Annotated in this window: 52 protein-coding genes (1 of these 52 running past the window's edge); 27 read left to right on the forward strand and 25 right to left on the reverse strand. The window is 49.0% G+C overall.

The features are described 5' to 3' along the window. Window positions 1–452, forward strand: a 452-nt coding sequence (locus tag BLX24_RS19370; RefSeq protein ID WP_218160705.1) for an SMI1/KNR4 family protein, incomplete at its 5' end; no start/stop codon positions are given. A gap of 283 nt (window positions 453–735) precedes the next feature. Continuing rightward, window positions 736–1146 carry a hypothetical protein gene (locus BLX24_RS19375; RefSeq protein WP_071504852.1) on the forward strand — a complete coding sequence of 137 codons (411 nt, stop codon included), beginning with the start codon at window positions 736–738 and terminating at the stop codon, window positions 1144–1146. 405 nt (window positions 1147–1551) lie between these two features. Here the strand turns inward: BLX24_RS19375 and BLX24_RS19380 are convergent, their stop codons facing one another. Then, window positions 1552–2310, reverse strand: coding sequence for an IS5 family transposase (locus BLX24_RS19380; protein WP_071504853.1), 759 nt, complete (start codon window positions 2308–2310; stop codon window positions 1552–1554). 837 nt (window positions 2311–3147) lie between these two features. On the opposite strand from BLX24_RS19380, the gene BLX24_RS19390 reads away from it, so the two are divergent. The 6 genes from BLX24_RS19390 (at window position 3148) to BLX24_RS19415 (ending at window position 5983) form a co-directional block, all read left to right on the forward strand. Further along, the gene (locus BLX24_RS19390) at window positions 3148–3336 is read left to right on the forward strand and encodes a DUF4177 domain-containing protein (protein WP_071504855.1); all 189 of its coding nucleotides are present in this window, start codon (window positions 3148–3150) and stop codon (window positions 3334–3336) included. A 246-nt stretch (window positions 3337–3582) separates the two neighbouring features. Then, window positions 3583–3789 (forward strand): YodC family protein, encoded by a 207-nt coding sequence (locus tag BLX24_RS19395; protein WP_071504856.1) that lies wholly within the window; start codon window positions 3583–3585, stop codon window positions 3787–3789. Between the two features lie 118 nt (window positions 3790–3907). Beyond that, the gene (locus BLX24_RS19400; RefSeq protein WP_143092722.1) at window positions 3908–4162 is read left to right on the forward strand and encodes a hypothetical protein; all 255 of its coding nucleotides are present in this window, start codon (window positions 3908–3910) and stop codon (window positions 4160–4162) included. Window positions 4163–4552: 390 nt separating this feature from the next. Next, entirely contained in the window at window positions 4553–4927 is a 375-nt protein-coding gene (locus tag BLX24_RS19405) for a hypothetical protein (RefSeq protein WP_071504858.1), read from the forward strand. 114 nt (window positions 4928–5041) lie between these two features. After that, on the forward strand, window positions 5042–5482 hold the full coding sequence (locus BLX24_RS19410; protein WP_071504859.1) for a hypothetical protein: 441 nt from the start codon (window positions 5042–5044) through the stop codon (window positions 5480–5482). 240 nt (window positions 5483–5722) lie between these two features. Continuing rightward, window positions 5723–5983 carry a hypothetical protein gene (locus BLX24_RS19415; RefSeq protein ID WP_071504860.1) on the forward strand — a complete coding sequence of 87 codons (261 nt, stop codon included), beginning with the start codon at window positions 5723–5725 and terminating at the stop codon, window positions 5981–5983. A gap of 129 nt (window positions 5984–6112) precedes the next feature. Here BLX24_RS19415 and BLX24_RS19420 read toward each other — a convergent pair whose 3' ends face one another. Beyond that, window positions 6113–7195 carry a fatty acid desaturase family protein gene (locus tag BLX24_RS19420; protein WP_071504861.1) on the reverse strand — a complete coding sequence of 361 codons (1083 nt, stop codon included), beginning with the start codon at window positions 7193–7195 and terminating at the stop codon, window positions 6113–6115. Window positions 7196–7477: 282 nt separating this feature from the next. Next, the gene (locus BLX24_RS19425; RefSeq protein ID WP_071504862.1) at window positions 7478–7999 is read right to left on the reverse strand and encodes a hypothetical protein; all 522 of its coding nucleotides are present in this window, start codon (window positions 7997–7999) and stop codon (window positions 7478–7480) included. Between the two features lie 127 nt (window positions 8000–8126). Here BLX24_RS19425 and BLX24_RS19430 point away from each other — a divergent pair, with 127 nt between their 5' ends. From BLX24_RS19430 to BLX24_RS19445, 4 genes are all read left to right on the forward strand, one after another. Next, a complete protein-coding gene (locus tag BLX24_RS19430) occupies window positions 8127–9020 on the forward strand; it encodes a bestrophin family protein (RefSeq protein ID WP_071504863.1) in 894 nt (297 codons plus the stop codon). Between the two features lie 214 nt (window positions 9021–9234). Next, complete coding sequence (locus BLX24_RS19435) at window positions 9235–9675, forward strand: response regulator (protein WP_071504864.1); 441 nt, start codon at window positions 9235–9237, stop codon at window positions 9673–9675. An 18-nt stretch (window positions 9676–9693) separates the two neighbouring features. Then, window positions 9694–13404, forward strand: a complete 3711-nt coding sequence (locus BLX24_RS19440; protein ID WP_071504865.1) for a chemotaxis protein CheB — start codon at window positions 9694–9696, stop codon at window positions 13402–13404. Window positions 13405–13757: 353 nt separating this feature from the next. Next, on the forward strand, window positions 13758–15203 hold the full coding sequence (locus BLX24_RS19445) for a BNR-4 repeat-containing protein (RefSeq protein WP_229201852.1): 1446 nt from the start codon (window positions 13758–13760) through the stop codon (window positions 15201–15203). 2 nt (window positions 15204–15205) lie between these two features. Here the strand turns inward: BLX24_RS19445 and BLX24_RS19450 are convergent, their stop codons facing one another. Both BLX24_RS19450 and BLX24_RS19455 read right to left on the reverse strand, forming a co-directional pair. Beyond that, window positions 15206–16060, reverse strand: a complete 855-nt coding sequence (locus BLX24_RS19450; RefSeq protein WP_071504867.1) for a hypothetical protein — start codon at window positions 16058–16060, stop codon at window positions 15206–15208. Window positions 16061–16327: 267 nt separating this feature from the next. Continuing rightward, a complete protein-coding gene (locus BLX24_RS19455) occupies window positions 16328–18448 on the reverse strand; it encodes a M3 family metallopeptidase (RefSeq protein WP_071504868.1) in 2121 nt (706 codons plus the stop codon). Window positions 18449–18627: 179 nt separating this feature from the next. Between BLX24_RS19455 and BLX24_RS19460 the strand changes: the two genes are divergently transcribed. The 5 genes from BLX24_RS19460 to BLX24_RS19485 all read left to right on the forward strand — a co-directional run bounded on the left by BLX24_RS19460 (window position 18628) and on the right by BLX24_RS19485 (window position 27985). Next, window positions 18628–19194 carry a Crp/Fnr family transcriptional regulator gene (locus BLX24_RS19460; RefSeq protein WP_071504869.1) on the forward strand — a complete coding sequence of 189 codons (567 nt, stop codon included), beginning with the start codon at window positions 18628–18630 and terminating at the stop codon, window positions 19192–19194. Window positions 19195–19327: 133 nt separating this feature from the next. After that, entirely contained in the window at window positions 19328–20452 is a 1125-nt protein-coding gene (locus tag BLX24_RS19465; RefSeq protein ID WP_071504870.1) for an SDR family oxidoreductase, read from the forward strand. 406 nt (window positions 20453–20858) lie between these two features. After that, the gene (locus BLX24_RS19470) at window positions 20859–23792 is read left to right on the forward strand and encodes a SusC/RagA family TonB-linked outer membrane protein (protein WP_071504970.1); all 2934 of its coding nucleotides are present in this window, start codon (window positions 20859–20861) and stop codon (window positions 23790–23792) included. Window positions 23793–23800: 8 nt separating this feature from the next. Next, window positions 23801–25471, forward strand: coding sequence for a RagB/SusD family nutrient uptake outer membrane protein (locus BLX24_RS19475; protein WP_071504871.1), 1671 nt, complete (start codon window positions 23801–23803; stop codon window positions 25469–25471). Window positions 25472–26665: 1194 nt separating this feature from the next. Next, entirely contained in the window at window positions 26666–27985 is a 1320-nt protein-coding gene (locus BLX24_RS19485; protein WP_071504971.1) for an MFS transporter, read from the forward strand. Here the strand turns inward: BLX24_RS19485 and BLX24_RS19490 are convergent. From BLX24_RS19490 to BLX24_RS19500, 3 genes are all read right to left on the reverse strand, one after another. After that, window positions 27962–28345: a DUF3037 domain-containing protein gene (locus BLX24_RS19490; RefSeq protein ID WP_071504873.1), complete on the reverse strand. Its 384-nt coding sequence runs from the start codon at window positions 28343–28345 to the stop codon at window positions 27962–27964. The genes BLX24_RS19485 and BLX24_RS19490 overlap by 24 nt on opposite strands. Next, window positions 28323–29120 (reverse strand): HipA family kinase, encoded by a 798-nt coding sequence (locus tag BLX24_RS19495; protein ID WP_071504874.1) that lies wholly within the window; start codon window positions 29118–29120, stop codon window positions 28323–28325. The genes BLX24_RS19490 and BLX24_RS19495 overlap by 23 nt, the downstream gene beginning before the upstream one ends. 110 nt (window positions 29121–29230) lie before the next feature. Next, complete coding sequence (locus tag BLX24_RS19500; RefSeq protein ID WP_071504875.1) at window positions 29231–29752, reverse strand: hypothetical protein; 522 nt, start codon at window positions 29750–29752, stop codon at window positions 29231–29233. A 181-nt stretch (window positions 29753–29933) separates the two neighbouring features. On the opposite strand from BLX24_RS19500, the gene BLX24_RS19505 reads away from it, so the two are divergent. Both BLX24_RS19505 and BLX24_RS19510 read left to right on the forward strand, forming a co-directional pair. Continuing rightward, window positions 29934–30434 carry a DinB family protein gene (locus BLX24_RS19505; protein WP_071504972.1) on the forward strand — a complete coding sequence of 167 codons (501 nt, stop codon included), beginning with the start codon at window positions 29934–29936 and terminating at the stop codon, window positions 30432–30434. Between the two features lie 108 nt (window positions 30435–30542). Continuing rightward, window positions 30543–31244, forward strand: coding sequence for an SIR2 family NAD-dependent protein deacylase (locus tag BLX24_RS19510; RefSeq protein WP_071504973.1), 702 nt, complete (start codon window positions 30543–30545; stop codon window positions 31242–31244). 27 nt (window positions 31245–31271) lie between these two features. Here BLX24_RS19510 and BLX24_RS19515 read toward each other — a convergent pair whose 3' ends face one another. From BLX24_RS19515 to BLX24_RS19535, 5 genes are all read right to left on the reverse strand, one after another. After that, the gene (locus BLX24_RS19515) at window positions 31272–31997 is read right to left on the reverse strand and encodes a helix-hairpin-helix domain-containing protein (protein WP_071504876.1); all 726 of its coding nucleotides are present in this window, start codon (window positions 31995–31997) and stop codon (window positions 31272–31274) included. A 24-nt stretch (window positions 31998–32021) separates the two neighbouring features. Then, window positions 32022–32516 carry a helix-hairpin-helix domain-containing protein gene (locus tag BLX24_RS19520; RefSeq protein WP_071504877.1) on the reverse strand — a complete coding sequence of 165 codons (495 nt, stop codon included), beginning with the start codon at window positions 32514–32516 and terminating at the stop codon, window positions 32022–32024. Between the two features lie 23 nt (window positions 32517–32539). Then, on the reverse strand, window positions 32540–33550 hold the full coding sequence (locus BLX24_RS19525; RefSeq protein ID WP_071504878.1) for an OmpA family protein: 1011 nt from the start codon (window positions 33548–33550) through the stop codon (window positions 32540–32542). A 226-nt stretch (window positions 33551–33776) separates the two neighbouring features. Beyond that, the gene (gene rho / locus BLX24_RS19530; protein WP_071504879.1) at window positions 33777–35870 is read right to left on the reverse strand and encodes a transcription termination factor Rho; all 2094 of its coding nucleotides are present in this window, start codon (window positions 35868–35870) and stop codon (window positions 33777–33779) included. A 432-nt stretch (window positions 35871–36302) separates the two neighbouring features. Then, complete coding sequence (locus BLX24_RS19535; RefSeq protein ID WP_177225877.1) at window positions 36303–37322, reverse strand: mechanosensitive ion channel family protein; 1020 nt, start codon at window positions 37320–37322, stop codon at window positions 36303–36305. A 383-nt stretch (window positions 37323–37705) separates the two neighbouring features. On the opposite strand from BLX24_RS19535, the gene BLX24_RS19540 reads away from it, so the two are divergent. The 3 genes from BLX24_RS19540 to lptC all read left to right on the forward strand — a co-directional run bounded on the left by BLX24_RS19540 (window position 37706) and on the right by lptC (window position 40370). After that, window positions 37706–38461: a type III pantothenate kinase gene (locus BLX24_RS19540; RefSeq protein WP_071504881.1), complete on the forward strand. Its 756-nt coding sequence runs from the start codon at window positions 37706–37708 to the stop codon at window positions 38459–38461. 34 nt (window positions 38462–38495) lie between these two features. Next, the gene (bamG, locus tag BLX24_RS19545) at window positions 38496–39758 is read left to right on the forward strand and encodes a BamG family beta-barrel-assembly machinery protein (protein ID WP_071504882.1); all 1263 of its coding nucleotides are present in this window, start codon (window positions 38496–38498) and stop codon (window positions 39756–39758) included. Between the two features lie 69 nt (window positions 39759–39827). Continuing rightward, window positions 39828–40370 (forward strand): LPS export ABC transporter periplasmic protein LptC, encoded by a 543-nt coding sequence (gene lptC / locus BLX24_RS19550; RefSeq protein ID WP_229201853.1) that lies wholly within the window; start codon window positions 39828–39830, stop codon window positions 40368–40370. A gap of 51 nt (window positions 40371–40421) precedes the next feature. Here the strand turns inward: lptC and BLX24_RS19555 are convergent, their stop codons facing one another. The 10 genes from BLX24_RS19555 to BLX24_RS19600 all read right to left on the reverse strand — a co-directional run bounded on the left by BLX24_RS19555 (window position 40422) and on the right by BLX24_RS19600 (window position 49906). After that, the gene (locus BLX24_RS19555; RefSeq protein WP_071504884.1) at window positions 40422–40847 is read right to left on the reverse strand and encodes a c-type cytochrome; all 426 of its coding nucleotides are present in this window, start codon (window positions 40845–40847) and stop codon (window positions 40422–40424) included. Continuing rightward, window positions 40847–41497 (reverse strand): SCO family protein, encoded by a 651-nt coding sequence (locus BLX24_RS19560; protein ID WP_083422073.1) that lies wholly within the window; start codon window positions 41495–41497, stop codon window positions 40847–40849. Before BLX24_RS19560 ends, BLX24_RS19555 begins: the two co-directional genes overlap by 1 nt. Then, window positions 41469–41927, reverse strand: coding sequence for a hypothetical protein (locus BLX24_RS19565; protein ID WP_071504886.1), 459 nt, complete (start codon window positions 41925–41927; stop codon window positions 41469–41471). Before BLX24_RS19565 ends, BLX24_RS19560 begins: the two co-directional genes overlap by 29 nt. 55 nt (window positions 41928–41982) lie before the next feature. Next, a complete protein-coding gene (gene recN, locus BLX24_RS19570) occupies window positions 41983–43656 on the reverse strand; it encodes a DNA repair protein RecN (RefSeq protein WP_071504887.1) in 1674 nt (557 codons plus the stop codon). 94 nt (window positions 43657–43750) lie between these two features. Beyond that, window positions 43751–44656: a type IX secretion system protein PorD gene (porD, locus tag BLX24_RS19575; RefSeq protein WP_071504888.1), complete on the reverse strand. Its 906-nt coding sequence runs from the start codon at window positions 44654–44656 to the stop codon at window positions 43751–43753. A 22-nt stretch (window positions 44657–44678) separates the two neighbouring features. Continuing rightward, a complete protein-coding gene (coaBC, locus tag BLX24_RS19580) occupies window positions 44679–45872 on the reverse strand; it encodes a bifunctional phosphopantothenoylcysteine decarboxylase/phosphopantothenate--cysteine ligase CoaBC (protein ID WP_071504889.1) in 1194 nt (397 codons plus the stop codon). Window positions 45873–45935: 63 nt separating this feature from the next. After that, window positions 45936–46247, reverse strand: a complete 312-nt coding sequence (locus BLX24_RS19585) for a DNA-directed RNA polymerase subunit omega (RefSeq protein WP_071504890.1) — start codon at window positions 46245–46247, stop codon at window positions 45936–45938. A gap of 61 nt (window positions 46248–46308) precedes the next feature. Further along, the gene (locus BLX24_RS19590; protein WP_071504891.1) at window positions 46309–47208 is read right to left on the reverse strand and encodes an outer membrane protein assembly factor BamD; all 900 of its coding nucleotides are present in this window, start codon (window positions 47206–47208) and stop codon (window positions 46309–46311) included. A gap of 166 nt (window positions 47209–47374) precedes the next feature. Continuing rightward, a complete protein-coding gene (locus BLX24_RS19595; protein ID WP_143092724.1) occupies window positions 47375–47971 on the reverse strand; it encodes a T9SS type A sorting domain-containing protein in 597 nt (198 codons plus the stop codon). Window positions 47972–48124: 153 nt separating this feature from the next. After that, entirely contained in the window at window positions 48125–49906 is a 1782-nt protein-coding gene (locus tag BLX24_RS19600) for an OstA-like protein (RefSeq protein WP_310590793.1), read from the reverse strand. 107 nt (window positions 49907–50013) lie between these two features. Here BLX24_RS19600 and tilS point away from each other — a divergent pair, with 107 nt between their 5' ends. From tilS to BLX24_RS19615, 3 genes are all read left to right on the forward strand, one after another. After that, window positions 50014–51438: a tRNA lysidine(34) synthetase TilS gene (gene tilS / locus BLX24_RS19605; RefSeq protein WP_083422075.1), complete on the forward strand. Its 1425-nt coding sequence runs from the start codon at window positions 50014–50016 to the stop codon at window positions 51436–51438. Between the two features lie 141 nt (window positions 51439–51579). Continuing rightward, window positions 51580–53859 carry an OmpA family protein gene (locus BLX24_RS19610; protein WP_071504894.1) on the forward strand — a complete coding sequence of 760 codons (2280 nt, stop codon included), beginning with the start codon at window positions 51580–51582 and terminating at the stop codon, window positions 53857–53859. 327 nt (window positions 53860–54186) lie between these two features. Then, window positions 54187–54444 carry a hypothetical protein gene (locus BLX24_RS19615; RefSeq protein ID WP_071504895.1) on the forward strand — a complete coding sequence of 86 codons (258 nt, stop codon included), beginning with the start codon at window positions 54187–54189 and terminating at the stop codon, window positions 54442–54444. A gap of 211 nt (window positions 54445–54655) precedes the next feature. Here BLX24_RS19615 and BLX24_RS19620 read toward each other — a convergent pair whose 3' ends face one another. After that, window positions 54656–55348, reverse strand: coding sequence for a class I SAM-dependent methyltransferase (locus BLX24_RS19620; RefSeq protein ID WP_071504896.1), 693 nt, complete (start codon window positions 55346–55348; stop codon window positions 54656–54658). Window positions 55349–55681: 333 nt separating this feature from the next. Here BLX24_RS19620 and BLX24_RS19625 point away from each other — a divergent pair, with 333 nt between their 5' ends. Then, window positions 55682–56059, forward strand: coding sequence for a hypothetical protein (locus BLX24_RS19625; RefSeq protein ID WP_071504897.1), 378 nt, complete (start codon window positions 55682–55684; stop codon window positions 56057–56059). A 156-nt stretch (window positions 56060–56215) separates the two neighbouring features. Here BLX24_RS19625 and BLX24_RS19630 read toward each other — a convergent pair whose 3' ends face one another. Continuing rightward, entirely contained in the window at window positions 56216–57004 is a 789-nt protein-coding gene (locus BLX24_RS19630) for a glucose 1-dehydrogenase (protein ID WP_071504898.1), read from the reverse strand. A gap of 334 nt (window positions 57005–57338) precedes the next feature. Here BLX24_RS19630 and BLX24_RS19635 point away from each other — a divergent pair, with 334 nt between their 5' ends. Further along, on the forward strand, window positions 57339–57671 hold the 5' end (the start) of the coding sequence (locus tag BLX24_RS19635) for a sodium:solute symporter family protein (RefSeq protein WP_071504899.1). The gene runs 1350 nt beyond the window's last position; only the first 333 of its 1683 coding nucleotides appear in the window; it begins with the start codon at window positions 57339–57341; the stop codon falls past the right edge of the window.

Genomic DNA, 57671 nt, shown 5'->3' on the forward strand with positions numbered 1-57671 from the left:
AAGTGTCCGGCCAAACAGGACCACCCCAACCTGCCGGTCAACCTGTTCTTGAGGAGGTTGACCGGCTACCTGACGACCTGGTACGATTTTACGAGTTGTGTGGAGGTGTAACCTTGTTCATGGGTCAGTCCGGTCAAATTAGAATTGTTCGACCCGCTGAGTTTGTCAGAGCTAACCCGGTGATAGTTGGCGAGTTGTGCCAAAGCGATAGAAGTTATGAGTGGTTTATAGTTGCAAGTGATGACAACGGGCAATACGTTACGTTTGACCTGTCAACTTCCCGTTCGGGTTGGTGTTACGATAGTTTTTGGGATCGTCATGGTGTTCCCGGACAAAACGATATTCTTGCTCACTCGTTCATCGGGTTTTTGAATTTGGTGGTGTTGAGTGAGGGGGTTGATTTTTATTGGTTCTTGTCGGATTTTGTATCATTGGGTGATGCCTATTCATAATTTTGCCTTGCAGGGGCGGCTGTCCGGTGACAGGCAACCCGTCCCGAAGGTAAGTGGGGCAGCCCAACCAGACGAGGATGTAAAGGTTGAAGAGGTTGGTATCCAGTAGATTTTGCCGCTCACCATCAACCCTCATGGTCGTTGGGTAGTGCCCCAAAAGGCGGATTCCGGGCGACAAGGTGCACGTCTCGACAGGCCAGCTTTAGGCTCGTTAGGTAGCTTCCGGTCGACAAAGTAAACGCCTGATGTAGGTAAGCACAAAAAACATGACGAATACGATTTGATGAAGCTCTACGAAGATTTGAACGGACTTTACTTTCTTTTTGACTTCAATGCGAGTCATGGTGAGCTGTTGTTCAGAAAGCACAAAAGCGATAGTACTTACAATACAGATATACGATTCAAAGGCGTTCACAGTTTGAATGTAACAAACAGATTCAGAGGACTGACAATATTTGCTGTAAATAAAAGTGAAAGCATACTTTGCGATATTGTCGAAGCTTCCAAATTTGTCTTCAAACTGGTTGACAATAAAAGTCAACTTGAATGCTTTATAAATGCTTCAGCCTTTGGTGTTTATCAAAATGCTCTTGATTCTGAAGTGAGCAGCTTAGGTGAATTTGCGTGGTCAAATGAAAATAAGTGCTTATACTGGTCAGGTGAAGATGAACAGTTGAGTAGAACTTTCAATTAAATAAGGTGGGTCTCGTGCGACATGATGCACGTACCGAAGGAAAGTTCGCAGCCCAACATGATGAGTGTGTAAAGGTGAAAGTACGCTTTTTTAGTCAAGTGACTCGCCCACCATCAACCCTCATGGTCGTTGGGTGATGAGCCAAAAAGTAGTACTCGTTTGTGGGCTTTCGGGCGACAGGCCGCACGTCCAGCCGGGGGAGGCTGTTTGGCTCGTTAGGTGGGTTCCAGTCGACACCAGAAACGCCCTGGTTGGGTTAGTTTGAGCTTCCATTTCCGGGTTTCGGCTGACAGCATAAGCGTAGTAGTCAGGAAAATAAAACAAGACAACGACAGAAGTTAATAAAATTTCATGGGATTTTTTGACTTTCTAAGAGCATGTTGGGGAATTTTGTTTGGTAAAAAGTCAAATCCGCTGCAACATGATCTGAATGTTAGCCAGATACAGCCAGTTGGCCGAAGAAGATACGGTGTATTCATAATCCTTGACAATACGGCGAAAAAAACCAGTCCAGGCAATGCTGCGTTCCACTACCCAGCGCTGAGCGACGGGCACCAAACCAAGAGCCGATTCTGGTCTGGATGCCCCCTCGAAACCGATGCCCCAACGGTCTGGCTCCTTGGCAAATATTCCGGCATAAGCCCGGTCGCCAACCACTTTCTCCACTCGATCCCCATACCATAACAGATCACTAACTAAAGGCAAAGCTGCCTGTCCATCGGCTTGATTAGCCGCATGCACATGTGCCGCCCATAAGCGTCCTCCCGTATCGACCAACAACTGCCTTTTACGTCCGTTCACTTTCTTATGGGCATCAAGCCCCCGATACGCCCAAATCATAGGGGCAAGCTTAACGCTTTGGCTATCAATGCAGCATACAGAAGGCAACGCTTGCCGACCTTCGGCCTGACGGTCAGGTTGGTTGAGCGCCCGATTAATTCGTTCAATCGTCCCATCTGTCTTCCACCTGTGAAAATAGTAGTAAACGGCCTGCCAATTCGGGAACTGGCAAGGCAAATTCCGCCATTGACTACCCGTTCGTAGAAGCCACAGGATGGCATTCATGACCTGGCGTAAATCCAGCTTTCGTTTGCGATTAACAGGTAAAAATGGCGATATTGCTGCCCATTGATAGTCGGTCAGTGGTTCCCACTGTTTGGTCATCTCTATGTAGTTTGGCGACCACAAAGGTGACACGACTATCAATCCTTTTCAATTCCCAAACACGCTCTTAGCTAAAATAGCACTCAGGAGACAGCTAATGCCTGTTTGTTTGAATGCATATAGAGAAGACTATAAAGAAACCAGAATCACTCAGTTAAAGAAGCTATCAAGCATCTTAGAGAGTGTAAAATGAAAACTTCGCGGGGCAGGTCTCCGCTGACAGGACGCTCGCCGGTTGGGATAGTTTACAGCCCAAATCAGGCAGTGGTGTAAAGGTTTAAGTGGCTTTTTTCAGTGAGTTAGTGTGTACGCCATCACCCCCCGTGGTCGCTGGTGAAAATAGTTAGTTTGTTATTGATATGTGCAGGCTTTTTGGTCCACCGCTTTTGACGATTCAGACGAAAGAAATTTACCTTTAATCTTTAAGTAAAAGTGATATATGTTTGATAATAAGGATTACACCAGACTAACACTGGAAGAATTAATTTCAGAAGAAAGAAAAATTAGAAAAGTTCAGGTATTTTTTATAGTCATATTGATATTATTAATATGCGCCATTGTTTATGGAATTATTAGTAATGGCATTAGATCCACCAACATTTTCATACTGATAATGTTTTTACTGTTGGTTTATAAAAACGCGCAAAGTCTCAAAACGATTCGGGCAGAAATTCAAAATAGGACACCAATGTGAATTGAGTTGTGTACTTGCCCGGCGCGAAATGGTCAAAAGACTTTAGTGTTATTGATTGGGGGATTCCTGCCTAAGCTGATTTCCGGAGACAGAGCAAACGCCCATGGTAAACGAGTTAACAGAACCAATAAGTTTGTAAGAAAATGAAAGAGTATAAAGTCGAAATCGTGCGCTACATCCAGACGGGATTTGATTCCAATAAGGCTATCGTAGAAGCCAAAGCCGAAGCGCAGACAAAACTCGATGAATATGCGTCAAAAGGGTACAGATTAGTCTCTACAGCGTCCCCGGATCCATCTACAATTTACCTGTTCTTTGAAAAAGACATTTAGCCGGTTATTGCTCCGTCCCGGCGGCTTGTCGGGCGGTAAGTTGCTCGTCCCCGAAAGAAAGTATTTAGCCCGACCACAAAGGGTATAGTGATAGAAAATATTCGTATTCATAAGGTTAACTCGCTTACATTTACTATTTTGTCACATTGGATGAGACCCGTATAATGCGTGTTTGCGGTCGTTCCGGAGACAGGCCAACCACTCCAACTATCAGTTTTGGGTTTCGCACCCGGTAAAAAAAAGACAATGGAACAAATCTCAATTGGTAGTGTAGTCAAACTTAAATCGGGCAGCCCTCCCATGACAGTTACGGGCTACGGAAAAAAATACGGTTCCGGTAAAATACTGGTTACGCTTGTTGAGGATAAAGAACAGCTTAAATGCCAATGGTTTGATGCAACAGGAACTTTGCAGCAAGACACATTCCCTGTTGCTTCCCTGCAGTTAGCTTAGTTCGGGTAAGCAGGTTCACGGCTCAGGAAAGCCTACCCCGGGAGGTAGTGTACAGCCAGGAAAACGCCATTACAGTTTGACTGCTTAAATTTTGGCATCATCAATCGCTGAACAGGTAATGAAAACAGAAAAGCGTATCAATCGCAAAAAGAACAGACCAAATGATAACTGGCTGCCTGGACGGGCTTTTCAGTCCGCACACAAAGCCGTTTACCATCAGATACGAAATCAGGTGATGGCCGGGCACGAAGCTCAGCTTCAAACCGCCACTGGCTGGCGGAAGCGTTGGCTGTTATGGAAAATTAACCTGCTGACCGAAATACGCTATAACGAGGTGCTCTTTTCGGGCGGTTGGGGTCGGGTACTTCCTTGACCAGGGATGCCGCCTTGCGCTAAAGCAGTTGGGTATTGTCACATTGTTCTGAATAGGGGGAGGATGGTTGGATACAGATTGCCGCCCCGGTAAGAAGCTTTTCATTCCAACCCAATAAGGGTATAAAAGTTGGCAGTATGTCGCACACGGCAGCGTTTGGTTTGGGTTTCCATTCCTGAGTTGTGGCTGATAGTGGATAGAGGCCCGGTCAGGCAGTCAAATAATAGCGTATTATCTAAGTTCGTATGTTCGGGTTGGTCATTATGGGGTTTGTTGGGTATAGTCAGTTACAACTCCGAAAGCAAGAGTGCAGCTTTTGGCGGGAAAACAGACATTTTAGTGGGCAGAGGCGAAACAATGGCTTCAGATTAAAAATTAACTTAACTAAAAATGGACGAAAAATTAACACAATTGCTGGAAGACAGCCTGCTAAAGGTTTGGAGTGAACGCGACGATGAACAGCGGCTCAGGGTGATGGAACAGATTTATGCCACGGACATTGTTTTTTACGAAACAAATGAAGGAGAAGCCATTAAAGGGCATCAGGCAATGGATGAACTGATCAGAAAACTCCAGACGCAATGGCCTCCTGAATTTGTCTTTACAATTACCTCGCCAGTGGTCATCAATCATGGCATTAGTCATGTAAGCTGGACGCTGGGACCAGCCCATGGAACACCTGTTGCCAGTGGTATGGATATTGCCGTTATTGAAGGTGGCGTCATCAAAGGCCTTTACCTTTATCTGGACGATCCCGGCCATTGATATAGCAAATTAATACATACAGTTGCGTCGGGCAGGTGTAGAGTATACCGCAGTACTTCCAACCTGAAGGGCAGTGTTTGGGTCTACGTGCTGGAGCATTATGTGCGAATCGTTATGAAAAACCAACTTACCTGTCTGCTTATTTTTCTGCTTATTGGAGCCGGTTGTCAGAAAGAGCCAATCGACCAGATCATAGACGAATGTGTGGGAGCCACGTTTTATTATCTGGATAATCAGAGCAGTCGTGCTTTATCGATCAGGTTTGCAGGACCTCATTTAAACAGCCAAATTGATTCTGCTACAGTCGTTAATCCAAAACAACGGGTTTTAATAGGGCAGGATGCTGCTTTTGGGGCTAGTCCGCACCCGGCCGATACATTTTCCAGTATCACACTACTGTCCAGCGTCGTAAATGGAAAAAAGACGATAGTTTACACACAGGCCCCGGTGCAGACCACGCTCTGGACGAAGCAAAAGCGGAACCCTGCCGATCCTGATTTTGGCTGTCAGGAAGTATACTATTCATGGACGATTACGGACGATTTGCTGAAGTAATCGGGCGTTTTCATAAGGGAAATACGAACAGGTTGAGCTCGAAGTCTGCCACGATAAGCCTGTAGTACGTCAGGGGAGTTTGGGCTAACCAGTGACTATGCAAAGGCTTGAGCAGCATCCGTCAATAGCGATTGGTATTGTTTTCGCCGGTAGGGAAAACAGATTATAATTTTATGTATTTTAGTCCGGCATTGACCAACTCTCAGCATTTTATTGATCTACCCACAACCCAAACAAACTATGGCGACAACTACCGATTACTCGAAACTAACCGCAGACGAATTGCTGGCCGCAGAAGCTAAAGTTAAGAAGCAGCGAATCATATGGGCTTTTGTCATCGGAGGTTTCATCGGAATTCTTCTCTGGGCTGTTCTGTTCCACGCTTCACTGGTTAAAATAGTGCTTCTGGTGGTTCTCTTCGGCTTTCTGGGGAGTGGCGGGAAGAAAAACGAGGACAATTTCAACGCCATTAAGTCCGAACTTCGTCGCCGAAACATCTGATGTGTCAACTCAACGACTACCTTTTGCCTGTACAGCGATAAGGACACAAAAGCCTCTAAAGCTCCCTTTGGGTCTGATTGACATGTAAAAATAGCCCTGACAAGGGCTATTGCATAAAAACAGTACCCGTCAACTCTTTTGGCCGAGGCGCCGGAGCATGCAGTAATGGGAGTACAACGCGGTTCCGAAGCTGGCGTTTTCCAGATAAGGCAGGCCAAACTCGCCGGCCGTCTCTCTGACAATCTTCGTCAGGGCCGGATAATGAATGTGACACACCTTCGGAAACAGGTGATGCTCGATCTGCCGGTTCAGGCCACCGCAAAAAAAAGCAGCTAGCCGGCTTCGGGGGGCAAAGTTTGCGGTTGTCTGCAACTGATGGATGGCCCATGATTCGGTCATTAAACCCGACGCATCGGGCAGGGGGAAGGCCGTACCTTCAACTACGTGGGCCAGCTGAAAGACCAGCCCTAACACCAGCCCCTCGGCCAGGTGCATGGCCACAAAACCCGCCAGAACCTGCCAGATGGTCAGATCAAGCAGCAGATAGGGCAATAAGAGAAAGGCAGTGTAATACAGCGCTTTGCCGGCAAACAGATTGAGGTACTCTGCCCGGGGATGGTTGTTGTTTTTATGCTGCCCGATCTGTTCTTTAAAAAACTTGATGTAGTCCTTGCGGAAGACCCACGATAAAGAGGCAAGCATGTAGAGCGGAAACGAGTAAATATGCTGGTACATGTGCCACAGGTGATGCGGCTGCTGCGGATCAAGCCGCACAAGCCCCGGCGCTATATCAATATCTTCATCATGCCCGGGAATGTTCGTATACGTATGATGAACGATATTGTGGGTTATTTTCCAGACATACGGACTTGCTCCCAGTAAGTAGAAACTGTTGCCCAGGATCCGGTTAATCCGGGGGCTCGACGAAAAGGCACCATGCAGCGCATCATGTGATATATTGAACCCAATACAGGCCGCAAAAATGCCGAGAAGCAGGCAAAAGCCAAGCATACCCAACGCACTGAACTGATTGGACAGAATCAAAAGATAAAGTGTAAAATAGCCTGTCAGGAAAAAACACGTTTTGACCCACATCGCACGGTTCGCATGGGGAGAGATCGCCTGTTCGGTAAAATAGGCATCAACCCGGGTACGTAACGTACTGAAAAAAGACAGATTACCGGCAGCGGCGAATTTAAGCTTTGTTGCCATCGACAAATACAGGTTAAAATTGACGGATCGACAGAAACAGTTTACGCCTGCATCAGGTAAATGACAGTTGAAGCAAGGTATCCGATGAGTTGAAGAAGCACCAATTGGCGTGAGATAAGAAGTTAGTCTGAGACTGCGTTAACAGAAAGCAGAAGAAAAGCGGCAGAACATTTTGTGCTGCCTGATATATATCTAACGAAACCGGTGCCTGTAAAGTTTGAATAATACGATGATAATACGGTTCATCTTCCCGGTTGCTCCTAAAACAATACCCGAAAACGGCTAAGCCCGATTCAACAGAATGACACTTTGCAGGTAACTTTTGGCTTCCTCAAAAGCTCTGACCAAATGCCTTGAAAAGAAAATACGGCTGCTGCCTACGAAAAAGGCCAGGTCATCTTCATGAATGCAGCTGAAAAAGAGACCGTTCGGGAAATAACCGACACCAGCCCCGTAAAAGTGATTGATGTGCGGCGAAATTATTTTTCCGTCAGACAGTGTCCCACCACCTCCGTCTTTTTTGTTAAATTCGTAAATATGCCGGCTCATGATCGTAATCAGGCTCGTGATATCTTCAATACGCCCGTTGGTACCCACTTCGTCCATAAAATCAATCCGCTTACCGGCCCGTTCAGCCTGTCTGAGCAAAGCGTCTTCGAGAAAAATGAGGTTAATAAAGTTTGACTGCGTAGCATCGTCAAACGTGGCATCTCTCCTGAAGCAGGGATCGTTCAGCAGTAGCTCAATCCGGGCTATCTCCTTATCTAGCTGACCTCGGGTCCATAATTCGGTTGTGTTATTCATGTTGCGAACACACCTGACAGGGGTTAATATGAAAATAAGCCAGATATCTCTTTAGTAAACAATTCAGAGAGCCAAACGATTTATTTATTTACATAGCCAGGACTGACTGTCCTGAAAATCCGGATTTATGCTGCTCAACAATAAAATTTCACTGGGGTTCTTTGTCAAGAATATCCTCCATCAGGCGCTCTACATTTTTCTGTTTGCGAACCTGATTGTTTTACTGAAACTATTCAGTGCGTGGCCGCTGGTAATACCGATTGCTATTGCAGCCATACTGGGTACCTGCATCGCCTTACTGCTCGCTTTCCGTACCAACCAGGCCTATGACCGGTGGTGGGAAGCCCGGATCGCGTGGGGCGCCATCGTTAATGATAGCCGTAGTCTTATCCGTCAGCTTCAGATGTTTCTGCCTGATGAGTCGAAAAAAGAACTGCTCCATGCTTTTGTAGAGCGACAGTGCGGGTTTTGTTTTATGCTGGGAGACACGCTGCGCGGTCAGGATACGGCAGGGCGGTCAAAGGCGTTTCTTTCTGATGCAGACAACGTAGCGGTAGATAAGGCCGCCAATAAACCCAATGCGGTTTTGCAGCAGCACAGTATGGCAATTCGCCGGCTGTATGATGCCAGGGAGCTGACTGATTTCCAGATGGTTCAGCTTAGTATAAATCTCAATAGTTTAACCGACTCAATGGGGCGATGCGAGCGGATAAAAAATACGGTTTTCCCCAGAACCTACACGTTCAATATGCAGGTGTTCATTTACCTGTTTGCCGCTATTCTGCCTTTTAGCTTAGATCCGGTCCATTACTTTCTGGATGTTCCGCTGGTAACCCTCCTGGCTTCGGCGTTCATTCTGATCGAAAAAAGCGCCATTCAGCTACAGGATCCGTTTGAAAATAAACCAACCGATACGCCCGTGACCTCAATCGCCCGGACGATTGAAATTGACCTGAAAACAATGACGGACTATCCGGAAATTCCCGACAGACATGTCTCGCAGACGTACTATGCACTGTAGGTCTGCGTATATACTATAAGCTTACCTACAGATGGCCCCTGGCTGAGCCTATCCCGCTATTCCGGCAACGTATATCGCCCTTGGTCAGTAGTTCAGTAACTATTGATATACCTAAACGGATGTTAAGTAGCAAAGTAGGACAATTGTTAGCATGGAAATGCAGTATTTTAGCAGATCGTTAGTATGACGAGTATTTTGATGTTACCTTTCTGCTATGGAAAGTACGCAGATTCTCCTCGCCGATGATGATGATGACGATTGCCTGTTTTTTCGGGAGGCCCTGAATGAACTGCCCTTATCCACAACCCTTATCATGGTGCATGATGGTGAACAGCTTATGCTGCTGCTGATGAAGAACCGTGACCATCTGCCCCATGTACTTTTTCTTGATCTTAACATGCCCCGTAAGAGCGGGCATGAATGCTTGTGCGAAATAAAAAAGGATGAAAACTTAAAGCACCTGCCTGTCGTTATCTTATCTACGGCCTTTGAACAGGACATGGCCGACCTGCTGTATCAAAACGGAGCGCAATACTGCGCACGTAAGCCGGCTAATTTTTCACAACTCAAGCAAGTCATTCATCAGGTACTTACGCTACTAAGGGAACCGGCTACAGCGCCGGTATCCCGGGTAAACTTTGTTATTGGCGGGTGAATTGGCACCAGATTCACCATGAAAGCAAAGAAAAAAATTAAGTCGGCAAATTTGTTTCCGGTAGTAGGCATCGGTGCTTCGGCAGGCGGGCTGGCCGCATTCAAAAAGCTACTGAAAGCCATTCCTCCACAATCAGGAATGGCCTATGTGCTGGTACAGCACCTGGCCCCCAACCACGAAAGTCAGCTGCCCGGACTACTGCAAAAGGTCACGGTAGTTCCGGTGCTGGAAATAACCGATGATATCAAGGTTGAGCCGGACCATATTTACATTTTACCCAGCAATAAAATGCTGGTGGCCAACGATGGCGTCTTGCAGCTGAGTCCTCGTGCTACACAAAAAAATCAACTGAATCTACCCATTGATCTTTTTTTTGAATCGCTTGCCGAAATTCATCAGAATCATGCGATCGGGGTTGTCTTATCAGGTACCGGCAGCGACGGTACTAACGGGTTGCGGGCTATTAAAGCGCACGGCGGCCTTACCTTTGCCCAGGATATGGCCTCGGCAACGAACGATGGCATGCCCAAAAGTGCCGTTAAAGCCGGTGTCGTCGATTTTATCCTTGCCCCGGAAGATATACCTCAAAAGCTGCTGGATATAACCCGTATGCTCAGGAGTGAGCCTGGCAATCTGCCTGCACCGCCAAGGGCCGAAAAAGCAATAGTCGACAAGATCCTTGCGCAGCTCCGGATGCATAAAGGAACTGATTTTACCTATTACAAACATACAACTATCCGCAGGCGGATTCTGCGCCGGATGGCGATTAACGATCTGAAAGAACCGGCCGGTTATCTGGCTTATTTGCAGGATAATCCATCCGAGCAGGATGCGTTGTTTCAGGATTTACTGATTCCCGTTACCGCATTTTTCCGCGACCCGCCCGTTTTCGATACCCTTTGTGAAACGGTATTCCCGCTCATGCTGGAAAACAAAGCCCCCGATGAACCCATACGGATATGGGTAGCCGGATGCAGTACCGGTCAGGAAGCCTATTCGATGGCGATGTGCTTCTGCGAATTATTGGGCGAAGGCTTCGGGCGAATCCAGTTATTTGCCAGCGATTTAAGCGAACCTGCTATTGTAAAAGCCCGTGCCGGTATTTACGCAAAAAGCGAAATAGAAGGGATTTCCGGGGAACGTCTGCGCGCTTTTTTTTCGGTAAAAAACGGGAATTACCAGATCAATAAAGCCGTTCGGGATATGTGTGTGTTTGCTACACATAATTTTCTGAAAGATCCGCCTTTCGGCAAAATGGATTTTATCAGCTGCCGCAACGTGCTGATTTACATGGAGCCCTATCTGCAAAAGAAAGTTTTTACCACGTTTCATTATGCCTTAAATCCTAAAGGCTATTTATTACTCGGCAAATCAGAAGATATTGGTCAGGTGCCTGATCTGTTTACCCCGGCTATGCGGAAAGGCAAACTATTTATCCGGAAAGACGGCCCGGGCCGCTTTAGTCATTTGGTGGGGCAGCAAAGTGATCTGCACCCCAATCCGGTACACCCCAAACAGGACAGCCGGTCCGTAGATTTTCAGAAAACAGCGGATGATTTAATCCTCAGTCAATACACACCGGCCGGGGTGGTAGTCAATGAAGCCATGGACATTGTGTATTTCCGCGGCACTACGGCGCCCTACCTGGAACAGGCAACGGGTAAACCTACGCATAATCTATTGAGATTAGCCCGCCCGGGCTTAGCCTTTGAGTTGCGCAGTGTTTTGCACAAGGTCAGAAAAGAGCAGGCACCGGTAAAGAAAGAAAACATTCCGCTGCTGATAAATGGCCACACACAAACCATCACCATCGAAGCCGTTGAGTTACCGGATACGGCCGAACCCTACTATCTTATCCTGTTTTATGAGACAAAAACAAGTCCGGTAGCGGATCAGACAAAAACGAAATCGCGGAATAAACGGGACGATAAAGACCTGCGGATCGCTCAGCTGGAGCGGGAGCTTATCCAGGCCCGTGAAGATATGCATGCCATTACGCGGGATCAGGAGGCTGTTAATGAAGCATTGCAGAGTGCCAATGAAGAGCTGCTGAGCAGCAGCGAAGAACTGCAAAGCCTGAACGAAGAGCTGGAAACAGGGAAGGAAGAACTGCAAAGTACCAATGAAGAACTTACCGTCATTAACCAGGAAATACGAGGCTTGAATGAACAGGTAACAGCGGCACGCGATTATGCCGAAAATATTGTGGATACCATCCAGGAATCACTCCTTGTACTGGATGAACACCTGCACGTAAAAACGGCCAATCGTGCTTATTACACATTGTTTCAAACTACGGAAGCCGATACAGAGGGTAAACCGCTCTATGAGCTCGGACGCAGGGACTGGAATATTCCGGTGTTAAACGAGTTACTGGAAAAGGTACTTTCTGAAAAAGAAACGATTGACAATCTGGAACTGACGCAGACGTTTTACAACATTGGCGAACAGATCATACGGCTTAATGCCCGCCAGATCAGGCAGGAAAATTCAGAGAAACTACTGCTGCTGGCCATTGAAAATATTACCGAACAGAAACGGGCTGAAGAAGCCAGATTACAAATACAAAAACGCTATCAGTTCATTACCAACACGATCCCTCAAAAAGTCTGGGCAACAGACGAAGAAGGTAACCTGGATTTCTTTAATGATGTCTGGATGAACTATACAGGCCTAACGGTCGATGAACTGAAAGAATGGGGATGGAAAAAAATAATCCACCCGAACGATTGGGCCGAATACCGTAACCAGTGGCAGCATTCACTGGATACCGGTACCCAGTTTGAGCTGGAGCACCGGCTCTTGAATAAAGAAGGCGAATACCGGTGGCATTTAAGCCGCGGATTAGCCTATAAAGGCACTAACGGAAAACGGTCTATGCTTTGGGTTGGGACCCATACGGAAATACAAGTGCAGAAAGAGCAAAAAGAGGCGCTGGAACAGGCAGTTGCCGGAAGAACGCTTGATCTCAAAGAAGCCAATCAGGCACTGGCCGAAAAAAATCAGGCGCTTCTGGCCGCAAATAAAGAGCTGGAGGCCTTCTCTTATGTGGCAAGTCATGATTTGCAGGAGCCATTGCGCAAGATTCAGGCCCTGGCAAACCGTATTCTTGAAAAAGAGCATGGTCAATTAACCGATAATGGTAAGGACTATTTTGAACGCATACAAAAATCCGCTGCCAGGATGCAGCAACTGATTAAGGATTTGCTGGCGTTCTCGCGTCTCAGTACTTCGGGACGTACGTTTGAACACACGAATCTCAATGAACTGATTGATGATATCCGTACTGATTTTCAGGACACAATTGAGGAACAACACGCCATAATTGATGCATCAGAACTGGGTTTTGCCAGGGTGAACCGGTTTCAGTTTCGCCAGCTCCTGTCTAACCTTATCGGTAATTCCCTTAAATTTTCCAACCCTGCCGTATCACCGCATATTCAAATCAGGAGCCGTATAGTAGACGGCCACACATTGGCTAACGAAAAATTACCGGCTGAGCAGAACTACTGCCACATTACCATCATCGATAACGGCATCGGGTTCGACGAAGAATACAGCGAAAAGATTTTTGATCTGTTTCAGCGTCTGCATCCCGGAAAAGATTATGCCGGTACAGGCATTGGCTTACCCATTGTGAAAAAGATTATTGACAATCATAATGGCATTATTTCGGCAACCAGCGGGCCAAATAAAGGGGCACAGTTCGATATGTTTATTCCGGCTTAGGGGGTTAACAGAAAGTAAGCAAAATCTCTGGATTATGCATTTTATCGGCTAAATAAGTGGGAGAGTCAGGCTTTCTTCGGACAAAGCAGCCTGCCTGCCCGTTTCGCTTTCATTTAACGAATATGAAAAAAGTCTGCTGCCATGAACATCATCAGCGGGGCAACGACTCATTAAGTTTTTTGCGATTGGGGTAACGCCCTGGACCCTGAATCCGATGCAGTATGTCGAGGCCGGTCTGCGGGTACTTAAACAGGAGTAACCATTTTGGGTGAAAATGTACATCGATTCGGGCCCGGACACAGTATCTGGCCTCGAATCGCTTCTTTTATGGCTGTAAATCAACGATACCGCCTGTGTTTCGACATCTCCTTTTTCTGCTTTTCTGGGTAATGGCCGCTGCTGCTTCCGGCCAGTCTGTGGGTAAACCGGCCAACGGCTATCGGGGCATCTGGTATTTTATCGGTCCTGTCAAAAACGAATATGCTTACAAATACAGCGGTGGCCTGGGTACCTATCCGGCCAACCATTATCCGTTTTCGGTTTATGCCCCGGCCGTAAACAAGACATTTTTCTGCTACGGCGGCGTAACCGACTCAACATCAAGGGCACTGTGCCACATGGTCGGGGTGTTTGATCATAAAACGGGTATGGTCTCCCGCCCAACGCTGTTGCTGGATAAACAAACCGACGACGCGCACGATAATCCGGTTATTCAACTGGACGATCAGGGATACATCTGGATTTTTTCGACCTCACACGGCACCGAGCGGCCTTCGTTCATCCATAAAAGCCGCGCGCCGTACCAGATTGATGCCTTCGACCGGATTGATGCCACCCGGCTGGATAAGGACGGCAAAACGGTTCCGTTCGACAATTTTTCCTATTTGCAGGTCTACCGGCAACGCGGTAAAGGATTTCTGGGGCTGATGACGCATTACGATCGGAATGTGTTGCTATACGGGGCGAACAAGCCGCGCCGGACAACGGCTTTCATCACAAGTCCTGACGGGGTAAAGTGGTCGGCGTGGCATGATATTGGCACCATTGAAGAAGGACATTACCAGAGCAGCGGACAGAAGGGAAATAAAATCGGCAGTGCGTTTAACTATCACCCGAATACCAAAGTGGGAGCGGGACTCGATTACCGCACCAATGTATATTATGTCGAAACCGACGATATGGGTAACTCCTGGCACACGGCCGACGGCAGACCCGTTTCGTTACCTCTGTCCGACATTGCGAATCCGGCGTTAGTGCAGGAGTATAAGTCGCAGGGACTGAATGCGTATATCAGCGACGTGAATTATGATGCCGCTAACCGGCCCCTGATTCTGTATGTCACCAGCAAGGGGCCTGAACCAGGGCCGCAGAACGGTCCGCATACCTGGCATCTGGCCCACTGGACCGGTAAGGCATGGGAAATCCGGCCGGTTACCACCGCTGATCACAACTACGACATGGGCTCAATCTATGTGGAGGGCAATACCTGGCGGATCATCGGTACGTTTGGGGCGGGACCGCAGCCGTATGGCACCGGCGGGGATCTGCTGATGCTCGAAAGCCGGGATAGTGGCAAAACCTGGAAAACGGCCAAGGCAATTACCCGCAACACCGAACGGAATCAGGGGTATCCGCGAAGGCCGGTAGCCGTGCATCCGGATTTTTATGCGTTCTGGGCCGATGGCAATGCCCGTAAACCGTCGGCGTCGTATCTCTATTTCTGTAACAAAGCCGGTGAGGTCTTCCGGTTGCCGGCCGAAATGAAGGCCGGTTCCGGCTTTCCGGAACGTGTGAAATAAAGCTAAAAAATACGTTTCAGCACTTCGTAGCTACTCAGTTTACCGTTCAGGTATACCTCCGACCGGACATTGGGCAGGAGTGCGGCCGACCGGTATACAGCCATATCCAGCGTAGAATTACCGACCGCCAGCCCGCCATGATTCCGGATATCCATGGTGGCTGTCAGCCGGTGGGCGGGGAACGATCCGGCAGGCGTGTCCACCGTGCGGGCTTCATGCACCTGCTGTTTGGACAGCGTAATCCGCAGGCCAATCTGATTTTTTGCCAGCTCCCCGGCAATGGTGCCTGCTGCGTCGATGACATACGTTTCCCAGCTGCGGTGTGACCGGTTCAGGGCGCTTCGTCTGGCTTTCGACGGAGGGAATGCCCGCTGCAGGTCGAGCACAACGTCGGGAAGCGACTGACCGGTTTTCAGGCTGGCGGGGAGTATGTAGGCCTGGCTTGAGGCGCGCGGCAGCAGTAAGGCATCCATATAGGTGTACATGAAATAACCGGAAACCGGCAGACCAATCAGATCGACCTGTGTGCCTTCGGGCAGGCAGACGACCTGTATCCGGCAACCCTGATGCGGCTTGTTCTTTGCATCAACCGATTGAATATCAATCATGATCCATGTCGAATCGTTAACGGTTTCCAGCCCGACGATGGTAAACAGCGACCGGCTAAAAAGCTTGTTGTCGTCAGAATAGAGTTCTGTTTCCCAGCCGCTTCCGGTTTTCAGGGTAAGGCCGTGGCAGGTAGCGGTGGCTTCCTCCAAAGGAACAACTGGTTTAACCTGAGCGGTTGCGGTTTTTGGGCCGAACAGAAAGGATAAAAACGACATAAGCAGCAGTGTTGGCAAAGGTTTGGTATTCATTGGGCTATCATCGTAAAATAAGCAGTATACTAAGGAGTATCGCCAGCAGAACCAGGATAATCAGCGCCGGTTTCTGCCAGCGTGCGTCAGGTGGTGGAAATGGCATAGGCTGTATTTTTGCCAAAAATGGGGCGCGAACTGACAGGGCGAGCAGACGACTGAATAACTGGTGGCTTCGGGTGAGTGTGTGGCTGATTCCGGGGGGGATAAAAAAAGGGTCCGGACGGGGGAGCTCCCCGTCCGGACCCTGACAAGGTGAGCGGACGACTACAACGTCTTCAGCAAGCCACGGCGGCGAAGTAGCGGCTTGATATCCGGCTCCGCACCACGAAATTTCCGGTAGAGCGTCATCGGGTCTTCGGTGCCGCCGCGCTCCAGCACGTTTTTACGGAACGACTGCGCCGATTGCGGATCGAATAATCCTTTCTGCTTAAAGACCTCAAACGCATCGGCATCCAGCACCGCCGACCAGATATAGCTGTAATAGCCGGCCGAATAGCCGCCCGAGAAAATGTGCTGGAAATACGTACTCCGGTAGCGCGGCGGAATCTGCGGAATCAGACCGATTTTGTCCATCGACTGTTTCTCAAACGCAAGAACGTCGTTTGGCGTCTGACCGGGAGCCAGCGTATGATAATCCATATCGAGCAGCGAGGCGGCCAGGTATTCCGAAGTCGCAAATCCCTGATTAAACAGGTTGCTCTTCTGGATTTTTTCAATCAGCTCGTTCGGAATCAGTTCGCCCGTCTGGTAGTGTTTGGCATACAGTTTCAGCATGTCCGGCTCGGTCGCCCAGTTCTCCATGATCTGCGACGGCAACTCCACAAAATCGCGCGGTACGGCCGTGCCCGACAGGCTGCCATACGTAACATTTGAGAGCAGACCGTGCAGCGCGTGGCCAAACTCGTGGAAAAACGTGTGGACTTCGTCGAGGTTCAGCAGGGCAGGGGTGTTGCCGGTTGGTTTGGAAAAATTGCAGACAATCGACACCACCGGGGTAACCTTTTTCCCTTTTTCGACTTCCTGTTCGCGGAAACTGGTCATCCAGGCACCACCGCGCTTGCTGGCGCGGGGGAAGAAATCCATGTACATGATGCCGATGTGGCGCCCGTCGGCCTCCTTCACTTCATAGGCAACAACCTCGTCATGATAGACCGGCAGGTTGGTTAATTTCTCAAACTTCAGGCCATATAACCGGCTGCAGAGGGTGAAAATACCTTCGCGGACATTGCCGAGGGAGAAGTACGGGCGCAGTTCCTGCTCGTCGAGGTCGTATTTCGCCTTGCGCAGTTTTTCGGCGTAGTAGCGCCAGTCCCAGCCTTCGAGTTTCTGACCTTTTCCTTCTTTGTCCATCATAGCCTGCAGGTCGGCCGCTTCCAGTTTCGCCACCGGTACGGTAGCGGTCCAGAGCTGGTTCAGCAGTTCGCTTACTTTGGCGGGGGTAGTAGCCATGCTTTCTTCAAGCACATAGGCGGCGTGGTTCTGATAACCGAGCAGGCTGGCTTTTTCGGCACGCAACGTCACGATGTCAGCCATGATTTTCTTGTTGTCGCGGGCGTCGTTGTGGTTGCCGCGTTCGAGGTATGCCCGGAACATCTGCTCGCGCAGTGCCCGGTTGTCGGCGTATTGCAGGAACGGCATCACACTCGGGTTTTGCAGGGTAAAGACCCATTTGCCGTCGAGTTTCCGCTTTTTCGCTTCGTCGGCCGCCGCGGCTACAACAGAAGCCGGCAGCCCGCTCAGGTCGTCTTTTTTGTCGATCACCAGCGTATAGGCATTGTTTTCGCCCAAGAGATTCTGCCCGAATGTAAGCGTCAGCATCGACAGCTCCTGGTTGATTTTCCGCATCCGTTCCTGCTTTTCCGGCGACAGTGCGGCTCCGCTGCGGACGAAGTTTTTGTACGTTTTTTCGAGCAGCATGTTCTGCTCGCCGGTCAGTTTCATCTTGTTACGCTGGTCATAAACGACCTTTACGCGCTGAAACAGTTCTGGATTCAGCTGAATATCATCACGGTGTTTCGACAGCTTGGGCGAAAGCACCTGCGCAATTTTCTGGAGTTCATCCGATGTGTTGGCACTGTTGAGGTTGAAAAACACCGTGCCGACACGGTCGAGGAGATCGCCGCTGTTTTCGAGTGCCAGGATGGTATTTTCAAACGTTGGCATAGACCGCTGGCGGGTGATGGCCGCGATTTCGGTCATTTGCTGTTTCATGCCTTCCTCAAAGGCGGGCTCAAAATGTTCCGGTTTGATTTTGTCGAACGGCGGCACGCCATGTGTCGTTGTGTAGGCGCTGAAAAACGGATTGTCGGTCACTGGTGGTTGACTCACCATCATAAATGAGGTTAAAAAAGCAGCTGATGCCAGAAGGCTTAGCGTGAGTTTCATACTATGGGTTTTATGTTGACGAGAGACGGTCTGTTCAGCAGACCGGTCCGATCAAAGATACGGGATATTCCGGGTTCTGGATACCGGATACTGGTGTAGTTTATCCAGTATCCGGTAACATCCCGTACCCATTTTATCCGGTATACCTGTAACTTGCTCCATAATCAACCTGAAACGTCTTGATCGAACTATTTGCACGACTGAAACAGGCGCCGCCGATCAGCCTTGAGGGGCAGATGGCGCTGGCGTCAATGATTACACGGAAGGAGTTACCCAAAGGCTACCTGCTGCTTGAACAGGGAAACGTCTGCCAGCATTTTTACTTGCTGGAGAAAGGATTTGCCCGTGGGTATTATAACCATGAGGGTAAAGATGTGAGCCTGTGGTTTGCCTTTGAGGGCGACATTCTGACTTCGCTCTATTCGTATGCCACCGGTAAGCCGAGCTATACCAGCATTGAAATACTGGAAGACAGCGTTGTTAACGGTTTCACCTTCGGCCAGTTGAACGATTTACTGGAAAAGTACCCGGAATTCAACCTTGTCGGGCGCTTGCTGGCCGAACAGTATTTTATTGAGCTGGAAGAGCGTACGCTTTCCTTTCAGTTTAAGACCGCCACAGAACGCTATTATGAACTGATCCGTAAACACCCGCAGATTTTGCGGAGAGCGTCGTTAGGGCATATTGCTTCGTTTCTGGGGGTGTCGCAGGAAACGCTGAGCCGGATTCGTGCAAAAAGAGAATAGCAGGTTTCTGATTTTGATAAATGTCAAAAGAAATCTATGGGCAAAGCATAAACTTTGTCACATCGGTAACACGCAGACAAACGCTTGGGATCTCAGCGTGATACCGTGTGCGAAACTTTGTAGTCAATAGCTCATGAAACGTTCAGGCAAACCTTTTTTTATTCTTACCGGATCAACGGGTGTTTTAGGGTCACATATTTTGTACGAACTACTCTGGAAAATTCACGCCTGTGGCTATCAGGGTAAGCTGATTCTGCTACTCAGACCGAAACAAGGTAAGTCGATTGAGGCACGCTTCCGGGATTTGCTCAATCCGGCGCTGATGCCGGTGTTTATGCAGGAAATTGATCTGGAACGGATTCAGAAAGACCATGTGCAGTTACAGGACTACGACATGACAACGGCCGAAGCGCTGGATGCCTGTTTTCAATCGGAGGAGGGGACCTGGCACCTGATCCACTGTGCGGCATCGGTTAATCTGGGAACGAGCGCGGCCGCCTGTGAAGAAATTAAACAAACGAACTACTACGGAACGCTGCGGCTGATTAAAATGCTGCGGCCATATATCCATAAGGTTAGCTACATCAGCACTGCTTTTGCCTTCCGGCCGGAGGAGTGGAAGGAGCAGAACATGGTGCAATACCGCAACTATTACGAAATTTTCAAGGCGCAGATCGAAGAAGAGATTCCGGAACTGTGCAGAGAATACGGCCTGGCCTGGCAGATTCTGCGGCCAAGCATCATTGCCGGCCGCCTGATGGATGCACCGTATCATGTGGTCTATCGGTTCCTGGTGTTCTACCTCTTCGGCGCGTTCTTCTACCGGTCAAAACAAGCCTACGGAAACATGAATGTCCGGATTGCCCTCAATCCGAACGGCGGACTTAATATGGTGCCGGTCGATTATGCGGCGAAGGTCATCGTCCGGGCGCTTGACACCCCGATTCAGGACCTGAATGTTGTCCATAGCAAATATGTGCCGAATACCTTTGCCGTGCCCAGAATGTTGCAGGCGGCGGGCTGGACCAACTATGAATTTGTCAGTCAGATCCCGACCGATCTGAATCCGGTGGAGAAGCTTTATTACCGGACGGCGGGTGCGCAGTTAAGCCAGTACCTGCTGGCCGATGACTATCCGTTCGACATGGCGGAGCTGAAAGATCTGATCCCCGACGTTGAAGAGCCAAACCTTGAAGCCAACTTCGCCGCCCTGTGTGATTACGCCGCCGAACACCAGTTCCGGCATGTTATGGAGTAAAAAAACGATTATCTGCATATGTGAAAGCCGTCTGGCAGCAATTTTGCTACAGGCGGCTTTTTGTTTAATAATTAGTTAATATAAATCCGGATAATGGATAGTAATGGGCTGAAAATTAGGTAACTATACTGATTGTTTGTTATGGTATCGTTAAATTGTCGGGCCAATATGGAATCTCAGCGCAGCAGGAATAAACTTGCAGCCCTGTCGGAAATCATTTTAAAATATTTAACAAATAGTATAGGACATTCTAAATGTTCTTTTGTATTCTGCGACACTAAACAATTCTTATTTTTTCATGAAACATGTTTACACTTCACCACCGCTAAAACTTGCTTTTAGCCTGGTTTTTACGTTGCTGTCGGGGAACTGTGTTCCTGCGTGGGCAGACAAACCGGTCCGGTTTATGAGTCCCGAACCGGTTGCAACGGCTGCTGTTGCCGACATCACTATTAAGGGGCGTGTTATCGATGCATCGACCAGCGAGCCATTGGCCGGCTGTAATGTAGTTATCAAAGGAACATCGAAAGGAACCAGTACTGATGCAAACGGGAACTTCACATTGGCCGTGCCGGATGGCAAGGCCGTGCTGGTTTTTGGGTTCATTGGTTTTGAGTCGCAGGAGGTAGCCGTTGGCTCGCGTACAACGCTGAATATTTCGCTTAAATCATCAACCTCAGAACTGGCGCAGGTGGTCGTGATCGGATATGGTACGACCACGAAAAAAGACGCAACCGGTGCGCTGAAGACGGTAAAAAGTACCGACTTTAACCGTGGAATCGTCAACTCACCGGAGCAGTTGCTGCAGGGCCGCGTTGCCGGGGTAAACGTGACATCTGCCAGCGGTGAACCGGGGGGACGCCAGAATATCACCGTGCGTGGTCCGGGAGGGGTCCGGACGGGTAGTACGCCGCTGTTCGTGTTAGATGGTATTCCGCTCGATAACTCAAGTACGGGTGGGGCCGGTAACCCGCTCAACTTCCTGAACCCGCAGGACATTGAATCGATTGATGTCCTGAAAGATGCTTCTGCAACGGCGATTTACGGGGCACGGGGCGCCAACGGTGTGATTCTGATTACGACCAAAAAAGGAAAATCCGGTTCATCAAACCTGACCATTTCGTCGAATATTGGTATATCGAATATGGCCCGTCCGATTGCGCTGTTCTCCGCCGACGAGTTCCGGAAGCAGGTGGTAGCGGTTGGCGGTACACTCGATGACCAGAAAGCGTCGACCGACTGGCAGAAAGTTATTTCGCGTACCGGCATTACCCAGGATCACAATGTCTCGTTCAGCGGTGGTGCCAATAAACTGACGTTCTACGGCTCGGTAGGGGTGCAGAATCAGGAAGGTATTCTGAAAGGCAGCGACCTGAAGCGCTATACGGGCCGTTTCAACGCGTCACAGAAGTTCATGGACGACCGCCTGACGCTGGATGTGAACATGACCGCCTCGCAGACGATCAACAACCGTCCGTCGATTGAAGGGATTGTCGGAGCTGCCTTGTCGGCCAACCCGACCTATCCGGCCTATGATGCCAACGGGGTGCCGGTCCGCTATCAGGCCTTCACAAACCCGCTGATTACCCTGGAACTGCAAAAAGACCAGACAACGATCAACCGCGTAGTCGCCAGTGTATCACCTTCGTACAAAATCACGAACGATCTGGTTTACAAGCTGAACATTGGTGTCGATAATGCCTCATCTGTCCGCGATCTTCAGGCGCTGGCCAGCGCCATACCGCAGCAGGATGGTCGTCTGGAAAGCAATTACGGGACCAACCGCAACATTCTGGTAGAGAACTACTTTACCTACACAAAAGCCTTTGGCAAACACAATCTGACGGCGTTGTTGGGTCACTCTTACCAGAAGTTTGTGATTCAGGGCCGTACGTGGAGCATCAACAAGTTCCCGATCTCGCCGATTGAGCCGATTAACAACCCGGGACTGGGTCAGGACCTGACGCTGGCTAACAACCGGCCAAGTGGTTTTGCTATCATCAACGAGCTGCAATCGTTCTTCGGCCGTCTGAACTACCAGTTCAACGACCGCTACCTGCTGACGGCTACGGTTCGTGCCGACGGGTCGAGCAAGTTCGGGGCTAACAACAAATACGGGGTGTTCCCGTCGTTCTCGGCCGGCTGGCGTCTGTCGGAAGAGGAGTTCCTGAAGTCGGGCCCGTTCTCTGATCTGAAACTGCGCTTAGGCTGGGGACAAACCGGTAACCAGGAGATTCCGTCGAAAATTACCCAGGCCTTGTTTACATCGAGTACCGGAGCCGCCAACAGCTATCCGCTCGACAATACATCGGTATTCCCGGCCGGTACTACTTATACCCGTCTGGCAAACCCTGATATTCAGTGGGAAGTATCGACACAGACCGACGTCGGCCTCGATTTCGGCCTCTTCAAAGGTGCGCTTACGGGTTCACTCGACTATTTCCGGAAAGTATCCGGTAAAATCCTGCTCGAAGTTATCCCCGCCGACCCGATTCAGCCGGCTGCTACGTACTGGACAAACGTACCCGATATGACCATTACCAACCAGGGTGTCGAACTGGACCTGAATTACCGCTATGTGAGCAACAGCGGGTTCCGGCTGGATGTAGGGGGTAACGTCACGTTTATCAAAAACCTGGTGCAGAACTCGCCGTATACCGTTATTACCTCTGGTTCGGCTTCGGGCCCTGGTCTGACATCGGCCACGGTAAACGGCTATGTGAACGGACAGCCAATCGGTACGTTCTACCTGCGCGAGTTCCTGGGCGTTGACGATAAGGGCGTTAACAAATTCCGTGATATCGACGGCGACGGGATCGGTGGTACTGACAAAGACCGGATTGCAGCCGGCAGCGCCCTGCCAACGAAGCAGTTCAACTTCAATACGACCGCCTCGTTCAAAGGCTTTGACCTGACTGCCAACTTCAACGGGGTGGCCGGCAATAAGCTCTATGATAACACCGCCAACGCGTTCTTCTACAAAGCCCGTCTGGTGAAAAACCTGAACGGTCCGGCATCGGCAGTAGGTGAGCCGAACGAGTCGATCAATAACTCAGCGCCGGTCTCGACCCGCTTCCTGAAAGACGGATCGTTCTTCCGCCTGAACAACCTGACGCTGGCCTATAACCTGAGCCCGCGCATGATCGGCCTGGGCAAATGGGTATCAAATATCCGCCTGTCGGCAACGGGGCAGAACCTGTTTGTATGGACGAAGTACAATGGCTATGATCCGGAAGTAAACATCGACCGGACCGTAAACGGTATTTCTTCCTACGGGATCGACTACCTGAGCTATCCGAAAGCCCGTTCATTTGTATTTGGCGTTAACCTGACATTCTAGCATTTATCATGAAAAAAATACTTATCAGCTCGCTCGCTCTGGCAAGCCTGCTTTTCTTAAACAGTTGTACAGACCTGAAGGAACAGGTACTCGATGAGTCATCGGTGACAGGCCTGACCGATAAACAGGCTGCCGACGGTAACCTGGCGCCGGTGTATGCGCAGTTGCCGACGCTTTTTACGCATACCAACTACTTTGCCGCCCAGGAGATTTCGACCGATGAGGCAATTTTGCCCTATCGTGGCGGAACGGACTGGGGCGATAACGGGATCTATATTGCGCTTCACCAGCACACGCATACCAGTACGGACCCGAACCTCCGGAGTACCTGGTTGTTACTGACGCAGGGAATTTCGCGTGCTATCACGGCAATCAGTGCCCTGCCTACCAACAACGACCCGAACGCGAAGGTGTACATCGCCGAAGCACGGGGGATGCGGGCATACTATAACATGCTGCTGCTGGACCTGTTCGGCGTTGTCTTCAAAAAAGAGAGTCCGCAGGCTATCTCAGAAATCCTGCGCGGCGAACAAGCCTATGAATATGTCAAGACCGAGTTTCTGGCCGTAGAACCGGATTTGCTGACAACCGTAGGACCTGGCCGTCTGACAAAAGGCGGGGTGTGGGGCTTACTCGCCCGGCTCTATCTGAATGCTGCCGTATACAGAGACCGTTACGCCACGTCGTTTACGTTCAAGCCGGAAGATATGGATAAGGTAGTGGAGTACAGTGACAAAATTATTAACGCCGGTCAGTATCAGTTGTCGAGGGATTATTTTTCGGTATTTAACGCAGAAAATCACGACAACAAGGAGCTGGTATTTGCCGTTGATCAGCGTGCTGAACTAAACGGTCATAACCGTCTGGCTTATTTCTCGCTGTCGGGTGATCAGTTCCCGCTGCCTGCATTTACGGGCGCTAACGGGACAGATGGCCCCGGGATTACGCCTGATTTTTACCGCACATGGGTGAACGCCTATGCACCGAAAGATCCGGCCGGAACCGATCCGCGTTTTTATAAGCAAAACATGAATATTCCGGCTGACTCCTGCGTGGCGGCGGCTGATTTCGTGTATAACCGTGGTATCCTGCGCGGGCAGCAATACGGCCTGATCCGCGTAAACGGCGCGTTTGTACGGTGTGGCAATAATTACAAGGTCGGGAAGCTGTTCAACGTGACCCGTAACCGCCCGACAACACCGGTGGTATTTACTGAAGCCATCAACTACACCGTAGCCGGCAGCGACTACAGCACCGGCTACCGGGTGTTGAAGTACGAATTCAGTCCGAAATCGCAGTCGGGCCGTAACCTGGGTGATGTCGATATTCCGATTGTCCGCCTGGCCGACGTATACCTGATGCGGGCAGAGGCCAAACTGCGCAAGAGCAACGATGCGGCCTCGGCTCTGGCGGATGTAAACCTGATTCGTGCTGCCCGGACCAACCCTGCCCCGGCCCTGACGAGCATGAGCCTCGACCTGTTGTTCCGCGAGCGCGGGTTTGAGCTGTACTGGGAAATGGTGCGCCGTACGGACATGGTCCGTTTCGGTAAATATGAAGGCACCTGGACGGAGAAAACCGACACGAACCCGCAAAAACGTATTTTCCCGATTCCGCAAACGGCCATCGACGGTGCGTCGAACCTGCCGGGTTATCTGGTGCAGAATCCGAGTTACTAAGCGGTCTGGATGGTTCCGGATGCTGGATGATTTGAACAATACTTGACACTATTACTAGCCTTCAATATCCATCATCCACCATCGGGTATCAGTGTCCGGTATCCAGCCACTAACATCCCGTAAAGAGCCCCTGTTCTTCGGACAGGGGCTCTTTTGGTTTTGGGAAGTAGTATTATGTTGTATTTTTCGTGGAAATTTTTATGTTCGGCAGATACACACAAACCGATTAAAGCTATCTGAACCACCTGAATATCATTCTGGTATCTGGCGGAGCGCCGGTTGATGCTACTGACGTATTCCTGGCACTTTTCCTGTTGTTAATTGTCTGTGTAATTCCTGGTACCTTTATTGCACATCATCGGAATAATTGACATTGTAGACGCTTATGGGGCGGCCGCTAGGAATAAAAATCAAGAATAAAGGCTGCATGGTTGGCATCACAACGTTTCTTGTGTTATTAGTATACTTTTGTCTGTCATTGGTGTATTTTTTGCCAAAGCCAGTTGAAAAGGTAGCCCGAAGCTGAGCTGGAAGACTAGCCGGGTGAAGAGAGTGCGGTCATAACCCTTTATAAAAAATAGTGGGGTTACAAAACGGTTTCCGAGCACTTACAGCCTGACTTACCAATACGGGACCGGAGTTTAGCACGGTCACCAATCCGGTAGTGCCTGAACTGATTTTCGTCAACATATGCAATGCGATAACCGGATGCATCCCGTATATGCAAAAGATATTTAGCGGCATGAAAATAGGGCTGTATTACTTGCCGGGTAGGCCCGTGGCCAGCAGGTAGTCGTTTTTCAAGTGAGAGGGTGTCATTTGGCCAGATATCCTGACATTGCTTATCAATTATGCTTACCTCTGTATAGTTATCTTTGCCCCCTGTACAATCGACAGCATTATATGCGAAAAAGTAAACAATACTGCTGGTGAAAAAGATTGTCAGACTAAAGATAACTTGCTCAAGACTGCTTTTTTTTACCATGGTTGAAATCTTCCTGTTCTGGTTAAAGGATAATGAGGCAATATGATGTTGCCATTACTTTAGACGTATTAAAATAATATATTGATACATGTTATTTATTCAATGGAAATACATCGGTTGTTTTCCGGAAAATTACAGTGAATGAATGTGTATTGGATAATCCGCTCTGATCATTGTACATTAGGACAGATTCGTTACCCATGTACTATATGACACAACCTGAGACACCATCAGCAAACCGCTTTCAGCTAAAATCCATTTTGGGAGGGTCAATCGGCAACCTGGTCGAATGGTATGACTGGTATGCTTATTCCGTTTTCTCGCTCTATTTCGCCGGTACGTTCTTTCCGCAAAGCAACGAAACGGCCCAGCTGCTCAACACGGCCGGTATTTTTGCTATTGGTTTTCTGATGCGCCCCGTCGGTGGCTGGATCATGGGAGCCTATGCCGACCGGCGCGGACGTAAATCGGCCCTGACGCTGTCGGTGCTCCTGATGAGCGGCGGGTCGCTGATGATTATGCTGGTGCCGGGTTATGACCGGATCGGGCTGATGGCACCGGTCATTCTCGTATTGGCACGAATGATTCAGGGCATCAGCATCGGCGGGGAGTATGGTACGGCGGCAACCTACCTGAGCGAAATGGCCCCTAAACACCTGCGCGGGTTTTACTCCAGCTTTCAATACGTAACGACAACCATGGGCCAGCTTGTTGCGCTGGCGGTGCTGATGATCCTGCAACGCTGGCTGCTGACACCCGACGAACTGACCGCATGGGGGTGGCGCATTCCGTTCGGGATCGGGGCCTTGCTGGCCCTTTCGGCCATTTACCTGCGCCGTGGCATCGAAGAAACCGAATCATTTAAACAGGAAAAGGTTGATGACAGCCGGAAAGGTACGTTGCAGGAGCTGGTGAAGTACAGCAGCGAAACACGGCTGGTTGTGGGTATTACGCTGGGCCTGACAGTTGCCTATTACACCTTTTCAACCTACATGCAGAAGTTTCTGGTCAATACAGCCGGTTTCAGCAAGAGCGATGCCACCACCATTGCCGTTATTTCCCTGATTGTCTTTATGATTGCCCAGCCGTTTATGGGGGCACTCGGCGACCGGATCGGCCGTAAGCGCATGATGATCATTTACGGCGTCCTGAGCGTGACCACAAGCATTCCGATTCTGATGGTGCTGGGTGAAACGCACAATTTCTGGGTTGCAACGCTGCTGATCACGCTGGCGTTGCTGATTCTGAGCATGTGTACGTCTATTTCGGCCATTATCAAAGCGGAGTTGTTTCCGGCCAATGTACGCTCGCTGGGGGTTAGTTTACCCTATGCCCTGGCCGTTGCCCTGTTTGGCGGAACGGCCGAGTATGTGGCCTTACTCTTCAAGCAAATGGGGCATGCCACGTGGTTCTACTGGTACCTGACGGCCTGTGCCGCCATCTCGCTATGGGTCAGCCTCCGCATGCGCGACACCGAAAAAGAGTCGCAGATGGACGCAGAAACGTCAACCGACCAATTGGTCAAATAACCGGTTGGTCGTTTCGGCCGGGTCGGTGCAAAGACCGGGGTGAACGGCTGAGGTTTGCACCACCGTACTGCGCATGGCCGTCAGCCACCGGAACCGCGAAGCAATGGCCAGTTGCCCGATTGGTCCGCCTTGTGAGCGACCCGCGCAGACCCGTTCAAACGCCTGGAGGCGGGACCGTAGCTCGTCCAGATCCAGTGACGGTGAAAACGCCCGCAACCGGTCTTCGGGCACCGTATAAATCGTCTTTAGAAAACCCTGTGACGGGCAAAACAAAATCACACCGACATTGATAAACTCTTCGCGTTCGACGCGCGGAACGACGCGAATAACGGCATACTCAAATAAGTGTCTTTCGGGCATACTGCGCGGCATTAACAAATACGTCGGAATGGGCAATCCGTGAATCTAAAAACTGGGCATAAATTTGTCGCTGGCTCTCGGCCGACTCAACATTGGGGTCGGCCAGCAGCCATTCGTCGGGCAGCAGGGCCACAATAGCCTGAATGCGGTCGGGCGTCAGAATGGCTTTGAACCGGGCATCAATGGCTTCCAGCTCCGAGGCTTTGGGTAGCAGAACGTGGTCTTTTATCTGTCCGAACGGCCGGAGGCTGTGCTCTTTCCAGTCGCCGCCGGTATGGTGAAAATACAGGGATGCCCCGTGATCAATCAGCCACAGCTCTTTGTGCCAGATCAGCATGTTGGTGTTACGGGCTGTGCGGTCGACATTAGTAATCAGGCAGTCGAGCCACACAATCTGCGACGCCAGCAGCGGGTCGACCGAATTAACGATGGGGTCGAATGTAATGGCGCCCGAGAGGTAATGCACCGCCAGGTTAAGGCCAACGCTGGCTTTGAGCAAATCCTGAATTTCTTCGTCGGGCTCGGTGCGGCCAAAGGCGGGGTCGAGATTGGCAAACACAATTTCCGGAATCCGGAAACCGAGGAGACGGGCCAGCTCACCGCCGATGATTTCGGCAATAAGCGCTTTGGCCCCCTGACCGGCCCCGCGAAACTTCAGTACGTATAAAAAGTCATCGTCGGCTTCAGCAATAGCAGGCAGTGATCCGCCTTCGCGCAGGGGCGTGACATAGCGCGTCACACCGACGGTTCTGAGTTCTGGTTGATAATCCTTCACGTTTATGTAGGCTCATGTACAACGGAATGGGATTCCGTTAGGTCCGGCAAGATAGTACATCCCGGGTATATAAGGTAAGCGCAACGGAATACCATTCCGTTTTACAAGCACTACTGAACGGCCTGTGTCAGCGTTTTACCGTCCGGATAGGTCATCTCGGTAATCCGCCAGCGACCGGCAAACTGCTGTAAATCAATCTTAATTTCCTGGTCTTTACCGCTGTCCTGAAACGTTACATAAACAATGGCCCGGGTCCCGCCAACGGCTGCCGGATTAACCCATGTTTTGGTAATGCCTTTGTCTGGTGCGTTAAAGAGCGGGTTTTTCTTGCCCGTTTTCAGCGCATCGGCTTTTTGCCGGATTTGGTCAGCCAGTGGTTTGGCAAAATACTGCTCAATCAGTTCGCGGTTCTTTTCGCGGAACGGATTGTCGGTTTTGTTGTGCTCAAAGTAAAGCGCCCTAACCAGCCGGTCGGCCGCGGAGCGCGGATCTTCGGGTCCCGGCTTTTTGGCCAGGGCCGCTGCGCTGTCATCTTTGACAACGGCCGGTTTGGTTTCCGTTGCCTGGTTGGGTTTGCTTTGGCAGGCCGCGAGTGCCAGCAGCAGAAACGGGAGCAAACGAAGTGTTTTCATGGAGTTAAAGGGCCTTTGTGTTTAGTTGGATGCTAAGTTAAAGAACGAGCGGTACCCGGCTGAATACAGGACGGGTTATTTCAGATTTATTTATGGAGAAAATAATAAAAAAAACGTCAATCCTGCTGACATAGGGCTGTCACAAGGGTGGGGTACCTTTGTAAAAACAACAAAGATAAGTATGAAAATCATCCCGATGTTCCGGAACGAGTTTGAGGCTGAGGCCGCTACCACCCGCAAATTTCTTGCTCTCGTCCCTGCTGAAAAACTGGATTGGCAGCCACACCCAAAAAGCATGACCATGCGCCAGCTGGCGACACACGTTGCTGAGATTCCGGGCTGGATCACCATGGCTGTTGATACCGATGTCCTGGATTTTGCGGCCCATCCATACGCACCCGCACCCGTTACTAATACCGAAGAATTACTGGCGATTTTCGAAAAGGAGGCCGCATCAGGCCGGCAGACACTAGCCACTGTTACGGAAGAACAACTCGATCTGCCCTGGGAGATGCGTCATGGCGACAACGTGTTGGCACAGATGACCAAAGGAGAGACCATCCGCCATGCGTTCAGCCAGACGACACACCACCGCGCACAGCTGGGCGTTTACCTGCGCCTGCTCGATATTCCGATTCCGGGTAGCTACGGGCCAAGCGCCGACGATTCTGCCGGATTCTAAGAGTGCATAAAGAATTTAGCACATAGCCACGGGGCTATGTGCTAAAAAAACGCTTTCTGTTTTCGATAACACTGGTATATTGCCGGCTGAATGCTGGCAATTGAAACAATGGAAAACCGGAAAAAGATCGTAGTGTTATCCGGCGCGGGCATCAGCGCCGAAAGCGGACTGGCAACCTTCCGTGATTCAAACGGCTTGTGGGAAAATTACCGGATTGAAGATGTGGCAACTCCCGAAGCCTGGCGCAAAAATCCGGCCCTGGTACAGGAGTTTTATAACCTGCGCCGGAAGCAGGCACTAGCCGCCGAACCTAACCCCGGACATCGGGCACTGGTCAGTCTGGAACGTGGTTATGCCGTAACGGTCATCACCCAGAACGTGGATAACCTGCACGAAAAAGCCGGTTCGGCCAATGTGCTTCACCTGCATGGCGAACTGACCAAAGCCAGAAGTACGTATGACCCGTCGCTGGTGTACGATATAGACGGCTGGGAAATTAAAATGGGGGATCGTTGTGAGCGCGGATCGCAACTCCGGCCGCATATTGTGTGGTTTGGCGAGGCCGTTCCGATGATGGATGTGGCCATGGACCTTACGGAAGAGGCCGATATCCTGCTTGTTGTCGGTACATCGCTGGCAGTGTATCCTGCTGCCGGACTGGTTTATGCCGTTCGGCCCGGGGTTCCGGTTTATGTCGTTGACCCGAATACGCCGGATATCCGCAACCGGAAAAACGTAACCTTTATTACTGAACCAGCGTCGACAGGATTGCCGCGTTTGGTGGATCAACTATTGAAAGAGGCTGCATAACCGTAGCAATGGGCTTTGCCGGCGAGGTTAGCGCGTTTTAAATTCAAAAAAAGCTTTTGCCTGTCCGACCCAATCATCACCCTCAATACGGCCGGGAAAAAACTCAATGATTTCGTTAACTTTCCTGATATCTTCTTTCGTGAAGTTGGCAATCTGCCGGAAGGTATAGATACCGAGGCTGTGTAATTTACGTTCCAGAAAGGGACCTACGCCATTAATCGCCTTCAGATCATCGGCCTCCTGTGGGTTGGCGTGGCCAATACGGTCGAAATTCAGTTCGGATGCCCGCAAGGCAATTCTGGCCAGAATGGCGGATTCTGAGTTGCCGGTCGGAGGGGGAGTCACCGGAGTGGCTGATATTGGTTCGGGAACGGCCGGTTTTGCTGTTTCCGGCGTAGTCTTCGTAGCAGGAATTTCCGTTGACCGCGCGCCGGAAGGATCACCGATCACTTTCTGACTAGGCAGCATAATGGTTTGGGAAACCACTTTGGCCGTAACAGGAAGCGGACTTTGGGCTTCTCCCGCAGGAATCGAAGGCGCTGGTGCCGTAACAGTTGTCGTAACCGAGGGAGATTTTGCGCGGCGGCATTCGGCAAGGGAGGCTTCCTTATCGGCAATCTCCCCCTGCAGGGCTTTAATTCTGGCATTCATGATCAGACGGGCAATGACCCAGCCCACAAAGGCTGCCAGGAAGAGCAGCAGTACTATTTCAATAATAGCAACCGGACGACTAAGGGGATCTAATCCAAACATACGGGTAAAGGTTATGGCATTGGGTTAATTCTTACGTTTGCACAAATCAAAGGCTTGACCTACCCAGTTGTCGCGATCGATACGACCCGGGAAAAACTCAATGATTTCGTTAATCTTGTCAATGTCCTGTTTTGAAAAATTGGCTACCTGTTGAAAGGTGTATATGCCAATAGCGTTCAGTTTTCGTTCCAGAAACGGACCAATGCCGTTAATCGCCTTTAAATCATCCGCTTCGAGTGATGAAGCGCGGCCAATCCGCTCAAAATTCAGCTCAGATGCCCGCGCTCGGATACGGGTAAGCACAGCTGTCTCATCAAGGCCGATGTTTGTCGGTAAGCCTGTTCCGCGCACGCATAAATCAAGCTCCCGTTCAGTACCAGCCAGTTCACCTTCCAGCTGACGGATGGTACTTTTTTGTGAGATATACCCAATCATGAAGCCAATTACCGCCGCTACAAACAGCATAATACTGTGTTGTATCAGGGCATCAGCCAGATTGTGTGGATTAAGAGTGAACATATACGTATTTGCTTGAAATAGTTTTATTTAATGACTACTACTGTTACCCGCCGGTTGGCTTTACGGCCAATTTCGGTTGTATTCGGCATTTTAGGATTTGCTTCTCCTTTCGCTTCAACCAAAACCTGATTCCCTGGTACGCCGACTTTATTCAGGCGCATTTTCACAAACTCAGCCCGTTTTTTTGATAAGTTTAAGTTGATATCATCGGGCCCCTGATCGTCGGTAAAACCGGTTAGCCGCAATTGTTTACCGGGGTTTTCCTTCAGATACCGGATTGCGGCCTTAAAGAACTTTTTGGTTTCATCAGTTTTGATGTACTCTGACTGGCCTTTGGGGAAGTACAAGTCAATCGGCTCAAAAATAGAAGCGTATCTCTGTGATTTGGCCAGATCTTCTTCTGTCATTGCCGTCACGGTTTCCGGCGCAGTGGTGCTGGCCGAAAGAGCTGCTGCTGCCTCCATACTTGTACTGGCCGCTGCTGCCACTGTTGATGCGGCCAGGGCAGCCGAATCCACTTTAGGGACTACAGCCGTAAAATCAAACTGAATGCCACCCACCACCGAATCGCCGGCTGTGCTCATGGCCAGATCTTCCTTTTCTTTACCGACAATGGTAATCGAGCTTAGCGGAACCCCCTTTTGCATCAGATATTCCTTGATATTTTCAGCCCGTGCAATTCCAAGGTTTGTTGCCGAAGTGTTATTGATTTCCCCCGGTTTATAAAAGCCGGTGATCGTCAGGTGACGTTCAGGGTTATTGAGCAGATAAAGCGCCAGCGAATCCATACTGATATCAATATTCCGGCGGTTTGCGATAGGGTCTGATTTGGCAAAGCCAAAATCTTCCGTTAAGGCAAGGCGTAAACGGCCGCCATCGGCTATAACCAGTCCGGCCGACAAGTTTACGGAAGCTACCTGAACAGGACCGGCTTCTTCTATACAAAGCTGTTTAATATGACAGACATGCCACCAGGTTGAACCGGCAATCCAGATAATCAGCAGGATTATCCAGGGCGTTTTGTTTGTAAACATAATGTTTTCAGGGGTTTAGGGCCTGAATGCTACTATAAGGCTATGAGTTCTGTAGAGTATAGTTGTCTTGCAAAAGTCATTCCAAATTTACAGGTACAAACTATAAATTCAAGGAAATCAGTTTTTTACTTACGTACAGGGAACAATTAGAGATGGGTAGGCACAAAAAAAGGAGTGACGCTTACGCCACTCCTTTTTTTATGTACGGATAATGTGATCCGCTATTTTAACGATTCATAGAAATCAGGAACTCTTCGTTGTTACGGGTGCCTTTCAGACGGTCGAGAAGGAAGTCCATTGTCTCGAGTGGATTCATATCGGCCATGTGTTTGCGCAGAATCCAGATACGCTGTAACGTCTCGCGGTCGATCAACAAATCTTCGCGACGGGTACCCGATGTCAACACATCCACAGACGGGAATACCCGTTTGTTGGCCAGGCGACGGTCAAGCTGGAGTTCCATGTTGCCGGTACCTTTGAATTCTTCAAAGATAACCTCATCCATTTTAGAGCCGGTATCAATCAGAGCCGTGGCAATGATGGTCAGTGACCCCCCGTTTTCTACGTTACGGGCGGCTCCGAAGAAGCGTTTAGGTTTGTGCAGCGCATTCGCATCCACACCACCCGACAGGATTTTACCGGACGACGGAACGACGGTATTGTAAGCACGGGCCAGACGCGTGATCGAGTCAAGCAGGATTACGACATCGTGACCGCACTCAACCATACGTTTTGCTTTTTCGAGTACCATGCTGGCTACCTTCACATGACGGTCGGCCTGTTCGTCGAACGTCGACGAAATAACCTCGGCGTTCACGCTCCGGGCCATGTCGGTAACCTCTTCCGGGCGTTCATCGATCAGCAGGATGATCAGATAAATTTCCGGATGATTTTTGGTAATGGCGTTAGCGATCTCTTTCAGTAACACAGTTTTACCGGTTTTAGGCTGTGCCACAATCATACCCCGCTGGCCTTTACCGATCGGCGCAAAAAGATCCAGAATACGCGTTGACAGAATATCCGGACGGGTGCTGAGTTTAATCTGCTCTTCCGGGAAGAGCGGAGTCAGGTATTCGAACGGAATCCGGTCTCGGATTTCGTCGGTTGTTTTGCCGTTTACCGTTGATACACGAAGCAGGGCAAAGTATTTTTCGCCTTCTTTAGGCGGGCGGATCTGACCACGAACGGTATCACCGGTTTTCAGACCAAACAGTTTAATCTGCGACGGAGAGACGTAAATGTCATCCGGGCTCGCCAGATAGTTATAATCTGCAGAGCGGAGGAAACCATAGCCGCCATCAGACATAATTTCGAGAACGCCTTCGTTTTCGATAATGCCGTCGAACTCGCGGATATGCTGATTATACTGACGGCGAACGCGGTTCTGATATTCAATCGACTCACGCGAAGGCGCCGGAATGGCTGGCTGGTTTGGTTGCGGCTGCTGACGTTCGGCTTCTACCGGTGCATCTGTAAACGATACCGGAGCTTCTGCCTGAAGGTTGTCAGGTGCCTGTACAAATTCGGCTACAGGTTGTGCCGGTACGTCAACCGGTACGGCTGTTACGAAGTCCTCCTCCTGATCATTTGTCAGATTCAAGGCTGATTCGTCCGTAACCGGCGACCGGCGGTCGCGAAAGTTTTCACGGCGCGGACGTTCCTGACGTTCAGGGCCTTCCGGTTTGTTTTGCTGGCGATTTCTTTCATACGCAACGCGTTGCTCGTAGGCCTGCGGATTTTCAGCCCGTAAGCGGTTTTCCCGAAGCTGACGGGCTTCGTTACGGGTCAGCTCACGGCGCGGGCGTTCATCCTGGTTGCGTTCAGACTGGCGGCGTTCCTGCGTTTCCGGTGCTACCGGGGCAGGCGTTTCTTTCTTTTCAGCCACAGGAGCGGCTGGTTCCGATGGCGGCGTTCCTGATACAACTTCTTCGGTAGGCTTACCGGCTTCCGGCGCAGTCCCTTCTGTACTGCGGTTAGTTGGCTCACGGCGAGTGCGTTGGCGGGGACGCTGTTCAACCACAGGAGCGGCAGACGGAGCGGGTGCAGCGGGTGTTTCAGACGCTGATGCAGCGGAGGCAACAGGTGTTGCGGCAGATGATTCTGAAGCGTTTGTACGAGTCCGGCGCGTACGGCGGGGGCCTGCTTCTGCATCGGCCGGCTGCGTCGGTTCATCAGGTACCGGCATACGTGCCTGTTGGTCTAATATCTTATAAATCAGTTCTTTCTTTTGAAATTTACTGGCGTCGCTAATTCCAAACTCATTGGCAATTGTGCGTAGCTCGGAAAGGAGCTTAAGATTTAATTCTTCAATGTTATACATATAAGGCAGGTCAACAGATAACCTTTGTGTTGAGAAACAATGTTTTATGGAAAACAGAGGGTCTTTCTGACGATACAGAAGACAGTTTGGTAGTTAAGTTGTCACAAGTGAAATGGCATTAGAAACAAGAAGTAGCTGAATTCTTTCCAGAAGACAGAGTCCGGGGGGACCGAAACAGGTATCTTTCTGGGGGATGAGTTTGCTAGATGACCGAGATTTCTAAGCGCCGGCTGAAGTCATTAAACTACCGGCATTGCCACGGTGTTCAACAAAATTGGATAATTTGATTTGGCTGGCTTTTGCCGATATGCTCAGACAAAAGTAAATCAATCACCTGGTATTGTCAAGATAACGCGTAAAACAACAAAAAGTTTCTGAAATATTACGGAAAATTAATTGGCATTCATGCCGGGTTAATATATGCTGACCAAATTAAATCAGTTTTTCAAAATGAGCGGTATCAGTTGTGTGCACAATTCGGGAGGGTAAAGCAAATTGTACCTGATGCCGTTGGACGATGTCGATGATACTGAAGTTAATTTCTTCTTTAACGATACGGAAATCAGAAATAGTGGGTGAATCGACAAAAAAAATTACGAGCACTTCGAACCCGGAGTCACCGAAAGAGTCCAGCCGGACGTAACTTGTTTTTTTATTGGTTTTCGGGTGCTGCCCGATGAGATTCCTTAAATCAGTCATTACGGCCTTCAGCCGGTCTGGAGGCGTATCGTAAGGGAAACGCAGAAAAAAGCGGGCCCGCCGGGTTTGCCGTTCCGTTAAGTTATCCAGCGACTGGCTGACCATGAGCCGGTTCGGGACGGTTAGCAGACTGCCGTCATCGGTTCGGATACGGGTACTGCGGAAGCCAATCTGCTCTACATCGCCGGACATGCCGCCTACACTTACTGAGTCGCCAACCAGAAAAGGCCGGTCAAGTACGATTGCAAAGGACGCAAACAGGTTTTCGAGGGTTTCCCGCGCGGCCAGTGCCAGTGCCAGACCTCCAATCCCCAGACTTGTCACCAGCGCCAGTACGTTCACATCATACACCCAGCTGAGTGTTGCAAAAAGGCCGAGAAAACAAACAAACAGAATGAGCAGATCACGCACAAACGGCACAAGCTGATCGTCGACCTTTGTCTCCGTGAGGGCGGCGCGTTTTTGAAACAGCAACCCCACAACTTTAACGGCGCGTATGCAAAGCCAGGTGACCATTCCCATAAAAAGGGTATGATAGAGCCGCTCTACAACCATTCTGAGGCCGAATTTTTCAGGCGGAATCAGGTTCCACTGTTCCGGAATCGTTAACTGATGGCACGCCACATAAATAATTGACATCAGGATGATTGCATCCATCGGGGGCTTCATCAGCCGGACAAAATCGTTGAGTGGTACACCGGCAATATCACGTTTAAGAATCTGGTATGCCAGATGGCTCATATGCCTCGCCATAACACGGTGTAGTAAAAGCCCCGTCAGCAAAAAGCCGGTGAACCAATACAGATTGTGGAGTGAATTGCCGGTGAAATACTGTTCTAGGAAATTCTGGAGGGTATTCATGAATAAGAAGAACTAAGCAGCACAAGAAGGCATTATACCTGAATCGGACGGTGACAGTACCCATCAGACAATCCGCCAATCAGGTATTGTGAAAACGCAGGAGTGCCTGGCATTTTGTCAACTAAATTCCGAAATAATGTTAAAAATAATTAAATCGGGCCGTATTTCCGGCGAATATAGGGTTATTTGACGTTGCAAACATGTGCGATGCAACGAATACCGCCAGAAAGGAGTAGAAACCTATACCGCCTGATGCCATAACTGCTTTTAAAAACATGAATTTAATCGTTGACTGGGGCAATACCCGGATCAAGGCAGCCTGGTTTGAGGGAGAAACATTAGTGGCTGTGGAGCGTTTTGAGTCCATCGACGCACTGCGGGAAACTATTGATGAAAAACGCCCTGACCGGATGATCGTTTCTTCAACCAGCAGGGCCGGTCAGACGCTGGAAGAGGATATACCGGCTCTGGCAGCTATGGATTGGGTCGTACTGGATGCAGCGTTGCCGGTGCCGGTCATCAAGAACTATGAAACGCCCCGGACGCTGGGTGCAGACAGAATTGCCGCTGCTGTGGGGGCGATGACCGTCTTTCCGGGGCAGGATTGTCTGGTACTGGATTTAGGCACCTGTATAACCGCAGATATTGTTGACCGGTCGGGGACCTTTCAGGGAGGAATCATTTCACCGGGGCTGAATATGCGTTTGCTGGCTATGCATCAGCAGACAGCCCGTTTGCCGCTGATTCCGGCGGATGAGCTTACCGGAAGCGGCTGGCCGCCTTTAACGGGTAAAAATACCCGCCAGGCAATGGGTAGCGGGGCGCTGAACGGAATGCTGTTTGAACTGGACGGTATTATTGCTGAACACCGGAAGAAATACCCGGATTTAACCGTAGTTCTGTGTGGTGGGGATGCGTCCCTTTTTGAAAGTCATCTGAAACCCCCGATATTTGCAGTGCCGGAGTTGGTACTGCGGGGATTGAACCGTATTTTAGAATATAATGTCAAGAAATTACCAGCGATTCAGTAAAGTTTTAGGGTTTGGGGGCTTATTGTTGTCCTGCATGTCACCAGCTGCGCGTGCGCAGGGATTAGGGAATTCACCTTATTCAGCGTTAGGAGTTGGCGAAGAATACAGCCAGGCTAATATTGCAAACCTCGGTATGGGAAGCGTCGGGATCAGTAATGCAAATACCGTCCATTTGAACCTGCAAAACCCCGCCTTACTGGCCCGCCGGGCCCGGTTTACGGTTTTTGAAGTTGGCATCATCGGGCAGTATAAGCCCCAGATCAGCCAGAATCAGGGAGGCTCAACCGTCTCTCAGCGCGACTTTGGTGCAAACATTAATTACATAGCCCTTGCGTTTCCGGCTTCTTCACGGTGGACTACGTCGCTAAATCTGCGGCCATACTCCTATGTCGATTATCAGACAAAGGTGTTCGATAAAGTGCCGAACACTATTTATGAAGTTCAGAAAAATTACTCAGGTAAAGGCGCCTTGAATAAGGCATCGTTTGCAAATGGCTTCCGGTTCTTCAAAAATCTGTATGTAGGTGTTGAAGCCTCTTACCTGTTTGGAAACATTACCAATAACTCAGACTCCCGTCTGCTGATCAACGACGTGGTGTCGTCCGTACAACCGCAGGATATTACAGTATCTCGGATTAACCGCACGAATTACAGCGATATCGTCTGGAAACTGGGTGCGGCATGGCGGCCAAAACTAGGCGAAAAGTGGACACTCAACCTGGGGGCGGCCTATGACCCTAAAACCAGTGTAAAGGCAGTACAGACTGATGTAAACCAGCTGGTTACGCTGTCGGGAACCAGTCTGTCAGATCCGGATACGTTGCGGGCTAACCTAACGGGCCATATAACGCTGCCAGAGCAGATGCAGTTTGGGATCAGCCTGGAGCGTAATAACAAGCTAACGGTTGGCGTGGATGTCGGATTTCAGAAATGGAGCCAGTACCGGACAGCCGATAACGCCAATCCGAAGTTGATGGATGGGATGCGGCTTGCTGCCGGGTTAGAGTATATTCCTAAAATTACATCAACAAAATACTGGGATCTTGTTACGTATCGTGCTGGTTTTCAGTATATAAAATCACCTTATCAGGTTTCAGGAAAGCAGTTGAATGACATCAACGGTAGTGTCGGTATTTCGTTACCGATCGGTTCCTATTTTGTCAATAACCTGAATCTGGCATTTGTTGGCGGCCAGCGTGGCACATTGATTGGTACCCAAATCCGCGAACGCTATGTCAAAATTGCTTTAGGCTTTACACTGAATGATAAGTGGTTCTACCGCTATGCACTTGATTAACAGCGAACAAGTTCCGGCTGATCCTTGTTGTTAATGATGTGTTCAGACTCGCTTATGTACCTGTCAACTTTGTTTCGTTCCGCCGTTCTTTTAACCGCGATTGCCGTTTGCGGTGCGTGTGAAGAAAATAAGGCGAGCAAAAAATATGAAGCCTACAAAGGCCCGATTGAAGAAATCAATAACGTTCAGATGCTTTACAGCGAAGGCGCGCTGATGAAAGTCCGGATGACGACGCCGCGCCAGCTCCGCTATCTGAACGAAGACCGGAAATATCCGCAGGAGGTTCATATTGACTTTTACGGACCAACCGGTACGGATGTTGTGACTACGCTTCGCTCGGATTCCGGACGCTATGACAAGGCTAAAGACCTGTATACCGTTCTGGGAAATGTTGTCGTCGTGAACAAGGAAAAGCAGGAAACGCTCGAAACCGATGTGCTTAACTGGAATCCGAACACGAAAAAGGTATTTACTGACCGGCCTGTTACGATTACCAGCAAACTAACCGGTGAGCGGCTGAAAGGCATTGGCCTTGATGCAAATCAGGATTTTTCAAGATATGCCATCCGGAAACCAACGGGTGTTTTCAACGTTGAAGGCACGCCCTTCTGATCCGGTTTTCCTGCTAAAACAAAGAGGGAGTCTGCAGACTCCCTCTTTGTTTTACGGGGTTCCGGCTTTAAGCACACCCTTTACTCTGGCTACATCAATCAGCGTCGGATCATTCCCCCAGCGATCATAGATGTAAGTCGTTAATTCGGCAATCTCCAGATCGCTGAGCTGAGGATTGGGCGGCATGACGCGGTTATATCGTTTGCCATTCACCTGAACAGGACCTTGCATACCATACCGGATTAAATGAATTACCGAATCCTGTTTAGCAAGGTAATCTGAGCCGGCAAGAGGAGGGTATAATGCCTCCAGCCCTTTGCCGTCCGGCTGGTGACAATTGGCACACGTATTCTGATAAATCAGTATGCCTTCGGTAATGTATTTCTGCCGCTTTATTTCGTCCTGACTCTGACAGCCGGCCGTCAGAAAAGCTATGCCAGTTGCCAGCAGGAAGGCATAATATCGTGTTAATTTCATTATTTCTTTTCCGCAAGCAGTTTATCCATGTCGCTCATTAGCTGATTAACCCCTTTTTCGGTTGTGCCGTCATAAACCCCGCGGACATGTTTTTCTTTATCGACCAGAATGAAGGCTCCGCTGTGGACCACGCCGCCAGGGGCCGATTTATCTTCCGCGGCTGTGACCATATAGCTATCCTGCCCGATCTCATAGATTTTTTCCTTCGAACCCGTCACAAACAGCCATTGATTCCCTTTTACTCCCAGCCCGTCTGCAAACTCCTTCAAAACTGCAACTGAGTCATGCTCAGGGTCGATGGTATGAGATAGCAGCATGACTGCCTTATTGCCTTTAAACCGGTCATACACCCGCTTCATCTGGGTTTTCATTTTGGGGCAGATGGTAGGGCAGGTTGTGAAGAAAAAGTCGGCGACGTATATTTTATCAGAAAGCGTTTTTTCTGTCACCGTATCACCGTTCTGACTAACGAATGAAAAGCGTGGAATGGCATGGTATACGGTATCGGTTACCTGTTTACCGTCAACAAGCTTACGGACAACTTTTTTTTCACCCAGAACCGGTAGTTTATCCGGGCCTGACTGGCAGGCCCAGCTGCCCAGAACAATACCGGCTAACAGGCTAAGGTTTACCCAAAAACCGGCGCGCATCGGCAATACTGCTGTTAATTTTTTCTTTGACATTAGTTACTTTTCCTTTCTCCTGTTCTAAATAACGCAATGCGTCCGCCGATTCCAGTTTTTTGAGGGTATCCGCATTGTACCCGTTCATCCAGGCCATCATGAGGCTATCGGCTTCGCCTAGTTGCCGCGATAACAGGGACGCTTGAGCTTTCTTTTCGTCAGAAAGGAGGGTGGCCGAAGCCGAAGTAGCAGCCAGGCTGTCTTCTTTGCCGACCAGTTGGTTCAGCTCTTTGCGGAGCTTCATAATCTCTCCGATTTTAGGCATTACCTCATCATGTACGGCAAAAACTTCTTTTTCTGTTTTATCAATGGCCTCCTGCTGACCGGAATCTCCGCAGGAAAAAAGAAACCCACTCGCCAGAATGGTTACCGAAAAAGACAGTACAAGTTTATTCATGATTGTGTTAACGACTGGTATTGATCTGTTAAATAAATGCCGTAGCGGCAAACAACTATCTGACCGCTACGGATGCATTTTGTTTTAAGATTTCACGGGCGTGTTTCAGGGTACTTTGCGACGGATTATTACCGCCAATCATCTGAGCGATTTCCTGAACGCGCTCATCCAGGTTCAGCTGACGGATACGACTAACAGTTCTGTCAGACGAATGATCTTTGTACACAAAATAATGAGCGGTGCCCTTACCGGCGATTTGTGGCAAATGGGTAATGGCAATAATTTGGTGGTTATGCGCCATTTCACGCATCATAACTCCCATTTTTATAGCAATCTCGCCTGAAATCCCGGTGTCAATTTCATCAAAAATAATGGTTGGCAATGAACGCTTGCTGGCCAGAATGTACTTAATAGCCATCATAAGCCGCGAAAATTCACCACCCGATGCTACATTTTTAAGCTGCTGTGGCTTAATCCCTTTGTTTGCGCTGAATAAAAAAGAGACCGTATCGATACCGGTCATCGTCGGTTTACCGGCTTCGGACAGAATATGCAGTGAAGCATTTGGCATCCCCAGGTCAGCAAGCAGGGTTGATATTTCCTGTTCAATAGGTTTCAATACTGCCAGGCGTGCTGCCGAAAGTACTTCTGCACTCTGCATCATAATCAGGCGGGTTTGTTCGGCTCGTGCCCTCGATGCGTCAAGTTCATCATCCAGGTTCAGCACCTTACTGACTTTTCTGGCCAGATCTTCCTGAATGCGTAATAATTCGGCAACCGTTTTTACCTGATGCTTGGTCTGAAGCTGGTAAATAACCGACAGCCGCTCCCGAATGGTTTCAGCGCGTTCTTCATTTGTTTCTACGCTATCCTGTTCATCACTGATCTCACCGGCCAGGTCGCGGAGCTCAATCAGCGTACTCTGAGCGCGTTCGAGCAGGGGTTCATATTGCGAGGAAAGCCTGCTGACCGTAGACAGACTGTTGACAACCCCTTTTAACAGGTCAATAACTGATTGTTCCGGGTTGTCGAGATACTCACTGGCAAGCTGCAGCCGTTCCCGGATTTCCTCGGCATTCTCCAGTACATTAAGCTCCTGTTCCAGCTGTTCCTGCTCATCGGCCTGTAACTGAACCTTTGACAGCTCTTTATACAGAAACTTGTTGTAATCAAATTCCTTACGCATGGAAGACGCTTCCTGCTGGAGCTTATCGTAGGCTTGCTGCGCTTTCCGGTAAGCCTGAAAATCATGGTGATAAACCCGCAATAAATTATCATCCTGCGCGTATGTATCAACAATCTGAAGCTGATACTCATTTGAGCCCAGCAAAACCGAATCATGCTGGGAGTGAATATCCATCATCTGGCTGGTAACCCTGCGCAGCACATCCAGTGTGACAGGGGTATCATTCACAAACGCACGGGATTTCCCGCTTGGACTGATTTCACGACGAACGACACAGCTTGTACCGTAGTCGAGCTCTTCTTCTTCAAAAAGTTGTTCGATATAATAGCCGGCAATATTGAACGTACCCTCGATGATACATTTTTTTTCCGGATCGTAAAGGACTTTAGTATCGGCCCGGTTGCCCAGCAAAAGGCCGATGGCTCCGAGCATGATAGATTTACCTGCACCCGTCTCACCGGTGATGATATTAAGCTCGGTATCGGGCGTTAACTCAAGCCGGTCAATCAGGGCATAGTTTTTTATGAGTAAATGCGTCAGCATACAGTTAGTTCCTTACAGATAAACAACGCAGTCAGGGGGGCAGGTTCCCGGCCCGGGTGAGTCCGGCGTTAAAAAAAGGACGCTGAAAATCACGCTAATTTAACAAGCGGCGATAGGCTTCGGTTTTGCCCGGGTCCAGCTGTGCCAGCAGGTCAAAAGCCTTTTTGCGTTCGTTTGGTGTTCCTTCGTACATGATGTTAATGATTTCATCGCCTTTTGCATCAAAAAACGAGTTAATCAGCACAGAGTTGGGGATCTGTAACATCAATTTACGGATATTCGTCAGAAGGTCAAGCGTTTGTTTCCGGACTTCAATCGGGTTTGACGAGAAAAGGTCAAGACCCAGACGGTGATAGGTATATAACCCTTCGCGGAAAGCAAGAAACTGTTGGTTCTGCAGATTCTCAATCAGGTAGTAACGGTTGCGCTTGTCGCCTTCCGGCCCCCAGTAGCTGCGTGCGGGCCCCTGTTGTGCATAGTTCATCACTGAATACGCTTTCTGTATATGCGGGTTGCCACCCAATTTGCTGAACGTATCATAATCAACCGCCAGAGCTACATAGGCATAGAAGGCAAGAATTGACGTTAATTCATCGGTATAGAGATTATCCCGGTAATAAACCGGCTGGGTGGGCAGATAAGCAAAGCTGAAATTCCGGTCTACGTAGCTGAAAACGGTTGTTTCATAATTAGTACCATAGACCGGACGGGTAATGACAAACTGTGCCGTCCCTTCAAAGACTCCCTGTGAGGTCGATTTCAGCAGGTTAATATTGAGCGAACAGTTAATTCGTTCCGTTGTAGTAAACTGGTCATTGGTCCAGCGCCGGTTATTCATCATATCCGTGATAAATGCCTTTAACTGATCAAAATAAGCGAAATCAGTTTTTTGCTGAGCCGCCAGCTGATCGGCATTAACGGTAATGCGGCAATTAAGCTCCTGGGCCTGAGCAGAAAAGAGCAGGCAGCAGAGCATGCCAAATGTGAGGATGTATTTCATACCAAATGGAAACTTCCGGATTTTATAAGACACGTTCAACGAGTTGCAGGAGATCCCTGGCTACGGCTTCTTTAGATTTAAGACTAAATTCGTAAACCGCTTCGTGTTTGTCAATAACGGTAATTTTGTTTGTATCGTGTCCGAAGCCGGCCCCTTGATCCCGCAATGAGTTGAGAACGATCCAGTCAAGGTTTTTGGCATGTAGCTTCTTCAGGGCATTCTGGCGCTCGTTCTCCGTTTCCAGGGCAAATCCCATCATCAACTGCCCGGATCTTTTTTGACTGCCAAGCGTTGCGGCAATGTCAGTTGTTTTGGTCAGTTCTAAGTCAAACAGCGCGTCTTTCTTTTTAATCTTCTGATCTGCCGGATGCGCAGGGGTATAATCAGCAACGGCTGCATTCAGAATAACGATATCTGATTCAGGAAAAGCCTGTTGCATGGCCCCAAACATCTCCGCAGCAGAACGGACGTCAATACGGCAGATGGTTGAATCCGGCACGGAAAGCGCGGTCGGCCCGCTGACCAGTGTCACATGTGCTCCGGCTTTAGCGAAGGCATCCGCAATGGCATATCCCATTTTGCCGGTGGAATGATTGCTGATATAACGCACCGGATCGATGGGTTCCTGCGTTGGTCCGGCCGTAATGAGTACCCGCTTACCAGCCATGGCCGGGCGCAGGCTAAAATGACGGTCAAGCGTTTGGACAATGGTTTCGGGTTCAGCCAGGCGCCCCTCTCCGACAAGACCGCTGGCCAGTTCACCGTATTCCGCCTCAATGATATGGTTCCCGTAAGCGCGGAGTTTAGCCAGATTGCCAAGCGTTGCCGGATGTTTGTACATGTCGAGGTCCATCGCCGGGGCGAAGAAAACCGGACACCTTGCCGACAGATAAACGGCCGAAAGCAGATCGTTGCACAGCCCCTGTGCACAACGGGCTATCGTATTGGCTGATGCGGGAGCAATCAACAGTGCATCAGCCCAAAGTCCCAGATCAACGTGGTTATTCCATTGGCCGGTTTCATCTTTAACGAAAGTAGTGAGCACAGGCCGTTTCGACAAAGTTGAAAGGGTTAGAGGCGTGATAAACGTTGTTGCGGCTTCGGTCATCACAACCTGCACTTCTGCGCCGGCTTTAACCAGTAACCGGGTCAGGTGAGCGGTTTTATAGGCCGATATACTGCCGGTAACGCCTAGCAAAATTCGTTTTCCCTGCATTGGTTTACCATAAAAAAACCGCACGGAAAGCCCATGCGGTTCGGTCACATGTACTATTTATGACTAAGCTTCTTCTTCGGTATTGTAACGGAAGTAGATTTTGCCCTCCAGAAATTCATCTGTAGCAATCGACGTAGGCTTAGGCATACGTTCGTAGTATTTCGAAATCTCGATTTGTTCGCGGTTTTCGAATACTTCTTCCAGGTTATCAACCGCCGACACAAATTCTGAAAGTTTCGCGCTCAGCTCTTCTTTCATTTTCGTTGAGATTTGACGGGCGCGCTTAGAGATAATGGATACAGACTCATACAGGTTACCTGTTGCTGCTGCGATTTTATCCGTATCGCGGGTAATCAATGAAGGATTCGTTGCCATATATTGCTAGTTGAAAGAAGTAGTTTGTTTATCGGTTAGAAGAACAGTAAACTACTATAAATTAATTCGCTGACGTTACTTTAGCCGGACGGTTTGTGTCGTTCTGCTTTTGCTGTAACTCTTTAATCTCTTTTTCCAGTTTATCGATTCGTTCAATTTCTTTCAGACTCGTCTCGTGCATCTTTTCTGCCTGCCGCACATAAGCGCTTTTCGGATATTTATCGATCATATCCTGGTAGTAGGTTATCGCATCCTTATAGCGATCTTTCTGCTTGGTTTCCATACTGTTCTGAGCATACTGGAACTGAGCATCTACTTTCAGAAAAGCCAGCTCCTCGTTGAACTCCGAATCCGGAAACTCTTTCTGGAAGTTGTTGATCGCGACAACCGATGATTTCAGAGACGAAATATTAAATGAGCTCGTTTTGTAGTACAATTTGGCGCGCTCATATGCTTTGGTCTCCAGCTTCTTACGAAGTTCACCAATCATTTTGGTACAGTCTTCGCGGTATTTACTTTCAGGATAAGCATTAACAAAATCCTGTAGAGAAGCCATTGCGACGAGTGTATTTGACTGGTCCAGGTTGTATTTCGGTGTATCCTTATACAAAGACAACGCATACATATACATTGACTCCTGGGCGTAATCACTACGGGCAAATGTTTCGTAGAACTTTTTGAAAAGAGTGGCACTGACCGCATACAATTGCTGATGGTACTGGGTGTACGCGTAATAAAACTGAGACATTTCCTGTTCAGAACTACCACGCAGGCGGGGTATCAATTCTTCAAAAAGAACACCTGCCTTATACCAGTCTCCCTTTTTATAATACTCTAGTGCAGCTTTGTACTTTTCATCATCAGTACCGTGCTTCTGTAGTTTAGAAAAAGGGCTACATGCGCTGAAAAGCACTGCTAAAATTAACCCACAAAAAAATCCGACGATTCGGCGTTGTTGCATATGGCCGCAAAGATAATAAAAAATAAATTAGCCGCTGAGCGATCCGACGCTTCGGCGGCTACCTTGTAAAAACGACTGAGCAGTAGAATTAGTGCCTGCCTGATGTTCCTGGGCAGGTCTGCGGGCCGTTTTTTAAGATTTTTTAAAACTTCTTTCAGAAAGCTGACTACTGGCGACGGATCAGCACTTTTTTGGTCGCTACACTTCTTCCGTCAAGCATCAACTGGTAATAGTAGAGACCGTTAGACAGAGAGTGAGTGTTAATACGTATCCGGCGGTCATTCTGATCAAGTGTATACTCCGCAACAGGAGTAGACAGAATACTCATCAGAACTAATTTCGCCTCAACGCCGGGGGTCAGAAACTGATAGTCTATGTCGAAATAATCGCTGACCACAGGATTCGGATAAGCATTTGACGCCACAATTTTGTCGCTGGCGTAAAGCTTGTTTTCGTTTTTATCTGTCCGGAGATTCTCGTTCTCATCCCGGGCAACGGTGCGCGTCTCGGCTGTTTGAGTAGCGGGGGCTTCCGTTGCAGTCGGACGTACGGCCGTACCGGTTGACTGAGAGAGTTTAAACCGGTTCAGAGGGCTGCCGGCTGTTGGGTTAGACAAACCCCGGTTCAGACTGCCGGCACCGGAAAACAGGGAAGTCGTAGCTCCCGGTAAAGTCGCCTTTAACGTTATTGGTCTGGAGGCAGATGCCGAACGACCCATCTCAAGACGACTCTTCGTCTGCGCCTGCAGCGAAGTAGTGGCCATGAGCAATAAGCCGGTTAAACATCCAATAAAAGGTATATATTGTTTCATTGTAATTCAAAATCAGGGTACTTTAACGCCACTTTACAAAACTATTTATAATAAAGAGAATTGCAACGCGTTGTACTGTGAAAAATTGTTAAAACTTACGTAAAATTACTGCTTCTTTTTCGTTAGAACAGAATTTAGTGCGGATGGTTTAGTCAGTGGTCCGCTTTTTTTGTTACCGGTCGTTTTTTTAGGCTGAACGGTAATCTGATGCGTCAAAACGGTTTCTTTACCCGGTCTGTCTTCGATCCGCCACAGAAAACCTTCCAGTATTTTTTTGTCTTCGTTCATTTCGAGCGGCGGAATAAACTGGGCATCCGGCTGACCGTAGAAACGAATCTTTTCAACTTTACTCTTCTCATCGAATTCCAGATTCATGCGGCTGCATTCTACATGGTTTAACCCGACCAGCTTGTTCTTCTCATCAACGGCAAAGTAGATACTCTGACCGTTGCCTTCCACAATGACCCGATCCAGTACGGTTCGGTTTACGGTTGTTGTTGAACCCGGCTTTTCCGGTTTTGCTTTCCCTTTTCCTTTCGCAACCGTCTGACTGGCTGGTGGTTCGGCGGATAAGGTGTCGGTCACAGACCGGAAATAGGCAGTAATGCTCCTGCCTTTAACCTGATTAAAGTTCTTCAACGTATCCTGCGCAATTACGAAAGACCGGGTGCGCAGTAACATCCGGTCTATCCGGTTATTTTTCATTTTTGCCGTCATGGAATCTGCTTCCATCTGGTAGTTCTGACTCCACACAATCGGCTTTTTGTAAAAGTAAATGGTTGAATCAGCTACGTCGTAGACCAGAGAGTCACAACGGCTTTGCAGGTCTGATTTATAAACAATTACATTCTTCTGACCTACCAGTTTTTTAGGCTTTTTTACGTCATCTTTTTTGGTACCGTCGTTAAGACGAGCCGAATCGGATTTTGTAACATCCGGTGCATCAAATGCAAAGAGTGTATCGGCCCGCATAAACAACGTATCCTGACTCACTACGCTTCGTACAACCGCATGGCCGGTTACCCTGGAGACGCCTGCCTTGCCGTTATACCGGCCATGATCACCGGTAATGACTGTTTTGTCTTCTTTCGAAACCAGAACAACATTGCCTTTGGCGATCCCCAGTTCGGTCATGTTGTCGTAAAAAAGGGTATCACCGGTTAGTGTGTACTTAGGCATTTCGACCGTCGTGCGTTTCTGAAAGTTTGATACACGTGTAGCCGTATTATACTCACCTTCCTTAGCAAAAATTGTACCGTCCTTATTGACGATTTTAGTTGGGCCTCTGAACGTTGCTATCCGGCTCAGTGAATTGTAAAGTAGTGAGTCGTTTGTCAGTGTCCCTTTAGGGCCAACCAGTTTTACGTTTTTATAGAAACGGAATTGTTTAATTCGTGTATCATAAAAACCCTCATTGCTGGTCAGTATATTTTCACGGTCAACAATCCGCCCTTTTACGGGATAATGTGCAATGCCGTTTACCATGTCGTAATCCAGCCGGGTGGTTGTCAGGGTCATTTTGCGGTCGCGCATGGTGATGCGTCCCCGAAGGTTTGCCTGACGGGTATTCCCATAATAAAACATGGTATCCCCCTTAATCGAAATCGTATCCCCCTGAACGATCCGGACATTCCCGTATGCTTCAATTACGTTGGTTGTGACATTCTGGATGGCCAGGTCGCAAAACATTAATACGCCTTTATGCCGTAACTTTACGTGATTAACCAGCCGGCGCACGACTCCCTCAGGGTTATTAAGCACGACTAAGCTGTCGGGCGGCGGTGATAAAAGTTCAACCTTCTCGGCGGGGCCGGAAGGAGCTGTTGCCGGTCGGCCTGGCTGCGCCTGTGCAAGCACGGGACAAACAATGGCCAGCAACAGAATCACGTTTATTATAATGACTCGGATTTTATGAAAAACGTTGCAGTGCATAGTAAAAAAGATGCGGAAACCGCTGACAAAGGCCCGCGTATTTAACGCATATAGATATAAATATGGCTGTTAGAGCACAAAACGATCGTTCCAGAACAAACGACAAAGATAGGTTGTCCCGGGCAGACACCGGTATGCCTGACCGCTTTTTAAACTTTGTTAACGATGAATGGGGGCTCTACGATACATCCGTAAAGCAATCTGCTTCGTTATTGTTAACAGTCAGTGGCGGAATCGATTCTGTGGTGCTGGCTCATCTCTGTGCACAGACCGGACTCAATTTTTCGATGGCCCATGTCAATTTCGGACTTCGGGGGGCGGAGTCAGACGGCGATGAGGCCTTTGTCAGGGAATTGGGCGTGAGATATGCGAAACCTGTGCATGTTACACAATTTGATACCGAAGCAGAAGCCAGCCACGCCGGGGAATCTATTCAGATGGCTGCCAGACGGTTACGTTATAGTTGGTTTGCGTTGTTACAGCAACAGTATGGATTTACCTACATCGCTACCGCACACCATCAGAATGATGTGCTGGAAACTACGCTCCTCAATCTGGCCCGCGGCACAGGAATAGCCGGCTTACGCGGTTTGCCGAAACAAAACGGACAGATTATCCGTCCGCTATGGTTTGCGACACGCGCGCAGATTGAGGCGTATGCGCTACAGGAAGGGCTTACGTGGCGGGAAGATAGTTCTAACCGTGATGATAAATACCTGCGGAATCAAATCAGACATCATGTGGTGCCCGGACTTGAAGCGGTAAATGCTAACTTCTGGGGAACATTTCTACGAACAATTGACCGGTTGAGGGCTACTGAAACGATAATTGATGATGAACTGGCTAAAAGCTGGAAATGGGTTACAGATAGTTCATCTTCTGCGCAAATTGTTATCGATAAAGCCAAACTTGGCACACTCCTTGAGCCAACGTTCCGGTTAGCAGAATGGCTCCGGCCGTATGGATTTGTCTATGAGCAGGTTGTTAGCCTGGTAAGTTGTTTGCAGGCTGAGCCCGGACAGTGTTTTAAGACAACAACTCATGAGCTATGGCATCAGAAACACAGTCTTGTGCTGGTTCCGAAAAAGACGGTATTCACCGATACGTACCGATGGGAATCGTGGCCCGCTGGAAAGATTGATATAGCCGGACTCGGTATACTTGAGTTTTCTGTCACAGAGTTTGCAAAAGGTCTTGAATTTACTGAAGATCAGCATGTTGTGAGCATGGACGTAAGCCGTTTATCGGGTGAAGTCGTAATAAGGCCCTGGCAGGCAGGGGACAGATTTCAGCCAATCGGTATGCGTGGGCAAAAACTGGTCAGTGATTTTCTCAGCGGCCAGAAAGTGCCGTTACATGAGCGGCACAACGTACATGTCCTTATAGTAGGCGGGGTAATTATCTGGGTAATCGGTTATCGTATTTCAGACATGGTTAAACTCAAGCCAGATGCCAGAAAGGTGTTGATTATCAGATTGTTACCTTGATTGGTTGATGCGCTTAAACTGATTTACAGACTCTTAAGTAATATTATTACTCTTTTTTTGCTCCATGTTTTTTTTTGGCATTTAATTTGATAGTAACACGGTAGCCCATAATATATTAATTCAACAGTATTCTCTCAGACCATGAATCGATTTGTACGAACGCTGCTGTTGGCCGGGCTGGTCCTCTGGTGTTTCACTGCGCAAGCTCAGAGTACACGTTTACGAGCGGCTAACAAACAATTTGAAAACATGAGCTATGTCAGCGCAGTGCGGATGTACGAGGAGTTTTTGCGGGCAGACCGGAAAAAAGATGCCGCCGAAACCCGCGAAGCACTGATCAAGCTCGGATTTTCATACCGGAAACTGCAGGATAGCCGGAATGCAGAGCGTGTATATGCCGAATTAGTTAAAGAAAACAGCGACCTGGATAGTGAGATTTACCTTTACTATGCACAGGCACTGGCCTCAAACGGCAAATACCGTGATGCCCAGAAAATGTACAGCAAATACGGCGAAAAGCAGGGCGAAGACCTACGGGGGCGCCGCTTTACCGTTTCGTACATGGATATGAACCGGTTTTATCAGGACTCATCATCCTATCGGCTTTCCAGCCTGCCTGTCAACTCACGTCAGGCCGATTTCAGCCCGATGTATTATAAAGGAGGGTTAGTGTTTGTGTCAGCCCGTGATGAGTCAGGGTCGATCAAACGGGTTTTTAACTGGAATCAGACGCCATTCCTTGATTTATACTTCCATGCTGACACCAACCAGCTTCGTACACCGGCACCGGAAATGGCCCGCGCAGCCAACACGGCGCAGGTAGGCGGGAGTGCACCGGCCGAGCAAGCGGCTGAAGTAAATGTATCGCCGGATAAAGGCATTACAAAGGCAGAACTTTTCAGCCGGACGCTGAATACAAAATACCACGAAGGCCCGATGACCTTCACGCGGGATCAGACAACCATCGTATTTACACGCAACAACGCGAGTAAGGGTAAATCAGGAAAAAGCTCCGATGGGGTTCGTAAACTGAAACTCTATATTTCAAACGAGAAAAACGGGAAGTGGACAACTGCTAAGGAAGTACCGTTTAATAGCAGTGAATACTCGGTCGGTCACCCGGCATTTTCACCGGATGACAGCAAACTCTATTTCGTTTCTGATATGCCGGGCGGTTACGGTGGTACGGACATTTACGTCGTAGAATATAACAACGGCGAGTGGGGAACCCCTGTCAATATGGGTAAGGATATTAATACCGAAGGAAATGAGATGTTTCCGTATGCAGATGGTAACGGTAATATCTACTTTGCCTCTGACGGGCACGAAGGGCTGGGCGGTCTGGATATTTTCTTTGCTGAGTTAAAGGATGGTGTTGCCTACAAAGGAGTTGAAAATCTTGGTGCACCTATTAATTCAGAAAAAGATGACTTTGGCCTGATTACTGACAAGAGCAGGACAACGGGTTTTTTCAGCAGCAACCGCAAGAAAGGAATCAGCGACGACGATATTTACAGCTTCCGCCGGTCCTGTAAGCAGCTGAATCTGATTGTTTATGACAAGAAAACGCAGCAGCCACTGGAAGGAGCCGATGTCCGGATCGTCCGGAACGGAGTAAACCAGGATTTGCTGGTAACCAACACCCGCGGGGCAACACAGATGTGTCTGGATGCCAATACCGAATATGAGTTTAAAGCGGTGAAAGAAGGGTATGCCCTGAACAGTGCCCGCTACTCAACATTAACGCAGTCACCTGCACCTGTAATCAATATTTCGATTTATCTGGATCGCAGCGAGAATACAATCGTTAAAGGGGTCGTCAAACGTGAGGTAGACGATAAGCCGGCATCAGGTGTAAAAGTTACGCTGCGTAATGAAAAAGATAAATCGGAACGTACGATTGAAACCGGTCCGGATGGCGGTTACGAGTTTGATATGAAACCCGGGGCGCCGTATTCAATCAGCACGAAGAAAGATAAATATGCCAGCCGGACCAAACAGTTAGGCAAAACGAAAAATCCGCAGGTTGTAACGGATACGCTTGGCCTTTACGGGGAAGGAGATGTATACGAGCTGAAAAACATCTATTATGATCTGAACAAATTCTTTATCCGTCCGGACGCCGCCCGCGAACTGGATCATGTTGTTGGGTTGCTGAAAGAGTATCCGACGATGAAAATTGAGCTGCGGTCGCATACCGATGCCCGGGCAAGTGATTCCTACAACATGCGCCTGTCGGAAAACCGTGCCAGGGCCGCGCTCGATTATCTTGTATCGAAAGGCATTAGTCCGAAGCGATTGACGGCCCGGGGCTTCGGAGAAAGTGAATTGGTTAATGATTGCGGCGACGGAGTGGAATGCTCGGAAGCAGATCACCAGGCAAACCGACGAACGGAATTTAAGATTGTTGCAGTTCAGTAATAACCACTGACAGTCAGATCAGGCGGTAATGAGAAATTCTCATTACCGCCTTTTTTATTGTATCCGTATAGCAGATAATCGGGATATTATCTGTCTGGCAGCCGGAGCTGTCAATAAAGCTCAGGATTACTTTCCTGCCGGTTATCTAATTGTTGACCGTATGATAATGATTTATAATGTGGCTTTAGATTGTCTTGTAACTTAACTGGTAAGTGACTGATAATCTGTAATTTTAAAATTGTCCACTCTTTGTCCACCCTTGACATCAGGACAGTTTCACGCCTGAGTACTAGATTCATTCAGAAATTCATATCACAAGGCTCGTTTATGTTGGCAGAAATAATTTGGATACACTTATTCCGGATCGTTCAGTTCGGGTTACGGTACGGAGCACTGTTGTTGACAATTGGTTTACAACTGGAAAAAGCCATTGACGACTCATGTTTTGAAAACCGAAGCGTGTATGGCAATACTTATTTTGATGCATTTACGGAATTCCGGAGTACGGTCAATTCGCAAAAGGAAACCGGGGAGGGGGTTGGTATTGTAGACCGGAACGAAAAACTGATTAATCCGGAGCGATAAAAAAATAGCCGTCAGCGTGCCCACTGACGGTACAATAAAGAAAACCTCCCCAAAAATCCGGTTAGTCCGGGGTTTTCCGGGAGGCCAATGCTTGATAGTCATGCCTGTTGGCTATCCCATCGTTGGCAATGCGCTCAGCAGGAACAGAAACAGCAGAGATATTTTTTTGAAAAAGTCCATCTTCATCGTCGGTAAATCAGAACGTAATTCGTTAAAAAGCGGAAGCGGCCATACTGTAGGCATTCGAGGTTTGCTGTTCCAGATTATATAACTTCTTCATTACAAAGCCATGCTCAATCAGGAACGATAAACCATACTTGCGTACCATTCCATGATTGGGTAATACCGGGCTTTCTACGTGCCGGATAGCATAATTAGTAAAATAGCGGCTTACTTCTGTCGGATCGATGCTGAAGGGAGGCGTTTCCATTGACGGAGCATATTCCAGCGTGTTCAGGAAGTAGGTAGTACCAGGGTGGGTCAGTTCTTCCAGCTTTTGCAGGTATGTCAAGCGCATTGGTCGGGGAAGAGCAACCAGCGACGCACGGTCATACACCAGATCAAGGCTGCCCGTGTCTTCGGCGGTCAGCGCAAAGAAATCACCGCAGATAATGGTCAGATTACCGGAGTTGAACCGGTTGCCGCAACGCTGGTACGGAATGTCATTTTCCTGAAAAAACTGTAGTACCGCTTTTTCTACGAGTTCTACGCCGATAACCTTTCTGGCAAATTGGCTGAAATAGAGCAGATCAAGCGTTTTACCACACAGTGGTATCAGGACAGTTTTGCCCGCTAAGGTTGATGGCGGAAGATGCTGTAACAGATAAGGATGGATGTCCCGCCGGTGAAAACTCGTATACTGCCCTTCTAATTCCCATGATTTGACCCAGAATTGTGCTTCCATTAGTGCGTTGTCTTTTGATTTTGCGTAGTTGTTTGGATAACACAAAGGTCTTATAGATCAGGGAGTTTGTTGGCAGGAGAAGTACGGGATTTGAAAAACGGGGATTTTTACGCAGCCCTGCCCGGTAGGCAAGGGATTATACGCAGAGAGATAGAGAGCATCCATGGCTACCGATCAGTACATCAAAACGACTATACCGCGTAATGCAATTGAATAATTGACGTAATTTTTTTTACTTTTTTTATTGTCTGTAATTGAGACAATAAAAAGAACTCATTTATATTTGCTTGCTGATCATACATATTCATGTTTCACGCGTAAACATTTGCTGCCATGAAAAAACTTACCTTATTCCTGTTCATGATGCTGGTTACCACGCTGGGTTATGCACAAACAACATCTACGCCACCGACCGACTTTTTCGCCGGTAAATGGGAGATCTCTGTGGCCGGTACCCCTATGGGTGATGTAAAGCTTGTTACGGACCTGGTGCGTAAAAACAGTGTATTGACCGGCGAGTTGTCGGATCCGGCGGATACTACCAAACAGAAAAGGCCAATTACGAAAGTGGAAGAGAAAGGGGATAAACTGATCATTTACTTTGAGTCATCGCAGGCAGGTGAACTGGCCATCGATTTAAACAAGGTTGATGAAAACATGCTGAAAGGCACCGTTTATAACTTCGAGGCCATTGCCAAACGTATAAAATAACTGTCGGAAAGGCAGTTGATGGAAAAGAGCCCTGCTTTACCTTAATGTGGAACAGGTGCTGACCTGACTCAGAAAAGATAAAGTCGCTGCGGAGACAGCATACCTGCTTTTGTGTGAACGCGTCAACCGGCAGATCCGCCGGTTGACGCGTTTGTTTTAAATCACCGTTCCGCCATCGGCGTAGAACAAACTGCCGGTGCAGTACGATGACGCTTCAGAAGCCAGAAACAGGGCCAGCGGGCTGATTTCGTCAGTGGTGCCCATCCGGGCAATTGGCAGCCGCTTCGTAAAATGGTTCAGGATTTTGTCGTCCTGCCAGAGCGCCTGCGAAAATTTGGTTTTGATCAGGCCCGGACAGATCGCATTGACCCGGATGCCGTCGGGACCCCATTCCTTGGCCAGAACCTTGGTCAGCATATTGAGCGAGGCCTTGCTGACACTGTACATGCCGAGACCCGGATCAGGGGTATGGCCGGCAATGCTGCTCATCATGATAATGCTGCCACCCCCGCGCTGTTTCATGATCGGATGTACCAGCTTGCTCAGCTCAAACGGGGCCTTTACATTGGCCTGCATAATTTTGTCAAAAGCCGATCCGTCGCAGTCGAGCGACGGGCCGAATACCGGGTTCGTGGCCGCGTTATTGACCAGAATGTCGATGCCGCCGTACACCGAAACGGTTTTGTCGACCAGTGCTTTCAACTGATCCATGTCGCCAACGTGGGCCGCCATACCGGTTGCGTCACCGCCTTGGGCAACAATATCGGCCGCCAGTGAGTCGCAGGCATCCTGCTTGCGGCTGCTGACGACAACTTTCGCGCCGAACTGAGCAAACGTACGGGCCATATCTTCGCCGATGCCTTTGCTGGCACCCGTAATGACGGCCACCTTACCGGTCAGATCAAACATCTTTTTTTCGGGTGATGCTAAGGGTTGTGTTTCCATAAAAGGGCAATATGTTTACCTGCAAACTATCATATAAATCGGCGAATTCAAAGGAGACCGGCTAATCCCGATAGCAGATAGGGCATTAACATTTCTGTTAACAAAATAACCTGCAATAAAGCAGCCGGCGGGTAGTTGGTATAGAAGTTGATACCTGAAATTTTACCTAATTTCGTCATCTCAACCTGGCCATGTGCCTACACTAGCCCTTTATGAACGGAAAAATACCTGATTTACCTCCCTTCGTCAGCTCCTGGAAACAATTATACGCCATCGTTATCGGGGCGCTCGTGGTCGAAATCGTTTTGTTTTACTACTTAATGATTAGTTTTTCATGAGCGGACTGGATTGGGGTATACTGATCGTAACATTAGCCAGCATTATCTTTTACGGGTTATACCGTAGCCGCGGCAACCGCAACATGGACGATTACCTGCTGGCCGGACAGTCGTTGCCGTGGTACCACGTTTGCCTGTCCGTAATGGCCACCCAGGCCAGCGCTGTAACCTTTTTGTCGGCGCCCGGGCAGGGCTATGCCGACGGAATGCGGTTTGTACAGTTTTATTTCGGATTGCCGCTGGCGATGGTCGTTCTGTCGGTTACTTTCGTGCCGATTTTTCACCGGCTGCGGGTCTTCACAGCCTACGAATACCTTGAGGAACGTTTC

Source organism: Arsenicibacter rosenii (assembly GCF_001870735.1).
GTDB lineage: Bacteria > Bacteroidota > Bacteroidia > Cytophagales > Spirosomataceae > Arsenicibacter > Arsenicibacter rosenii.

Excerpts from the sequence above, each read along its gene's own strand:
- BLX24_RS19590 (WP_071504891.1), bottom strand. The coding sequence starts at position 47,208 with ATGCAACAACGCCGAATCGTCGGATTTTTTTGTGGGTTAATTTTAGCA.
- BLX24_RS19420 (WP_071504861.1), bottom strand. The coding sequence starts at position 7,195 with ATGGCAACAAAGCTTAAATTCGCCGCTGCCGGTAATCTGTCTTTTTTC.
- BLX24_RS19405 (WP_071504858.1), top strand. The coding sequence starts at position 4,553 with ATGGACGAAAAATTAACACAATTGCTGGAAGACAGCCTGCTAAAGGTT.
- BLX24_RS19415 (WP_071504860.1), top strand. The coding sequence starts at position 5,723 with ATGGCGACAACTACCGATTACTCGAAACTAACCGCAGACGAATTGCTG.
- BLX24_RS19410 (WP_071504859.1), top strand. The coding sequence starts at position 5,042 with ATGAAAAACCAACTTACCTGTCTGCTTATTTTTCTGCTTATTGGAGCC.
- BLX24_RS19380 (WP_071504853.1), bottom strand. The coding sequence starts at position 2,310 with ATGACCAAACAGTGGGAACCACTGACCGACTATCAATGGGCAGCAATA.
- BLX24_RS19455 (WP_071504868.1), bottom strand. The coding sequence starts at position 18,448 with ATGAAACTCACGCTAAGCCTTCTGGCATCAGCTGCTTTTTTAACCTCA.
- BLX24_RS19610 (WP_071504894.1), top strand. The coding sequence starts at position 51,580 with ATGAATCGATTTGTACGAACGCTGCTGTTGGCCGGGCTGGTCCTCTGG.
- bamG (WP_071504882.1), top strand. The coding sequence starts at position 38,496 with ATGTCACCAGCTGCGCGTGCGCAGGGATTAGGGAATTCACCTTATTCA.
- recN (WP_071504887.1), bottom strand. The coding sequence starts at position 43,656 with ATGCTGACGCATTTACTCATAAAAAACTATGCCCTGATTGACCGGCTT.
- BLX24_RS19560 (WP_083422073.1), bottom strand. The coding sequence starts at position 41,497 with ATGCGCGCCGGTTTTTGGGTAAACCTTAGCCTGTTAGCCGGTATTGTT.
- BLX24_RS19520 (WP_071504877.1), bottom strand. The coding sequence starts at position 32,516 with ATGTTCACTCTTAATCCACACAATCTGGCTGATGCCCTGATACAACAC.
- BLX24_RS19375 (WP_071504852.1), top strand. The coding sequence starts at position 736 with ATGAAGCTCTACGAAGATTTGAACGGACTTTACTTTCTTTTTGACTTC.
- BLX24_RS19435 (WP_071504864.1), top strand. The coding sequence starts at position 9,235 with ATGGAAAGTACGCAGATTCTCCTCGCCGATGATGATGATGACGATTGC.
- BLX24_RS19470 (WP_071504970.1), top strand. The coding sequence starts at position 20,859 with ATGAGTCCCGAACCGGTTGCAACGGCTGCTGTTGCCGACATCACTATT.
- BLX24_RS19535 (WP_177225877.1), bottom strand. The coding sequence starts at position 37,322 with ATGGCGAGGCATATGAGCCATCTGGCATACCAGATTCTTAAACGTGAT.
- BLX24_RS19585 (WP_071504890.1), bottom strand. The coding sequence starts at position 46,247 with ATGGCAACGAATCCTTCATTGATTACCCGCGATACGGATAAAATCGCA.
- BLX24_RS19630 (WP_071504898.1), bottom strand. The coding sequence starts at position 57,004 with ATGGAAACACAACCCTTAGCATCACCCGAAAAAAAGATGTTTGATCTG.
- BLX24_RS19430 (WP_071504863.1), top strand. The coding sequence starts at position 8,127 with ATGCTGCTCAACAATAAAATTTCACTGGGGTTCTTTGTCAAGAATATC.
- BLX24_RS19425 (WP_071504862.1), bottom strand. The coding sequence starts at position 7,999 with ATGAATAACACAACCGAATTATGGACCCGAGGTCAGCTAGATAAGGAG.
- BLX24_RS19595 (WP_143092724.1), bottom strand. The coding sequence starts at position 47,971 with ATGGCCACTACTTCGCTGCAGGCGCAGACGAAGAGTCGTCTTGAGATG.
- BLX24_RS19475 (WP_071504871.1), top strand. The coding sequence starts at position 23,801 with ATGAAAAAAATACTTATCAGCTCGCTCGCTCTGGCAAGCCTGCTTTTC.
- BLX24_RS19465 (WP_071504870.1), top strand. The coding sequence starts at position 19,328 with ATGAAACGTTCAGGCAAACCTTTTTTTATTCTTACCGGATCAACGGGT.
- BLX24_RS19515 (WP_071504876.1), bottom strand. The coding sequence starts at position 31,997 with ATGTTTGGATTAGATCCCCTTAGTCGTCCGGTTGCTATTATTGAAATA.
- BLX24_RS19500 (WP_071504875.1), bottom strand. The coding sequence starts at position 29,752 with ATGAAAACACTTCGTTTGCTCCCGTTTCTGCTGCTGGCACTCGCGGCC.
- BLX24_RS19450 (WP_071504867.1), bottom strand. The coding sequence starts at position 16,060 with ATGAATACCAAACCTTTGCCAACACTGCTGCTTATGTCGTTTTTATCC.
- BLX24_RS19440 (WP_071504865.1), top strand. The coding sequence starts at position 9,694 with ATGAAAGCAAAGAAAAAAATTAAGTCGGCAAATTTGTTTCCGGTAGTA.
- rho (WP_071504879.1), bottom strand. The coding sequence starts at position 35,870 with ATGTATAACATTGAAGAATTAAATCTTAAGCTCCTTTCCGAGCTACGC.
- BLX24_RS19490 (WP_071504873.1), bottom strand. The coding sequence starts at position 28,345 with ATGCCCGAAAGACACTTATTTGAGTATGCCGTTATTCGCGTCGTTCCG.
- coaBC (WP_071504889.1), bottom strand. The coding sequence starts at position 45,872 with ATGCAGGGAAAACGAATTTTGCTAGGCGTTACCGGCAGTATATCGGCC.
- BLX24_RS19505 (WP_071504972.1), top strand. The coding sequence starts at position 29,934 with ATGAAAATCATCCCGATGTTCCGGAACGAGTTTGAGGCTGAGGCCGCT.
- BLX24_RS19400 (WP_143092722.1), top strand. The coding sequence starts at position 3,908 with ATGAAAACAGAAAAGCGTATCAATCGCAAAAAGAACAGACCAAATGAT.
- BLX24_RS19525 (WP_071504878.1), bottom strand. The coding sequence starts at position 33,550 with ATGTTTACAAACAAAACGCCCTGGATAATCCTGCTGATTATCTGGATT.
- BLX24_RS19625 (WP_071504897.1), top strand. The coding sequence starts at position 55,682 with ATGAAAAAACTTACCTTATTCCTGTTCATGATGCTGGTTACCACGCTG.
- BLX24_RS19395 (WP_071504856.1), top strand. The coding sequence starts at position 3,583 with ATGGAACAAATCTCAATTGGTAGTGTAGTCAAACTTAAATCGGGCAGC.
- BLX24_RS19565 (WP_071504886.1), bottom strand. The coding sequence starts at position 41,927 with ATGAATAAACTTGTACTGTCTTTTTCGGTAACCATTCTGGCGAGTGGG.
- BLX24_RS19615 (WP_071504895.1), top strand. The coding sequence starts at position 54,187 with ATGTTGGCAGAAATAATTTGGATACACTTATTCCGGATCGTTCAGTTC.
- tilS (WP_083422075.1), top strand. The coding sequence starts at position 50,014 with ATGGCTGTTAGAGCACAAAACGATCGTTCCAGAACAAACGACAAAGAT.
- BLX24_RS19555 (WP_071504884.1), bottom strand. The coding sequence starts at position 40,847 with ATGAAATTAACACGATATTATGCCTTCCTGCTGGCAACTGGCATAGCT.
- BLX24_RS19620 (WP_071504896.1), bottom strand. The coding sequence starts at position 55,348 with ATGGAAGCACAATTCTGGGTCAAATCATGGGAATTAGAAGGGCAGTAT.
- BLX24_RS19540 (WP_071504881.1), top strand. The coding sequence starts at position 37,706 with ATGAATTTAATCGTTGACTGGGGCAATACCCGGATCAAGGCAGCCTGG.
- porD (WP_071504888.1), bottom strand. The coding sequence starts at position 44,656 with ATGAAATACATCCTCACATTTGGCATGCTCTGCTGCCTGCTCTTTTCT.
- BLX24_RS19390 (WP_071504855.1), top strand. The coding sequence starts at position 3,148 with ATGAAAGAGTATAAAGTCGAAATCGTGCGCTACATCCAGACGGGATTT.
- BLX24_RS19485 (WP_071504971.1), top strand. The coding sequence starts at position 26,666 with ATGACACAACCTGAGACACCATCAGCAAACCGCTTTCAGCTAAAATCC.
- BLX24_RS19510 (WP_071504973.1), top strand. The coding sequence starts at position 30,543 with ATGGAAAACCGGAAAAAGATCGTAGTGTTATCCGGCGCGGGCATCAGC.